At 28.2% G+C, this 57671-nt stretch carries 42 protein-coding genes (2 of these 42 cut by a window edge); 9 read left to right on the top strand and 33 right to left on the bottom strand.

The window, feature by feature from the left end; all coding sequences use genetic code 11:
* The 5 genes from L3B98_RS17665 to L3B98_RS17645 all read right to left on the bottom strand — a co-directional run.
* Positions 1-2607: the 5' end (the start) of a thioester reductase domain-containing protein gene (locus L3B98_RS17665; RefSeq protein WP_238917717.1), read on the bottom strand. Its footprint begins 3471 nt before the window's first position; only the first 2607 of its 6078 coding nucleotides appear in the window; the start codon lies at positions 2605-2607; the stop codon falls past the left edge of the window.
* Positions 2608-2683: 76 nt separating this feature from the next.
* The gene (locus L3B98_RS17660) at positions 2684-6469 is read right to left on the bottom strand and encodes an amino acid adenylation domain-containing protein (RefSeq protein WP_238917716.1); all 3786 of its coding nucleotides are present in this window, start codon (positions 6467-6469) and stop codon (positions 2684-2686) included.
* Positions 6470-6483: 14 nt separating this feature from the next.
* The gene (locus L3B98_RS17655) at positions 6484-7254 is read right to left on the bottom strand and encodes a thioesterase domain-containing protein (RefSeq protein ID WP_238917715.1); all 771 of its coding nucleotides are present in this window, start codon (positions 7252-7254) and stop codon (positions 6484-6486) included.
* A 39-nt stretch (positions 7255-7293) separates the two neighbouring features.
* Positions 7294-8529, bottom strand: coding sequence for a crotonyl-CoA carboxylase/reductase (gene ccrA / locus L3B98_RS17650; protein WP_238917714.1), 1236 nt, complete (start codon positions 8527-8529; stop codon positions 7294-7296).
* 148 nt (positions 8530-8677) lie between these two features.
* Positions 8678-10498: a class I SAM-dependent methyltransferase gene (locus L3B98_RS17645; RefSeq protein WP_238917713.1), complete on the bottom strand. Its 1821-nt coding sequence runs from the start codon at positions 10496-10498 to the stop codon at positions 8678-8680.
* Positions 10499-10976: 478 nt separating this feature from the next.
* On the opposite strand from L3B98_RS17645, the gene L3B98_RS17640 reads away from it, so the two are divergent.
* From L3B98_RS17640 to L3B98_RS17630, 3 genes are read left to right on the top strand one after another with little or no spacing between them, the layout of a single operon-like run.
* Positions 10977-12338: an efflux RND transporter periplasmic adaptor subunit gene (locus tag L3B98_RS17640; RefSeq protein WP_238917712.1), complete on the top strand. Its 1362-nt coding sequence runs from the start codon at positions 10977-10979 to the stop codon at positions 12336-12338.
* Between the two features lie 15 nt (positions 12339-12353).
* On the top strand, positions 12354-13052 hold the full coding sequence (locus L3B98_RS17635) for an ABC transporter ATP-binding protein (RefSeq protein ID WP_238917711.1): 699 nt from the start codon (positions 12354-12356) through the stop codon (positions 13050-13052).
* A 24-nt stretch (positions 13053-13076) separates the two neighbouring features.
* Complete coding sequence (locus L3B98_RS17630; RefSeq protein WP_238917710.1) at positions 13077-15302, top strand: ABC transporter permease; 2226 nt, start codon at positions 13077-13079, stop codon at positions 15300-15302.
* Positions 15303-16409: 1107 nt separating this feature from the next.
* Here L3B98_RS17630 and L3B98_RS17625 read toward each other — a convergent pair.
* Positions 16410-17654: a hypothetical protein gene (locus L3B98_RS17625; RefSeq protein WP_238917709.1), complete on the bottom strand. Its 1245-nt coding sequence runs from the start codon at positions 17652-17654 to the stop codon at positions 16410-16412.
* A gap of 228 nt (positions 17655-17882) precedes the next feature.
* A complete protein-coding gene (locus tag L3B98_RS17620) occupies positions 17883-20438 on the bottom strand; it encodes an SIR2 family protein (RefSeq protein WP_238917708.1) in 2556 nt (851 codons plus the stop codon).
* A gap of 843 nt (positions 20439-21281) precedes the next feature.
* Between L3B98_RS17620 and L3B98_RS17615 the strand changes: the two genes are divergently transcribed.
* Positions 21282-22049: a hypothetical protein gene (locus L3B98_RS17615; protein ID WP_238917707.1), complete on the top strand. Its 768-nt coding sequence runs from the start codon at positions 21282-21284 to the stop codon at positions 22047-22049.
* Between the two features lie 244 nt (positions 22050-22293).
* Here the strand turns inward: L3B98_RS17615 and L3B98_RS17610 are convergent, their stop codons facing one another.
* The 4 genes from L3B98_RS17610 to L3B98_RS17595 form a co-directional block, all read right to left on the bottom strand.
* Positions 22294-22620: a hypothetical protein gene (locus tag L3B98_RS17610; protein ID WP_238917706.1), complete on the bottom strand. Its 327-nt coding sequence runs from the start codon at positions 22618-22620 to the stop codon at positions 22294-22296.
* Between the two features lie 42 nt (positions 22621-22662).
* Entirely contained in the window at positions 22663-23421 is a 759-nt protein-coding gene (locus L3B98_RS17605; protein ID WP_238917705.1) for a hypothetical protein, read from the bottom strand.
* Between the two features lie 159 nt (positions 23422-23580).
* Positions 23581-24024 carry an NUDIX domain-containing protein gene (locus tag L3B98_RS17600; protein ID WP_238917704.1) on the bottom strand — a complete coding sequence of 148 codons (444 nt, stop codon included), beginning with the start codon at positions 24022-24024 and terminating at the stop codon, positions 23581-23583.
* Positions 24025-24129: 105 nt separating this feature from the next.
* The gene (locus tag L3B98_RS17595) at positions 24130-25404 is read right to left on the bottom strand and encodes a DNA cytosine methyltransferase (protein ID WP_238917703.1); all 1275 of its coding nucleotides are present in this window, start codon (positions 25402-25404) and stop codon (positions 24130-24132) included.
* A gap of 184 nt (positions 25405-25588) precedes the next feature.
* Here L3B98_RS17595 and L3B98_RS17590 point away from each other — a divergent pair, with 184 nt between their 5' ends.
* Positions 25589-26485: a hypothetical protein gene (locus tag L3B98_RS17590; protein WP_238917702.1), complete on the top strand. Its 897-nt coding sequence runs from the start codon at positions 25589-25591 to the stop codon at positions 26483-26485.
* A gap of 449 nt (positions 26486-26934) precedes the next feature.
* On the opposite strand, the gene L3B98_RS17585 is transcribed toward L3B98_RS17590, so the two are convergent.
* The 10 genes from L3B98_RS17585 to L3B98_RS17550 all read right to left on the bottom strand — a co-directional run bounded on the left by L3B98_RS17585 (position 26935) and on the right by L3B98_RS17550 (position 39466).
* Positions 26935-28518: a DUF6119 family protein gene (locus L3B98_RS17585; RefSeq protein ID WP_238917701.1), complete on the bottom strand. Its 1584-nt coding sequence runs from the start codon at positions 28516-28518 to the stop codon at positions 26935-26937.
* A gap of 141 nt (positions 28519-28659) precedes the next feature.
* Positions 28660-29865, bottom strand: coding sequence for a UvrD-helicase domain-containing protein (locus L3B98_RS17580; protein ID WP_238917700.1), 1206 nt, complete (start codon positions 29863-29865; stop codon positions 28660-28662).
* A 370-nt stretch (positions 29866-30235) separates the two neighbouring features.
* Positions 30236-30580: a hypothetical protein gene (locus tag L3B98_RS29145; protein WP_343073694.1), complete on the bottom strand. Its 345-nt coding sequence runs from the start codon at positions 30578-30580 to the stop codon at positions 30236-30238.
* Complete coding sequence (locus L3B98_RS29140; protein WP_343073693.1) at positions 30505-30810, bottom strand: N-acetylmuramoyl-L-alanine amidase; 306 nt, start codon at positions 30808-30810, stop codon at positions 30505-30507. Before L3B98_RS29140 ends, L3B98_RS29145 begins: the two co-directional genes overlap by 76 nt.
* Before the next feature lie 22 nt (positions 30811-30832).
* A complete protein-coding gene (locus L3B98_RS29135; RefSeq protein ID WP_343073692.1) occupies positions 30833-30967 on the bottom strand; it encodes a hypothetical protein in 135 nt (44 codons plus the stop codon).
* Between the two features lie 273 nt (positions 30968-31240).
* Positions 31241-31696 carry a GyrI-like domain-containing protein gene (locus L3B98_RS17570; protein WP_238917699.1) on the bottom strand — a complete coding sequence of 152 codons (456 nt, stop codon included), beginning with the start codon at positions 31694-31696 and terminating at the stop codon, positions 31241-31243.
* Positions 31697-31806: 110 nt separating this feature from the next.
* The gene (locus L3B98_RS17565; protein WP_015390514.1) at positions 31807-32073 is read right to left on the bottom strand and encodes a sugar phosphate nucleotidyltransferase; all 267 of its coding nucleotides are present in this window, start codon (positions 32071-32073) and stop codon (positions 31807-31809) included.
* Positions 32074-32518: 445 nt separating this feature from the next.
* Positions 32519-36943 carry a hypothetical protein gene (locus L3B98_RS17560; RefSeq protein ID WP_238917698.1) on the bottom strand — a complete coding sequence of 1475 codons (4425 nt, stop codon included), beginning with the start codon at positions 36941-36943 and terminating at the stop codon, positions 32519-32521.
* The gene (locus L3B98_RS17555; RefSeq protein ID WP_238917697.1) at positions 36921-38018 is read right to left on the bottom strand and encodes a permease; all 1098 of its coding nucleotides are present in this window, start codon (positions 38016-38018) and stop codon (positions 36921-36923) included. The genes L3B98_RS17560 and L3B98_RS17555 overlap by 23 nt, the downstream gene beginning before the upstream one ends.
* Before the next feature lie 368 nt (positions 38019-38386).
* Entirely contained in the window at positions 38387-39466 is a 1080-nt protein-coding gene (locus L3B98_RS17550; RefSeq protein WP_238917696.1) for a mannose-1-phosphate guanylyltransferase, read from the bottom strand.
* Positions 39467-39676: 210 nt separating this feature from the next.
* Between L3B98_RS17550 and L3B98_RS17545 the strand changes: the two genes are divergently transcribed.
* Genes L3B98_RS17545 through L3B98_RS17530 form a run of 4 tightly spaced genes read left to right on the top strand, consistent with a single transcriptional unit; the run spans position 39677 to position 43278 of the window.
* Positions 39677-40813 (top strand): glycosyltransferase, encoded by a 1137-nt coding sequence (locus L3B98_RS17545; protein WP_238917695.1) that lies wholly within the window; start codon positions 39677-39679, stop codon positions 40811-40813.
* A gap of 8 nt (positions 40814-40821) precedes the next feature.
* Complete coding sequence (locus L3B98_RS17540; protein ID WP_238917694.1) at positions 40822-42333, top strand: response regulator; 1512 nt, start codon at positions 40822-40824, stop codon at positions 42331-42333.
* A 15-nt stretch (positions 42334-42348) separates the two neighbouring features.
* Complete coding sequence (locus L3B98_RS17535) at positions 42349-42654, top strand: Hpt domain-containing protein (protein WP_015390508.1); 306 nt, start codon at positions 42349-42351, stop codon at positions 42652-42654.
* A 3-nt stretch (positions 42655-42657) separates the two neighbouring features.
* Positions 42658-43278, top strand: coding sequence for a response regulator (locus L3B98_RS17530; protein WP_015390507.1), 621 nt, complete (start codon positions 42658-42660; stop codon positions 43276-43278).
* Between the two features lie 15 nt (positions 43279-43293).
* Here the strand turns inward: L3B98_RS17530 and L3B98_RS17525 are convergent, their stop codons facing one another.
* The 12 genes from L3B98_RS17525 to L3B98_RS17470 all read right to left on the bottom strand — a co-directional run.
* Positions 43294-44178 (bottom strand): glycosyltransferase family 2 protein, encoded by an 885-nt coding sequence (locus tag L3B98_RS17525; protein ID WP_015390506.1) that lies wholly within the window; start codon positions 44176-44178, stop codon positions 43294-43296.
* 23 nt (positions 44179-44201) lie between these two features.
* Positions 44202-45371, bottom strand: a complete 1170-nt coding sequence (locus tag L3B98_RS17520) for a glycosyltransferase family 4 protein (RefSeq protein ID WP_015390505.1) — start codon at positions 45369-45371, stop codon at positions 44202-44204.
* Positions 45372-45375: 4 nt separating this feature from the next.
* Positions 45376-46584, bottom strand: a complete 1209-nt coding sequence (locus tag L3B98_RS17515; protein ID WP_015390504.1) for an oligosaccharide flippase family protein — start codon at positions 46582-46584, stop codon at positions 45376-45378.
* Positions 46577-47683, bottom strand: coding sequence for a hybrid sensor histidine kinase/response regulator (locus L3B98_RS17510; RefSeq protein WP_015390503.1), 1107 nt, complete (start codon positions 47681-47683; stop codon positions 46577-46579). The genes L3B98_RS17515 and L3B98_RS17510 overlap by 8 nt, the downstream gene beginning before the upstream one ends.
* 273 nt (positions 47684-47956) lie before the next feature.
* Positions 47957-48931, bottom strand: coding sequence for a dipeptide ABC transporter ATP-binding protein (locus L3B98_RS17505; RefSeq protein ID WP_238917693.1), 975 nt, complete (start codon positions 48929-48931; stop codon positions 47957-47959).
* Positions 48924-49901, bottom strand: a complete 978-nt coding sequence (locus tag L3B98_RS17500; protein WP_077359959.1) for an ABC transporter ATP-binding protein — start codon at positions 49899-49901, stop codon at positions 48924-48926. Before L3B98_RS17500 ends, L3B98_RS17505 begins: the two co-directional genes overlap by 8 nt.
* A 13-nt stretch (positions 49902-49914) precedes the next feature.
* Positions 49915-50799, bottom strand: a complete 885-nt coding sequence (gene nikC, locus L3B98_RS17495) for a nickel transporter permease (protein ID WP_015390500.1) — start codon at positions 50797-50799, stop codon at positions 49915-49917.
* A 15-nt stretch (positions 50800-50814) separates the two neighbouring features.
* Entirely contained in the window at positions 50815-51819 is a 1005-nt protein-coding gene (locus tag L3B98_RS17490) for an ABC transporter permease (RefSeq protein ID WP_015390499.1), read from the bottom strand.
* 171 nt (positions 51820-51990) lie between these two features.
* Entirely contained in the window at positions 51991-53550 is a 1560-nt protein-coding gene (locus L3B98_RS17485) for an ABC transporter substrate-binding protein (RefSeq protein ID WP_015390498.1), read from the bottom strand.
* A 564-nt stretch (positions 53551-54114) separates the two neighbouring features.
* Positions 54115-55038 (bottom strand): hypothetical protein, encoded by a 924-nt coding sequence (locus L3B98_RS17480; protein WP_238917692.1) that lies wholly within the window; start codon positions 55036-55038, stop codon positions 54115-54117.
* Between the two features lie 17 nt (positions 55039-55055).
* Positions 55056-55628, bottom strand: coding sequence for a sigma-70 family RNA polymerase sigma factor (locus tag L3B98_RS17475; RefSeq protein ID WP_015390496.1), 573 nt, complete (start codon positions 55626-55628; stop codon positions 55056-55058).
* A gap of 660 nt (positions 55629-56288) precedes the next feature.
* Positions 56289-57671: the 3' portion of an FAD-binding oxidoreductase gene (locus tag L3B98_RS17470; RefSeq protein ID WP_238917691.1), read on the bottom strand. It continues 21 nt past the right edge of the window; only the last 1383 of its 1404 coding nucleotides appear in the window; its start codon lies beyond the right edge, outside the window — the gene reads right to left on this strand; the stop codon is at positions 56289-56291.

Here is a 57671-nt window from a genome sequence, read left to right as displayed (position 1 = left end):
TGCTTCATTGTCATAGTACCCACTAGTTATAGTTTGGCCTTTTCCTTCAATGTTTCCCACAACACCTTCTGGCAAAACATTTCCTTCATCATCAGTCACTCTGAATTCATGCCCTACAGCTGGAGTACCTATTGGAACAAATTTATCCTCATCACTTGTATTATTTAACGAAAAATTATTATAATATATCATTACCGATGAAGTTTCCGTCATACCAAACGAAGGTTTAATTGCATCCTCAGAAAGCTTGTATTTCTTTAATTTAATTATGAAGTTCCTTAGATTTCTGCTTACATTCGCCTCAGCAGTAGCAAAAATATACTTTAATTTTGATAAATCCCAATCATAATATTTCTCATCTGAAAGTTCATTACTTATAAGAGAATAAGCAAAATTAGGTGCCCAAGTAATAGTTGCTTTATATTCATTAAGCAACTCAATCCACATAAGTGGTTCATTTAATATAACCTCTGATTTCACTTGAATTTGCAGCATATTTAAGTACATATCTCTTATATGTGTCCAAATTAGCCCTGCCGCGTGAGTTAATGTCATCCAATTTAAATCAATTTCATTTTCATCAAAGTTATACATTTCTATTTCACATAAAGTCCTTGCAAAAATATTTCTTTGGTTTAGCATAACTCCCTTTGGTATTCCAGTGCTTCCTGATGTAAACATGATAAGGCAAGGTTTCTCTATATCCCATACATGAGGATTTTCAAAATTCCCTCCACATTTAATAGTTGAAAAATTTAATACCTTTATCTTATTATCAACTAAACTTTCCTTAATATTGTTTATAGGCTCCACTAATTCAGACGAAGTAATAATAAAGGGATTTTCTAATAGCTTGCATATATTTAAAATTTTGTCAGTGTTTAAATTCTTTGTCCCATAGTCGTCTAACACCGCTAATGGTGCTGGAATAGCACCAATAAGTATACACGCCCAAAAAGTTTCTAGATAATCTTTATTATTAGGAAGCTGTAAAATTACTTTATCATTTGCCTTTACACCATTTTCTTTAAGTCCATTTGCTACTCGCCCTGCCTCTAAATAAAGCTGGTTATATGTCTGCTGAACCCTTCCTTCATGTTCAATATAAATAATTTTTTGATTTCCTTTTGCTCTTTCTTGGATTAATTCAGTAATACTAACAAATTTTTGTTTACTATAATCTAAGTCTCCATTTTTTATATACGAAATTTTTCCTTCAGAAATTTCTTTACTCGGGCTAATTTCAGCCATATTATTTAATGGCTGCATATCAATAAATTTTTCATCATTATTAAAATCAACTGTTATTGCGCTATCTATCCCTAAATCGTATATTTCAGAACTAATCTCATTAAGCTTATTGTATGAGATATCATTCATCTTCTCTAATTTTGAAACATTAACTTTTCCTTGTAAATCTCTTGCAATAAATGGTACTTCTATATAATTTAATGGGAAATATTCTTCTGGAAGCACTTCTTTAAGTAAACTATCTAATTTAAATCCTGATAATGCTATATCTGTGGAATAATAAACATTTGTACCTTCTACGTAAAAATCCTTTATACAATCTAATTTACATAGTTGTTCTTCTACCTCTTTTAAATTCAAGTAAGTACCATTTTTATATATTATTCCATCCTTATAGCTAATTGCTACGATTGATCCATTTGACAATTTACATCCCATATATTGTGTTAATCTAGTTTCACCACTTATTTTTTCTGCTATAAACCCAATTGCATTTTCTGGCTGAATCTGACCCGATTCATTTACAATACCTAACTTTATATTTTTTATAGGTTTTATTTCATTATATAATCCGCTCTTTCCATTAATTATAAATTCCTTAGCTGCGGATAGCCAAGTTACATTTGGAAACCCGTAATAATTGTTCCATTTTATTTCATAATCGGCAATTATATCTTTTATTTTTTTGAATTCAACTGTTTCATCGCCATAAGTAATTAAGCTTTTATTAGTACAATTATTACTTTTTTTGATTATATCAATGCCTTCGATCGGCATTATAATATTTGTATATTCCTCAAAATCTATCTCTTCATTAATACCAGCAATTGTTAAGTTACCATCCATACATAATGGCAATGTCCAAATATATTTAAATAAATCCTTTTTATTTCTATACATGAAAATTGTTTCACTACAATCTGTTTTCATTATGTTTTTGTTGAATTCAACCCAATTATTTAACATCTCTTTACGTATAAGTGAAGAAGTCGAAAAATCCGATAATTTAACATTTCCAATATATTCAATATCTTCAGGTACTTTAAAGTCTGAGACTGAATCTAAATCTGCAATAATAACATTATTAAAATACTTTTTGTCATTTTCATCATCAGATAACAAAAGATCTGTATCAGAATCCAACATCTTTAAATTATCAATTGGGAAAATTGTTCCTTTTAAACCAGCTATTGCACTACATGCTTCAATAAAATGAATAGGATTTTCAATTTTTACTGCAACAATCTTATCCTTTATATTATTTCCTATTAAACTTTGAAATTTTCCTACCTGTCTAGCAAATTGACTTCTTGTAAATACTTCACCTTTAAATTTAATAGCTAAAATCTCTTTCATCACTAAACACTCCTTTCGCCCATTTAAAATTAATTATATAAATGCTATTTTTCTAAAAGCTAATTTTCTCTGAATCTTATAAATCATACTCTTTTAAAGCTGCTGTAGGTTTATTTACAACCTCTTCAAAAATATCTTTCATAAGATATACAAAATCTTCTATCTCTTCGTCATCAAAAAGATTTCTCTTATAATAGAAAGTTAAATATTCTTCATCTGGTTCAGATTGAATAAAGAAAGTAAAATCAGCTGGTGTAATTTCATTTGAATAGTCGGCAACAGTAAAACCTAGATTGGTCGATAATCTCTCATTTTTTATATACTCGATCAAAATTCTATATGGTAATTTGTGATATTTTCGATCAACTGTTGTCTCTTTTAAAATCATCTCAAAAGGTAGTGCTTGATGTTCATATAATTCGTTTATTGTTTTCTTAGTTTTTTTTGCTAATTCAATAAAACTATCATTTTTAGAAACTTCTGTTCTTATTAGTGAAGCAAAAGCAAAATTTCCTAGAGAGTCTTGTATTTCACTTCTATCCCTTCCTACAGTTGCAGTACCTATTGCAATATCATCAATATCATATATATAATTTAAAAATATATAGAATAATGCAGCATATCCAGCATACATGGAAATATTAATAGTTTTACACAACTCAGAAAATGCTTTTATATTTTTTGAAGGAATAGAAATCCTCATACCATTCCCCTCATAATCTCCATATTTACTATTTTCTTTTTTAGGGAATTCAATTATATTCATATTACCCTGAAGTTTTTTCTCCCAATATTCAACGTCACTATAGTATCCCTTTTTCTCAAATTCTTCTCTCTGCCACATTGCATAATCTACACATGTAGTCTTATTTTCATCTGCTATAATCTCATTTCCATTTAGCAGCTCACTATATCTTTTATCTATCTCTTCCAAAATTATATTAATTGCATATGCATCTGCTAAAACATGATGTGTTCCGATTGTGAGTATTATAGAACCATCACCACTTTCACCTATTCTAAAATGAAATAAAGGTGCTTCATCTAATTTATATTCTCTATATGTTTCTTGATGTTCAAAGAACTTTCTCAATTCCTGCTCAGTTTTATCTAAATGTTTTTCATAGGTAATATCTGAAATAACCTCATCATATACTTTTTGATAAGGAACATAATCTTTTTCAATAATAATTGTTCTTAATTCTTGATTGTTTTTTATTACAATCTCTATAGCTTTCTTTAATATAGCAATATCAAGTGGCTTCTTATTTATTGATACACTAAGAACAACATTATATATAGGCTCAATTTTACTATTAAACCAGATTCCTTCCTGTGCAAAAGATAATCTAAGATTATCTTTGTCCTTTACCTTTGGTATTCCAATAATTTGCACTTTTTTATTTGATACTAATTCTCGTATAGAAGTGTATTTATAAATATCCGTAAAAGATAATTTAAGACCTCTTTTTTGGGCTTCTGATATAAACGCCATTACTTTTAAAGAATCTCCTCCCATTTCAAAAAAATCATCATCAACATTTATTACATTATGTTGTAATATTTTTTTCCATATATCACACATTGATCTTTCTAAATCATTTATAGGTTCATTAGTTGCATTTTCACAAAAATTCACTGGTAGTTCTAACGCATCCTTGTCCACTTTTCCATTTATTGTAAGAGGAAAGTTGCTTAATGTTATTATATAATTAGGAATCATATATTCTGGTAAGAACTTTCTAAGATATTCTTTGACTTTATTACAATCTATATTATTACCGGTAACATAAGCACAAATATATTTATCTGAGTTATTATTGCTGCAAATTTTAACTACTGCGTCATTTATCTGTTCATATGATAAAAGCCTATTTTCTATCTCATTTAATTCTATTCTAAATCCTCTAATTTTAACTTGATTATCCCTTCTACCTAAAAACATAATATTGCCATCCTGCATCATTTTTACAATATCTCCTGTTTTATAAAGATAATCCTTTGATATAAATGGCAATACTACAAACTTTTCATTAGTAAGCTCCGTATTATTTATATATCCTCTAGCAACTCCAACACCACCTACATATAATTCCCCAGAAAGCCCCATAAATTGTAAGTTACCAAAACAATCAATTATATATGCAGTTGAATTTGTAATTGGTTTACCAATTGGAATGCTATTTTCATATGGTTTGTCTACTAAAAAACATGTTGAGAAGGTAGTATTTTCTGTAGGACCATATCCATTTACAAGTTTTAGTGCTTTGTATTTATTAATAATTTGAGTTGCTTGCTTGCATGGCATTTTATCTCCACCTACAACAAGTTCACGCACATTTTTAAATAATGAAATATCATCCTCCACTAATAGTTTAAACAAAGATGGTGTTAAAAACATTATAGTAATTTTTTTATACTCAATAACAGATTTCAACTTTGATGTATCCAACATATCCATTTTATTAACTAAACAAAGTGTACTTCCATTAAGTAAAGCTCCCCATATTTCAAAAGTTGATGCATCAAACACAATAGATCCAGTTTGAAGAACTACATCATCTTCTTTAAATTCAACATAATTTGTATCCTTAACCAGTCTGATAACACTTTTATGTTCTACCATGACACCCTTAGGGGTTCCAGTAGTCCCAGAAGTATACATTACATATGCTAGTGAGTTGGGTGATGCTTTATATTCAATTGAATAATCATTTTCAACATATGAATCTTTACTAAATAAATCTACTTTCACTATGTTATTTGGAACTTTGCTTAATGTAGTTCCACCAACAATACATTTAACTTTTGCATTTTCTATAATATATTCAATTCTTTCTTGAGGATAATCGATATCAATTGGAAGATATGCACCTCCAGATTTTAGAATTCCCACAATTCCTACTATAGTCTCAATCTTACGTTCTGCAAAAATTGCTACTATACTTTCCTTAGTTACTCCCTTTTTAATAAGAAATGCTGCAAATTCATCAGAATAACTATCCAACTCCATATAAGTAATCGATCTTTCTCCAATGGTTACTGCAATGTTATCTGGATACTTTTTTACATTTTCTTTAAATAACGTTACAATACTTTTGGATGATGCATTATATTGTGAATTATATTCTGATAAAATCTTATGTTTTTCTTCTTGAGTAAGTAATTCAATTGTATTAGTACTTGCTTCCGGATTTTTTATTATCTGCTCAGCTATTCTTTCTAGATGGCAAACCATATTTTTTATTGATTTCTCGCTATATTTTGTTTTGATATATCTAAAATCTAAATTTAGTGATTCACCACATATTACTGTTAAAAATAAGTTATATTCTAACGAAATATTATTATTTGTTTCATTTATATCAGATTCAAAAGCAATGATATGATCAATAAATTTTCTCTTCAATATATATAAATTATTATCATTAGCTAATGAAGGTAAGTTATTTATATGTGAGTCTGCTGACTTCTGAATTTTATCTATACAATCTAATATCCTTATATTTTCTGTACAATCTACACGAACTGGTATAATAACATTAATATTTAATTCTCTATTGGGAGATTTTATTGATATTAGATTTCCAAATACAACATCTTTTTTATTGTTATAACGTTCAAGCATAAATCCCCACATAGCATTGAATAATACAGAAAATTCAATTTTTCTAATTTTTGCAAATTCCTTAATCTTCTTATAAATATTATTATTAAATTCTATGATACATCTTTGTGAATCATTATCTGAAACATTACCATCCTGATATAAATCAATATATTCATGATGTTCATATGAATATAGATATTCATCCCAATATTTATCTAGATTTTCGATTGCAACCAACTGTTTTGATTTCATTTGCATTGTACCTCCTATTTTGATAAATATTTGCAAATATCACTACATATTTCTTTCATATTTGCCTCATCTGAAATAAAAAAATGATTTCCATTAAATATGCGATATGTATACCCTAAATCAGTATATTCTCTCCAGTCATTCATCTTTTCCATTTTCATTAAATTATCATCTGTTCCAATATAATTTCGTATAGGTACATGAATAACCTTGTCATCTTCTGAAATAGTATAATTCTCTATTAATCTAAAATCATTCTTCAATATTTTTACGAAAACATCAAAAAATTCAGGATATTTTAAAATTTCATCGTTAATGCCTCCATACTGCCTTAACTTTTGGACAAACGCTTCATCATCTAATTTACTTAAATATATTTTTTCATTGTCTGCATCAATATGAGATGCAGATATAAAACATATTTTAGGAGAAATATTGTATTTCTTCTGAAGCTGTCTACATAACTCATATGCTATTATGCCTCCCATACTATGTCCAAATATTGCAAATTCATGGTCATCAATTAAATTAATTAATTGTCCTGCTATACCTTCGACTACCTTTTCACAATCTGTCATGCACTCTTCAGTAATTCTTTTTTCTCTTCCTGGTAATTGTACAGGCAAGATTTCTACATCTTTTCCAATAACCTTCTGCCATTTATAAAATATATTTGAACCTGAACCTGCATAAGGAATACATATCAACTTATATTTTGAATCCACTCTCTTAGAGCTGACTTTTATCCAATTATTTTCCATATTAACTTTCTTTCCCTTCTTCATATAAAAAATCATCATATAAGCTTGTCAGATTTCTAAATTCTACTTGAAGTTTTTTGCTCCAATAACAACTACCATATTTCCATCAGCTGCTGAATTAGTATATATATCCTGATGTATTTTAGGAATATCTTCAAACTGATACGTATTGATTTTAGGTATATTCACACATCCATCCATAATTAAATCTAGTAAACTTTCAACATCCTCAATTGTAGCTGCATGAGAACCTTGCAGTCTTTTAAGATTAAGCCAAAGATATCTTAAATCAAGCGAACCTATATATCCTGTTGTTGCACCACAAAGTACAACCATCCCTTTGTTATCACATACAAATATTGATGTAGGTAAAGTATCCGCTCCTGGGTGCTCTATTACTATTTGTGGATTTTTTCTTTCACCTACAATATTCCATATTTCTCGCCTAAATTTTAATACACTCTTTAACCATTTTTTATATAAAACTTGATTTTCACCTAATTCTTCTCCAAGAATTCCCCAATGTTCATATTTTGTTCTATTAATATATCCTTTTGCACCTAGACCAATGCAATATTTACCTCTTTCCTCAGTCGAAACAACCGCTATAGGAATTCCTCCTAATGCTTTCACAATTTGTATTGCCATGCTTCCAAGTCCGCCGGCTCCTCCCCAAACAAGTACTACATCCTCCTTTTGAATTTCGTTGCCCTTCCAATGATTGAGCATATTGTATGCTGTTGCACCTGTAGACGTAATCGAAGCTGCTTTTTCCCAGCTCAATGCTTTTGGTTTCTTGGTACATTGCACATCTAATACTTTAGAAAATTGTGCAAAAGCTCCCCAATTTCCTTCATACCCCCATATTCTAAATGAGGGACTTGTACGAGGATCATTAGCTTTTTTGTAAACTTTACAATTTTTATCATATTGAACTCCTATGCAGATTACTTCATCTCCAACATTAAAGTCCTTAACTTCATCTCCAACCGCATAAACAATTCCACTTGATTCACTACCACAAATCAAGAAGTCTTGTGGGTCTTCAAACTGATGATGAGTATTTATTATATCCTTTGGTTTCCCTATGGCAGCCCATACACCATTATAATTAATACCAGAAGCCATATTAAAAATAATTAACTCATTTGATTTTGGATTAGGAATATCTACAATTTCCCTCTTGTATGCATTGATAGGTTCCCCTAGCCTATCACTTCTTAATGTCCATGCATACATCTTTGATGGTACATATCCTAATGGTGGTATCTCTCCAACTTCATAAATTTCTTTCTTCATTCTTAACCATACTCCTTACATTTTCTAATAAATAATCTATTATAATAATTAGACTAAATTATATTCATTCTTATAATTACATTCTTATATCCGTATATTTTAGTATTACTACTCTTTTTTAATCTCTGTAATTATTACAGCTTAAATACTATAGAAGATCCATTAAATCGCTAATATCATTACTTCCAATTTTATTCTCTTCTTTACTTTCAATTTCTACGTCTTGCAAATCTATATCCTTAATACCTACAGATTTTATATATTCAGCAATATCAAAAACAGTCTCAAAACTATAAAAGTCTTTCATATTTAATTCCACCTTAAACTCTTGTCTTAATTTAGATATCAAAAGCAATCCTGATAATGAATCCAATCCTAGTTTTTGTAATTCATCGTTTATAGCTATATCTTCAACTCCAAATATTGTCTTTAAAATTTCAAAAAGCTTTGATTCTAAGTCATTAGTCACATCAATATATTCGTTTTCTCTTATATTTTGGGGATTATCTTTGTATAGTACCTCATCATTTTCAGATAAGCTTAACTTAGACATATAAGCATCAATATCTTCTTTATCAAATGAATTAATAAATTCTATGGAACATTCTTCATTTACAGACTGTAATTTTTTTAATAAGTTATTTTTTAATTGATTATATAGAATTTTATTATTATCTATATTTTTTTCATATGGCTTGAATGACAAGAAAACACCTGCATCTGATAGTTCAATTTCCTCTGGTAAAACTTGTACATTATTGAACCCAACATTTTCAAGTATTTTTTGCCATTCTTGAGGATGCATAGTTATCTTCTTTCCTCTTATAGGATCTTTTGTAAAATTCCACCATCCAGGAGACAAACCATATATCAAATTATCAATATCATGATCATCATAACTTTGAACTTGTGCACATATTCCTCCTGGAACTAACATTTTTTTAATATTTTTTAATGACTTCTCAATAGAGTTAGTGGCCTGTAAAACATCATAGCTAATGATAATATCAAAACTATTCTCATTGAATCCTTGTTGTTCTATATCTGCTGATATATCGAGTTTTTTAAAATTCATGAATTTATATCCATTCACTTCTGCATTAATTTTTGCCTTTGCTACAAATGATTGTCCAATATCAGTAAAGCAGTATTCTATATTATCAACGTCCTTAATACGAGAGAGAATTTTTGTTGTAAGTTCAGCAGTACCAGCTCCAATTTCAAGTATTCTTACTTTCTTCTTCTTTTTACTGACGAAATTATTTATTATATCCGCCAACACATCACCATATATATATCTTTTAGTTGAAAGCGGCATCTTGCTATCAACATCATCAAGCATATTAAATTCACCAGTTGGATATATAACCTCATTAGCTGGAATTTCACCCGAAAAAACTCTTTCATACTTTGAGGCGCAGTAAATTAATAATTCCACATATGGAGTAAATTTCTTTTGTTCCTCTGTAAAATTATCTAGAATTATTTTTGCTTCTGGTATATCTTCTATGGATTTTAAAACTGTTATTTCGTCATTATCATAATTTAAATATCCATTTTCTTGTAGAATATTTAAAAACTTCATAAAAAATGGTGTGAATTGCTCTTTTATATTTAGCTTCATCATTAATTCTTTAATATTGTATTTTTCTTTAGTTGATGAGAAAACTTTATTTTTAAAAATAACTGATGCACAACTTAGACATACTCTATCCATCATATGATATAAACCATCATAGTCTTTCCTAAGTTTTATCTGACATTTTTCCATAATTTGATTTTCAATTTGTAAATTTTCCTCTTTACTTTCACTACTATATACATTAATTGAAAATTCTTCGTCATATTTTTCGGATTTACATTCAACTAAAATAATTTTTTTGTTCTTCTTTAAATTAAGATATTTTGTTAATTCATATCTATTTTGACTTAAACCATTAAATATTATAATTCTATCTTTACATATCATACTTATCACTCCAATCCAAATATTCATTTACCAAAAGTTCTTTATAAATATTACAAATCTTATATGTATTTCCACTTATACACCTCACTTCATCAAAATACTTTTATATGAATTCATTGAATTTTATACTTGTTTTTATATTTTTTTCCATTTTGTGAACCATTTCATTATATCACTACTTCAAATCTAAGTAAATATTGTATTTTTTAGTAATTAAATATATATTCATGCAACTTTATAATTAATTTCAAATCAAAATATATTTGTCATACTAAAATGTAATATATTATATTTGAGGCAGCTGAATAGTTACTCCTTTATTGTCATATAAATTTTAACAACTATAACATTTATTTATAATTTGATTTTTAATTAATTAATATTGATTATTGACATCATTTAAAAGTTAAACTATCATGTAATTGTTAAGCAATATTGTAAAATTATTATATTTTTACGAAAAATAGGAGGTCTTTCTGTGTTTAAACCAATAGAAATCATTAAAAAAAAATATTTTTTAATATTGATTTTGTTTACCATTGTAGTTGTGGCTACAATAATATATTTCATTTCATCTATGCCTCAAACTATCCCGACTGATTCTTATCTACTGTTGCAAAAAAGCAATAATATAAACAGCCTAGATGTTAAAGGTTCTATTGAAAGTGAAAAATCTATTGATGTGTATTCAACAGTTAATAGCACTATTAAAAATGTAAATGTAAAACGAGGCGATTATGTTAAGCAAGGAGATATACTTGCAACTATAGATTCTACTGACTTAATGAATTCTATAAATAAACTAGAAGAAAAAATTAATACAAATAATGAAATAAACAAATCTACATTATCTAAAGCTAAAGACGCATATGATCATGCTTCAAAGTTAAGTATTGAGGATAATAATTCTGATATTGTACAAGCAAAAGCTGATATTGAGACTGCTAAACTTAACTTAGAAGACAAAAAAAAATCATTTGAAGCTTACAATACCTTACATGATCAAAATGGAATATCTGATCAGGATTTAAGAGCATATAAAACTGATTTTGAACATGCTCAAATTACTTATAATGCTGCACTTACTAAATTAGATAATCTTAGACAAGAAGCTAGTTTCAACTTAAAAAACGCTGAAACTGATTATAACAGTGCTCTTAGTAAATGCAATGATAAGTCTGACCAAATAGACCTTGATGAAAAGAAGAAACAACTTAATGAATGTAATATACTAGCTCCAATTACTGGTGTTATAACGCAAGTAAATGCAGTTGCTGGCAATACAAGTCTAAGTAATTTATTTAAAATAGAAAACACTGATGTTTTAAATGTAGTTGCTTCCGTAAATGAAGCAGACATTTCAAAAATTCAAATTGGACAAGTTGCTAAAATTAGAACCGACTCTACAGGAAATCAATTGTTTTATGGTAAAGTGTCTAAAATCAATCAGGTCTCTGAGAAAGACGATAATCAACTCAAGTTAGATGATGATTCTAATAATAAAGAATCTAAATATAAAGTAACTATATATACAGATAATCCAGTAGATGCATTTAAATTAGGAATGAATGCAAATATAAATATTATTTTAAATGAATCTCCAGATGTTTATACTGTTCCTTGTGAAAGTATTTTCAAAAATTCTGATGATAATAATTGCCTTTATATAGCTGAAAAAAATACTAATTCTAATGATTATACAATTAGACAAATTCCAGTAACTGTAGGTAGTCAAAATGATCTTTATGCAGAAATCAGCGGAGAAGAAATTACAGACAATCTTATAATTTTAACTAAGCCACTTGACTATAAATCTGGTAGTAAAATAAAAATCAAATAATAAGGAGTATTTATTATGTTTTTAAATGTTACTGATGTAAAAAAGTCATATGGTGAAGGAGATAGCTTAGTACAAGTTCTTAAGGGAGCTAGCTTTGATTTAGAGAAAGGTAAAATTTGTACGATATTAGGCCCTTCGGGATCTGGTAAATCGACTTTACTGAATATAATCGGAGGATTAGAAACTATCGATTCTGGAATTATAATAATTGATAATATTAATCTTTCAAATGCATCTCCAAAGGAATTATCAAGTTTTAGACGAAGCCATCTTGGATTCATATTTCAATTTTATAATCTCGTCCCTAACTTAACTGTTATGGAAAATGTAGAAGTATGTGAATATTTAACGAAAAATCCACTAAATAAAGAAAATCTATTTAAAACTTTAGGATTATGGGATCATAGAAACAAACTTCCAAAACATTTATCTGGTGGGCAACAGCAAAGGACAGCTATCGCCAGAGCTCTTATAAAGAATCCAAAACTTTTATTATGTGATGAACCCACTGGTGCATTAGATTATAAGACATCCAAAGAAATTCTTCAATTACTAGAGGACGTAAATAAAATATATGGTACTACTATTATTATAGTTACACATAATGATGCAATAAAATATATGTCCCATAAAGTAATTAAAGTTAAAGATGGCAGTATTGAGTCTGTATCTGAAAATTCGAATATACTTCCTGCTTCTCAAATAGAATGGTAATTCCATGAAATAAGGTGAATATAGATGATTTTAAATAAAAGAATTATCCGTGAATTCAAAGAAAATAAAATTAAATATATTGGTTTAATTCTATTGATAATATTAAGTTCAATGGCTCTTGTTGCTTTTTCTAATTCAGCAGACTGCGTTATTCAAATAGGAGAAAAAATAGCTAAAGAAAATAATCTTCAGGATGGCGAATTTCAGGTTAAATTTAAATTAGATAATTTTACTTTACAAAAGATTCATGATGTAGGTGTCACAGTAGATGAAAATTTTTATATTGACTACTCAATTAATAATGATAAAACACTTCGATTATTTAAAGAACGTAAAAATTTAAATAAACTTTCCATAGTTAATGGTAAGAATTTTTCTTCTGATCTTGATACTAATATGGATATAATTTTGGATGAACATTTTGCTTCAGTAAATAAATATTCTATTAATCATACATTAGAATTGAACAATTCCCCATACACAGTTATTGGATATGGGGTTGCTCCTGATTATTCTCTTGTAATAAAGAAAATTACTGACTCAAATGCATCACCTGAAAATTTTGGTATAGGTTTTATATCTTCTAATAATTTTAATAAATTTAATAATAATATAACTTATAATTATTCTTTCAAATTAAATGGATTTTCTTCTGAGAAATTTAAAAATATACTTAGAAAAAATGCTTCATTAATTTCATTTTTAAATTCTAAGGATAACCACAGAATATCTGGTTATATTGATGATAATCTTACAAATAAAAAGGTTGGCATTATTCTTGGAGTTGTTTTGATAATCATGATTTCTTTTATTATATCTGTATCAATTATTAATACAATAGATCAAGAAAGTGCTATAATTGGAACTTTATATTCTCTTGGATACTTAAAAAATGAACTACTCTATCATTTTTTAATTCTTCCACTGATTCTTGTCAGCATCGGTTCTGTTGTTGGAACATTTTTAGGTTTCCTTCTTGCCAGACCTCTTATAGTAACTTCAACTGAATATTACAGTCTTCCATATATTCCAACAATTTATACACCATCATTATTAATTCTAGGAATATTAGTCCCTATACTGATTGTAGTAATAGTTAACACTTATATTTTATCCAAACGTTTAAATAGTTCTCCACTACAACTATTACGTAATGAAAAAAAACAAGCCAAAATGAATACAATAACTATCCGTCATTTCAGCTTTATTACAAAATTTAGACTTCGTCAATTTTTACGTGAATACAAAAGTAATCTAATTTTATTATTTGGAATAATTATTTCAACATTTTTACTTATTTTTGGATTAGGTACTAATAGTGCTGTAAAAACATATATCCAAAATATAACTACTGAAAATAAATTTCAATATAATTATATTCTAAATTTACCTATTGAAATTACAGAAAATAATGACGTTGAAAAAACTACTGTAACAAGTTTATCAATTTTCTATGAGGATCTTGGCCAAAATATAGATTTAACATTCCAAGGAATTAAAGAAAACTCTAAATTTTATAACTTTAATATTAAAAATTCTGATCCAGGTATATATATATCTAATAATATCCACAATAAACTAGGATTAAATATAGGTGATACTATGTTTTTGAAAGATACTTCTAATAATAAGATTTATAACCTAAAAGTTTCAGGTATAGTAGATTACTCAACTGGTCTATATGTATTTATGAATAGAGAGCAAATGAATTTACTACTTGATAAATCTAAAAGTTACTTTAATTCTTATCTTTCAAGTAAAAAATTAAATATTAATGATAAGTATATTGCTTCTTTAGTAACAAAAGAAAGCCTCATTAAAAGTTGTGAAAATATGACTGCTTCAATGTCGGATGCTATCTTACTTGTAATTATTTTTGCAAGTATAATGTTTGTTATTACCATGTACTTATTACTAAAATTAATTATTGATAAAAACACTTATAGTATTTCATTATTAAAAGTTTTAGGATATACTCAAAAAGAACTAAATAAACTTTATCTAGGAAGTTCATTCTATGTCGTTTTAGTTTCTGCTCTTATTGCGATTCCATTATGTGCTAAAATAACAAAAGCACTATGGCCCAATTTAACATCCGATTTGCAAACTTATATGCCTATATCTTTAACTGGTTATGATTATTTATTTATGTTTATAATTATTTTTACTTCATACTATATTAGCTTATACTTTTTAAAAAGACATTTATATTCAATTCCTATGACAGAAGCTTTAAAAAATAGAGATTAATACAAATTATTACTTTTACGAAAGATAATTAATCTAAGCTTTTTTTAACACAATTTTTCCATAAACATCAGAGAATCGATGCATAACAACCATGTATTAAACATATTGTAAATGTTAATATGAAAGTGCATAAAAGTTCCAACATGGAAATGTAGGAATTTATGCACTTTTTATGTGTAGTTCTTTTAAGAATTTAAACTCTATTCTATTTAAACCTAACATATTATTAAGAATTAATTTACCATATAGTGATAATAATGGACTTAATGGACCACCTCGTGGCGTTCCTTCTTCACTTGTTACCGAAATTTAATTAATGAGAATTCCACTTTTGAGATATATTCTTTCTTTGATTTGTCCAAAGTTGTAAACCTCCTAATGTTCAGTCCTTCATCCACTATCCCATTTAGCAGAGTCACTATGACTTCTGATAAATTCAGTTATACATCACTGTATAAGTTGCACTTGGAAACTTAATTCTTTCAGTACGTATCTATCAGATCTCCCCAGGTAAGAACACGTACTTTCACCGATTAGCACGTGCTGAGCACACAAAAAAGCCGAACATTATTTGTCCGACTAATTTAAAATTTTTTATTCTATTCTACTTTGCTTTAGTATTATTTTATAATCATCTAGAGTAATTGAACAACATTAATAAAGATAATAATTTTTGCAATCATGTATTAAATAATCCTATAGCTAAGTTAAATCAAGCTATATCAGCATTATTTTAAGCGCAAATTTTAGTTTTGCCCCTTTTTTTGCCCCTTATAGAATGATATTAGATAATATATAACAAAATGAAAAGGTATTTAAATATATGTACCTCTTCATATATTTCAAAATTTATAAAAGCTTCATAATTATTAGATTATTCCATAATTTATTCACAAAAATTTAGATTTCCTCATTATAATAATAGTAATTTTATAGCCGAGTTCTGTATTTTAAAAACAGCATATTTTATTATACTTTATTGCGTCTTATTATATCCTATTGCTACAATATTTACATTCCAAATTGGATAGAATAAAATGAATTAAAGAGCGTTCCAAATGATATTGGGATTAAATTTAAATTTCAATGATATTAATTATTTTTTAATTAAAAATCTTCATTATATCTCAAATTTAAAACCTCACAACTATATTGGTTAAAATATTCACTATGCATATCTGGAGTTGTTTGATTAAATTGTTCATATGATTCATTATAGCCAATATACTGTATCAAACAAAAAAATAGAGTTGAATAATCAAAAAATATAGAACCATATGTAATCCATTTATACTTACTCATAAGAGGAATAAAAATACTATAAATTTTCTTATACATTATAAATTGTCTTTCATTTAAGTTAAACCATTCAGCATCTAATAATCTTTTTGTTTCATAATCAATTTTATTTAAATCATCTATATGATTAATCTCAATTTCATGTAAATTTTCTTCCATTGCTAATATAATTCTGCCTATAAAATTACTTAATATATCTGAAATTCTTATTGCAGCAACTTCTTTAGAATTATCTTGAGCTATTGAAAAATATTTTCCGTTATTTATTGCTGCTTCAAAAGTTTTTTGTTCTCTGTCTATATGTAAATGTACATCCTCTTGCTTCACATCAATACTTTGTAACATTAAATTGAAACCATCAAAAACTTCATTATAATTCCACAGATATTGTCTTTTTGAATATGTAATTAATTCACTTTTTTGTAATATACGTTTAATATCTTTTAATGCTTCAAGCTCTCTTCCTTTCTTTTTTATACCATCAATTTTTTGTATTACTTTGTTTAATATCTCTAATAAATTCTTATTAATTCTATAAGAATTTATCACTTTATTCTCCTGAAATAATTCAAGCAATAAATTCATGCATCTGTAATTATATAAAAACTTTATTAAAGAATATCTGAATGACAATCTATTAAAAAATATATTAGATTTAATATCTTTTAAAAATTCAGAAATAAAATATGAAGTTTTACTTAACATAACTATGTTAAACATTAAATCATTATCCAACACATCAAAATAATCTTCATAGAATTCAATTGTATCTTTATTAAATGAACGAATTCCATACTTAAAATTCTTTTTTTTTATAGTTGTACCTTTTAATTCTTCATTTAAACCAAACTTTTTTATAAATTTATTTTCAAAAACGCTAAAATTTTTATATAAAATTTTTAATGTTTCTTTTTTACATCCAATAAAAGTTCCTACATAAATATCACTTGCATCATTGGTATATATATTTATTTTATTGTCTTTAGTAACATCTATTTTTCTATCATGAAATGCTTCATCATAAAAGAAATACCATTTATCATAATTATTCATTTGTTCTCCTCCTATCTACATAATAGTTAACTATATTATAACAATTAATTATTAGTAAATATTTAAAACTAACAATTTACTATCCAATCCATTTGAAGGTGTGACGCAATTTAATTTGACGTTCCTTCGTAATAAAATTAACTTTAGGATAACCACTAACTCCAATAAACTCTCAAACAACTTAAAAATAATGTCTTTTCAGCAATATTATTAAATATAGTAAAGAAACTATAGCGCTTCAATAACTGGATCTTTATCATTCACTTCCAAATCAACTCTAAAATTGTTATTAACAAAGATTAAATATGGACTCGAAAAGTCCATTTTCAAGATTGACAGCTTGTCTTGTTTTTCAAGCAATTTATAGAATGCCCCTAAAACATTTTCATAATATGAATCATTATTTGCTGGTGTTATGCTCATTAAAATATTATTCATATAATGTAAATCTTCTATTGATGCTTCAATCTTAAACTTATTTATAAACTTGATCTTTTCTAAAATATAACAGTTAACTGAAAATTTTTTAGCTTTTTCTTTATAATACTCTTTGCTATTAATTAATTCTTTTATCTTTTCTTCTCCTTGCAAGAATAACGATAATGCTTTTGTATAATCGTTAGTACTATTTGCATATATTAAATAATTTCTTGCTATGGCATGTTGAATTTTAAAAGAATTTGGTCTTATTTTTGACGATATTTCTAAATGATTATATGCCTTTGAAAAATGACCATTTTTTTGTTCGTATAATCCTAGTTGAAGCCAATAATAACTAATATTTTTATATTGTTCTTTGATACTATAATAGATATTACCTATATCAATATTATTTAATTTAAACTTATTATGTAATACTTCTTCCTTCGAAAGGCATTGAAATATAATGTACCATGTATCATTTCTTTTCTCTCTAACAAATCTTGATACATATATCAACATATCAATTAATATTTTCGGTATGTTACTCTTTTCCTTTTTAAGGATATATTCGTTTAATAGACAGTTTCGAAGTGTCAATCCATCTGCATCCATTCTAACATAATCTACTATTTTCTTTGTTGAAGTATCAATTTCAGCATCGGCTTTTACTCTATTTCCATATTGTTCTGTAAATAATTCACGTGGATATGAATCTACATCAGCTATATCAAATATTGCCAATTCTGTTAACAACCTTCTCTCCTCTTCGGATAACTTATTAATTATTTTAACATTGTTAAAAACCTTTCTACGCATCCCTTCTCCATACGTTAAATCAACTATTAAGTTAACCATACTTTTTAATTTTAAAATATTGTGAATTATAGCATCAGAATTACTGTACGAAGTCATATATCCTAAATGTGACTTTTCTTCAAGCTTTTTTGCTATAAGAACTGCATCATCTTTAACAAAAATATCATTTTGCTTAAATTCAATATAACTATTTCCTTCTAAATAATATTTCTTTTTATGGTGATAGTATTCTCTTGAAGCCGTTAAAATAACTAATTTTTTGTCATTAATTTTAGCAGAAAATAATTTTTCGATTTCCTCATAGTAATAGCTTCCACCATCAACTAATAATGCAAATTTTGTATAAGGCGATTTATTTATATATTCAATAATTGAATTTCTTGACAGAAATCTTCCTCTATATTCTAGTACATCATATTCCTTGTTATCTAAATAATAACCTAATTGCTTTAACAAACAACTCTTCCCAGATAACACTGTACCATAAATACTAAAACAATTTATATTATTTCCCAAATTTAATAATTTTTCCAATTCATTTATAGCTCTTTTGTAATTTGTTTCCTCAAATGTCCATTCTTCATAAATATCTTGCCATTTGCAGTAATATCCTTCATAAATACTGCTTTCATATGGCTTAACATATGTTTTTTTTAAATCTGCTAATCTAATAATACCATTATAGTTTAAAGTTATTTTTGCTTTTTCGATTTCATTTGGTTTAAAATTAATCTTAGTAACAAATTCTATGAAATCTTTTGTTGTCCACTGAATTATTTTAGCTTCAAGTTCCTTTGCTCTGCTTCTTAGATAGCGACTTGGTTTGGGATCAATGAAAAAAAGTTTATTTTTTCTATATTTGCACCCTGCATCTTCATATTTTTTCAAATAATATTGAATATCTGGTTCATCCATACTTGCACCAATAAAAATAATATCTTCTTGCTGCATAGCAATTGAAAAATTATTGATTTTAGCATCTAGTATAGAGGTAGTTAATCCAAGATATTCGCTTTCTGAAAATACATATCCTTCATCTGGGCGATTAACGCAACCATGTAACTTGTATAACTCTGCTTTTCCTTCAGTAATAATAAATTGTTTCTTATTTTGAACTTGTAATTCTATTCCATTCATTTTATAAATATGTTCAACTAAATCATCAACATTCACAGTATATATTTTTTTCCAAGGATAGTTGGTAAATTTCAGATGGAATTTATCAGATCCTGGTCGAATATTTTTAAAACATTCTGTTAATAATGTTCTTAATTCAGTTTTTCCACCATATATACTATATACTTCCTCACACATTCTTCGTAGATTATAATTTGATACTTCCTCATAATCAGATTTATCCAATTCATCCTTAATCAATGTATCAAATATATATTGATTTAATCCTTTACCGTCCAATGCATCAACTTCACCCTTGGCCCCAATTGAGAATCCTGCTCCTAAAAACAACGTAGGTACAGATGACATTAATGTGGTCTTTAATTCCTCTATTTCCTCTTGATCTATTTGTGGTAATTCATTATTCATAATTTCATATATGAAATATCTTCAAAATAAATCATATAACCTCCTTCTTTTTGTATATTTGTTCATAATATAAACAATATGTACTTTATAAATTTCACTATAATAATTTTTACAGTTAAGGTAACTATTTTTTATAGTTTTATTTATATTAGAAAATGTAAAATTTCTAATTTGCATATATTTTTATAGCTTGTATAATTACAACAGTTCAATTGTTTTTATATAATACATACTGCATGAATTACATTGTTATCCCGTAATATCACATTTCTTAAAAATCTTTTAATTCATCTTTAAAACTCCTATAATAATAAACTTCCCTAATCTAAAGAGTCAATTATAGACATAATCATCATTTTAAACTCATTAAACTCTGAAATATAAAAAAAGATAGAACATTCATCTCCTAATATTCTATCTTGATTATACATCTTTTATTACAAATTTTATATATTTTTACCATATTACCTGTAATTTTTTTGCATATTTCTATTATTAAATCATATAAAGCACCCAGCTGCACTTCTCCACATCATACTTAAGTTCAAACACATTTTCAAAATCCCCAATAACAGCACTACAAGTAAACACTAACTTTTCTTTTCCAATTTTAATTTTAACTATATCTGGTTTTTCTTCGCTATAAATTCACAAATAATAATTAGTTTTACCGCCTATATACATATTTTCCTTAGATATTCATTCATTTCATAATACTACCACAATTTAATTATTTTATAAAATAGCTATTTCATATTCATGCACTTACACGTAGTAACATAATCCCCCAATATTTATAACTTATGTTATAATTTATTTATCAAATAATACGGAGGTTATATTATGGCGGGAAATGAAAAACAATTATGTACCTTTTTATTTAAAAATTTAAATAAAATATCTCTTAATCACCTTGGTCAAATTACATCTCTTTCTAATCCTCAAAACAATGCTGGACAACCTATTCCAATCACTACATTTGAAGAATTAAACGCCATCAAACCAGATTCTTCTAGCAAAAAAGCTGATATTTATATAAATAACATTGGTGTTTCTCTAAAACAACATCCTTCTTGTAATTTGTTTAATAGATTACAACGGTCAGAATTACCTGTACTTCTAAAAACTTTAAAAATTGATAATTCTGATAAAATAATTTCTAAATTTGATTATGCTATCCATCAACTTCATAATGGTCAAATTAGAGGTAGAAATAGATCTTGGAATGATTTTTTATCTGAAGACAATTTTAAAATAATATTAAAATACTTAATGATGACTGGAAGTCCTAATATAGGAAATTCTATGTATCCTGCCAGTTTAATATTAGAGGGACCTAAAGACTTAACGAGTACTATCGATATATCTGTTTTTACATTTGATGAATTTTTCCATAAATATAAAGATAAAATTAAAATTGCTATAAGACGTTCTTGGTATGGACAAGCAAGTGATACTGAACATAATAGAGCTAGCGGACTTATGTCAAAACCAGGAAATGAGCGTTGGGTATTTAATACTATATCAGGTAAACCAAGGGGATGGAGAGATTCAATTCCACCTAATAAACGCAAAACTGTATATTACTGTATGATTGAAAAAGTAAAATAGAACTATTATATAAAAGGCATTATCGAATTATTGATAATGCTTTATTTTTATGAACTCAAACTATTCTTTAATATATTTAATACAGTATTTATATAAGGTTGTCTCTATTCTATTATACCTTACAACTAATATTTTTTATTCTTGAAACTGATATAGAACTATATATATAATATTACTAATTAAGGATAATTTACTATAGGTAGTGTAAATTCTTATTTTATATCCATAATAAGTATTAATTTTTCTAACTATTTTTTTCTACTCCATCTCTCATTGAGGCAACCTTTACTTCTGACTTTCCACTTAATATCTCAGCCAAACTATAATAGCGTGGACCTGGATTATTCACTACAGGTTTTGGACAATGCTTTAACACTATTTGTTCAGTTTCTGATAAGACATAAAATCTATAATCTTCATTACTATCAAATTTCCATTCGCTCTTTCTCTCTTCAATATAATCTAATAATCTTTTTGAATATTTTAATTTATTATTTTGAAGCACAGTTTTATATGAAAAATCATGTGGATTTAATAATAAAATTTCATCTATTCTATATAAAATCTCCATATTTCCACTACCTTTATTCCTAAAAGTAATAAATATTGAACTCTAATACGAATAACTACTAGGAAATGCATGAATATTATATTTTTTAATCACATTAAACGTATTTCCAGCTGGTACTGATAAAACTTCTTGCTCATAAAAATTCATATTTTTATCTACTCCTGCAATAAAATTAAAATATTCAATCAATATATTTTGTAATAATATTTGATTTGAATTATTTCTAATTTCACTTCTTATAATTTCTATTAAATCACTCCATGTAATACTCACAAAATTTTCATTACTACCATCAAAAATCTGATGATATTTTGTAAGCGATATACCTATTCTTGGAATATTATTATCACAAGGATAATGTTCAGGGTCTAAATATTTTTTCAGTTGATCTTTTATATTTTTGACATTTTCCAACTTCACACTTTTAGCCTCAATAACAATAACTAAAATCTTTTCATTAATTAGCTTAGCGTTACTTCTACTATAAAATGTTATGGTAATATCTCTTCTTATAGATGGTTTTCCATGAGAAATCATCTCTGCATCTATTTGTATAAATTCTGAATTTCTTAATTTCTTTATATCATTACCTAGCAATGTTTCAATTTTTGATGATACTGATTGCAAACTAATAATTTTCTCTATTATTTTAGTATCCAATTTAAGTAAGTACGCTAACCCTTTTGTCTGCTTTGTTTCTTTGCCCCCATCTATAAGGTCAAAAATAGAAGATTCCAACTTAGAATTTTGTTCTTGATATAATTTAAAATTTGTTTTAACAGTTTGATTTTGAAGCTTCATATTATCTTTACCTCTTTGCCATACAAATAGAAACAAAGTATTTATTTCTAAACTCTATCTTTTATACTACAACAATTTCAGATTTCCCCTTGCATTTCTAAATATACAATCATGCCTTGCACCATGCATTCTTATCGCCATGCTAGGCACTATCAATATTTATTTAATTAAATTTAAAGCTTTTAATGCCATAGTTTTTATATGTGGCTTAATATTATCATTATTAATTATTTCATCTTTAGACATCCAGTAAAATTCATTACTCTCACCATCTTGTGGTTTTAACATTTCTTCATCAGTCTTTGCAAAATATATAAAATCTATGTTTTCAACAGTGTGTCCTATATTTTCTAGTAATACATTAATTGGTCTATGTAATTGCCTAACTCTCCCTAATTCAAGTTGATCTTCATCATTATATAATTCAATTTTTAATCCAGACTCTTCATATACTTCCCTTATTGCTGTCTCATGAGGTAGCTCTTCTGGTTGCATATGCCCCCCTAATGGAAAGATAGAATTATGTTTTTTATGTAAATGAAGAAGTACTTTTCCTTTATTTATCACATATACTGTTGATGTTAATGTTCTATTTAAATTCAAATTAAATCACCTCTTAGATAATTATTAATATAAGTTTCTAAACTATATAAACTTAAATACTATAAACATAAACCCTCTAATAAAATCAGAGGGTTACAATATTAATTATTGAGAAACTGCAACTTCATTAGAAGAATCCTCAGTACCATCCTTATTTTCAATATACTTAACAGCCCAATCTGCAATTGGTTTTGCTACTGCCCTTGCTAAAAATACTGGAACTGCATTTCCTATCTGCTTATACATTTTATCAATTCTCCCAGTATCTTTTATTTCATTATTTCCCCCATCACTTATGTAATACCAATCTGGAAATGTCTGTATTCTTTTAATTTCCTTAACTGAGAGCCTTCTATTATTCTCTTCTCCATCTCTAAATATCCATTTATCTTTACCTATCTTTTCCATTGGCAATCCACCTGGATGAATGGGTGCTTGCCTTCCAGATGCTTGGATTGTAAAGCTTTGATCACTCCAGTTTTTCTTCCTATTTCTAGACATAAATATACTTGAATAAGAACCTGTAAAGTACTCACCCGGGTTATTTCTCAAGTCTCCAATTGCCTCCTCTAATGTAATGAATTCACTAAATCCAGGCATATTTCCATGAGTTGGATTAGGATATTTATATTCAAAATCAATATCTGTTCTCACACCAACTAAAATTACCCTCTCTCTAATCTGTGGAACTCCATAATCTCTAGCATTTAATAATTTATGATAAACAGTATATCCTGCTGCTTTAAAGTCTTCTACAATTTGCTTGAATACTTCTCCTTTTCCTAGAGTCATCATTCCTTTAACATTCTCTGCTACAAATATTAGTGGTTTACTTTGCATTAAACATCTAATAAAATGAAGATATAAAAAGTTTCTTTCGTCATCTATAAGTCTTGGTCCAGCTTCGGAAAATCCTGGACAAGGAAATCCCCCCAAAACAATATCTGCTTTGGGAAATTCCTTAATTTTCCTTATATCGCTCAAATCAAGGTAAACTTTATCTGAAAAATTCTTTGAATACGATTCTGTTGCCTCTTTAAAAAGGTCATTTGCATAAATTGTATGAAAAATGCTTTTTTCTCTTTCTACATTAAATGATTCCTTGTCTTTAAACAACTCTAACGCTTCATTATTTCCTATTACTGCTTGCAATCCTGCTAATTCAAAACCTAAATCCAGTCCGCCACAGCCACAAAAAAGAGATAAAAGATTGAACTTATCTTTTCTATAATCAAGTTTACTAAAATCGATCGTGTGACTACTTGATTCAAAGTTCTTTCGCTCTTCTTCTATTTTTTCTCTAAGAATTTTATTTACATCTTCAGCTGTATAATCTGGAGCAGGCTTAAACTTTCCTCGCCCTCTCTCATTAACTTGCATTTTATGACCTCCTTTAATTCATTAACTATCCGTTTTTTGTCTAATACATAGTTTAACTGAACTAACCCGAATAGTCAACGAATGTTATATTTATGTATATTATCCCCATATAATTTGTATGATTATACATAATATGTTAATATATTTATAACAATCATTTTTTTTACACTGGGGGGGTAATAATATGACAATGAATTTTGGTGAAGCTGAAAGATATATTCACAGTCTCTTCAGCATAAATAAAGTAATCCAATCAGGAAATGAAACATATAGAATTATAGAAAGTGGAAAACCTACTACACCTCAAGGAGAACCTAAAACAGATATTTATGTTCTATTGTCAGATGGCAGTAAAAATTATGAATTGAAAATTTCTGTTAAAAAAGATAATGCAGATTTTCTTGAAAATAAAACATCAGCTGAACGCGCAGAACAAATTTTTGGTCCAGACTGGATGAATATAGTTATAAATTCAACCTTACAGTTAAAAAACAGCTTTGATTCTAAACCACTTATTTATAAGACAAGTCAAGGGAAAACTGAAGAAGGTGCTATAACTTTAGGTTGGAAATTTGAACTTTTAAATAAAAAAAGTGGACAACTATCTGATCAAATATTACTTTCAAAGGAACAACTTTTTGACATATATACTGGAACTAACTTACCTCTTGATAAAAAAAATGCCTATGTAAATGGTAAGATAATCGAAAACTCTGGAGTAGCTAATACAATTTTGTTTGGTGACTTATCAAAATTTGATAGTGCAGAATCTGTTATTCACTCTCTACAACTTATTGATTCTTACATAAATTATCATCCAAATATTTATTTTGCTTGTAAAGCGTTGAACTATCGTACTTTCAAAAAAAAATATGATGGTGATCGCCCTCTAAGTGTGTTCGTAGATTGGAATGTAGTGAATGGTAAATTAAATCCAACATTAATATTTAATACTCCTTTAATTACACGTGGTAATCAAGTAGCTAATAAACTTACAAACGCCCTATTTCAACTCGGTCTTAACGATACTAATGACATCAATGCAAGCAATGTTTCATCTTTAAATTATGTTCATTTCTAATATATTCTACAAAAAAGCAGCTACCTATAAAACTAGGTAGTTTGCTCTATTTACAAAATTCTCATTTTTTTAGTATAAAAACTAATTAAGTATTACTTCAATTTATAATGCTCTTATCCATATAATAGAACTCAAATTTATCTTTTACTCTAATTAATAATTCTAAACCTACATTTTTATTTAGAATATTTTATTATATGTATTTGTCATTGAAAATAAATCAAACCTTAGATTAAAAATATCATTTTTTACATAATGTATTTTAAAATAATATAGCATATCTAGTTGATGGTCGGAAGATGGCATTCCGACCATTCTATGGCTCAAGCATCTTAATCATTAACGGAATAATTTCAAATTATTATTTAACTTCATTTTGCTCTAGTTTATATTTTAATTAAGTATCTTCTACCTAACCTCAGAGATCATAGCACAACTCAAGAATACTTTTATTCCTTAAAATTTATTAATAATCTAGGAATAAAATTATTTTCTTTAACACAATGATACCACTCCATAATTTTCATTTTAAAAATTATAGACTTTATATTGTTTAGGTTAATGATATTATTTTTTACTATAGCTTTAGAATCAAATATAAGTAATAAGCCTATTCCTTTAATTTCCCTATTTAATAATTTTCCATTAACCTCTTCCCTTTTATTAGGATCTTTTAACACTTTCACACTAAGTGTAGATTGATCAATTGCATAAATCAATTTACCATTTTCACCTATTTTAACATGATATAAAGTATTATCTTTATATAAATCTCCTAATTCAACATCAACATTGGCATATTTAATAAAATTTCTATCATAGCATTCAAAACCATAATCACACATATAATACTTATTATACACAAATTCATTATAATCCGTTTTTTCTTTACATATCTTTTTTAATTCTTCTATTTTCTCTACCTTAAAATTGTAGTCACTGTTACTTTCTATTTCATCACTTATCCTATTTAAATTTTCCTTAAGATATTCAATATAAGATTCATTAAACTCTGACCATTTTCCATTTACTATACAGTAATATTTTCCATTCTTTTCAATTGTATAATCTATTACTTCCTTTAAATTCCTACTATATGTATTATTAGTTTCGGATTCAAAACTTATTCTAATATCATTCAAAAGCTTATTATCAATATTATTTTTAGTAATATAGTCTTTTACTATATTCACATTTAAAGTATCTACTTTTTCTCTTTTACTACTATTTTTCATATATAGTTTATAACTGATATTATCCTCTGTAATTAAATTAGTTCCAACTAATCCCAAAAACTCAAATCTTACATTTAAATCTCCATTTTTTATATCATTATGTAATTCCTCATCTAATGAATTTATAAGTTCTTTATCTATTTTATCATTCAACACTTTTACTCTAGGGACTTTAAATTTTGGTGGTTGGATTAAATATAATTCTATCTCCTTTATAAAATTTATCAATTCACTAACTTCAATATCTATTTGAAAACTTGCAGAATATCCAAACTTAACATTTTTCCCAAACTTATCTGTATCAATTGGCTTTGCTTGTACATAAAATGTTGCTTCACCTTCATCGAATTCTAGATTAATATTATTATTATAAACTACTATTTCCTTACTTTTATTTATATTGAAGTATTTTGATACTTTAGAATGAACACCACTTGAATCTACAAGTCTTTCAGCTAAATCTAACCCAAAATTATAATCACAGTATTTTTGCAAATAAAAATACGAATTGCCGTAACTTACAGCATAAATATAATTATCATTTTTAATTATCATAACTCCATACAAATTACTTCGACTATAATCTGCCGAATCTAATTCTTTAAATATGCTTTTATATTGTTCTACCCACCATATACTCCCTTCATTATCCTTTTGTAAAAAATACAACTCTAACTTATGCCCATCAATCTCTGTTTCTCCTATAATTTCCAGCTTCTTTTCAGTTAATTCTTTTATTAATGATACTTCATTTTCATTTTTAATTTTATATATATTATATTTTCGTTTTCTACCCATTTCTTATACCCCGCTTTAACCATTTTTTTATTGCTACTAATACTATTTTACTCAATCATTTCATCTAATTTCTGATATAGTTCCTTTATTTTAGCTTTTGATTCTTTTTTTATCGCTGCACCTCTTCCAAAAAACTTATACTTATTTTCTGAAATTAGCTTTTCTTGCTTCCGGTTTTTCTTTCTCTATTCTTTCAGCTTCTAGCCTTTCTTTTTCTATTCTGTCTTCTTTGGCAAGTTGTTCTTCCATTGCTACTGTTTCTTTTTGTTGCTCATTAATTGATTCTATTTCAGAGTCATCAGTATCTGCTTTTTCTAGCTGAGCAGAAAAAGAAATATTTCTATGTGTTTCTGAATTATCAAATTTAATAACATATGATGAATTATTATTATCTACTTCAATAATTCTACCAGTAACAAACGATTTATGTTGTATTTTCTCTCCAACGATAAATCTAATAGTATTAACTACATTAATACTATTTTCAGAATTTGCTATAAAATCATTTGCATCATTAATTAAATTTTCTTCTAATTCTACTGTATAATTTAGATATGTTTTCTCTGTATTGAAAATGAATCTTGATGGGTATCTATAATTTCCATTAAAATTCATACCCTCTGCATCACTTAAAAACAATGCATTTTCTGCTCTTGTATAACCGCCATATGCCAATCTACGTTCCTCTTCCATTTTTTCTATGGTATCAGTCTTTTCACTTGGAAATATTCCTTCATTTAATCCACAAATAAAAACATATGGAAACTCCGATCCTTTAGCTGTAAGCAAAGTCATCATTTTTACTGTATCTTTATTATCTTGAACATCTGTATTAGTGTACAATGATATTTCTTGCAAATAATCTTCTAATGTAGCTTCTTCACCTGCATTATTTTCATAGTCAGTTACAGAATTTTTTAATTCAGCTAAATTATCAAGTCGCTCATCTTCTCCACTTTCTCTTAACATGGCTTCGTAACCACTATTATTTAATATAGATTCCACATCTTCAGTATCCATTACAATAAAATTGTCTGGATAGCCCATGGTATGTATATCTTCTTTTAATAATAATCTGCAAAAACCATGAAATGTTGATATTAATCCTGTGTCGTTATCTCCTATTACAGCTCTAATACGTTTTTTCATTTCACGTGCAGCCTTATTGGTAAAAGTTACACATAAAATATTTGAAGTTGAAATTCCTAATTCCTTAACTAAATAAATATATCTGTTTGTTAATGCTTTTGTTTTACCACTACCAGCTCCTGCTATCACACGGACATATCCTTCTGTTGTCGTAACGGCTTCCCTCTGTGCTTCATTTAACCTATTAAGAATTGTCATTAATCATAAAAACGCCACCTTTTATAGTCATAATCTCATTAAATATTGAGACAGAATTATATATTATTGTTCCTCTTATAAACATCCTAATCGTGTGTATCCTACTTATACTTCTTTCAATTCCATGCTCTTAAATTTAATTCTCTAAGTTGCATTTTCACTTTATATTCGTACATATATTAATCTCTTATTTCTTTAAATAGCAAAATATTTTTATTTCAAATGATAATAAAATTTTATCATTATATCAATAAAATTACAATTTTCCCCATAATAAAAAACATCCTAACGAGAATGCTTTTTATTATATAGTTAAATTTACTTTTTTGTTTAAATATCATTTTTTCAATTCAATTTAGCTTTTGTTATTCTAATTAACATAATTAATCCAATTTCCATTTCCGTCAACTTTCCAGCCATCCGGTGTAAGACAATCCCTATGCATCTTCCCATCATCTACAAAACATAGCACACACAACCACAAAATCTTATCCTTACTCCCTCTAACCATCTTGCACTCATCATCTAAGTAATACCATGCATTATAACCCCCATCATAATACCAGACATCCTGCAAAGCATATCCTCTATTATCAAATATATAACACTCTCCATTAATTTCTTTCCATCCATTATCAATTATATCGTAATATCTGTTTTCAAAATCTGTACGGTACCACAAGCCAATATCATTTCGATTCCACCAAGCTTCCATTCTCCATCACTTGCTCCAACTAATCCATTTACAATAGCCCTTGCTATAACTTTAGCATTATATTTATCTGCATCGTCACTATCAGCAAATAAGCATTCAACTAATATTGCAGTCATAACAGTCCTATTCAAAACAATACGATTTCTTGTCTTTATACCTCTATCAGACAAATTCAAATCACCTGCTAATGCATTTACAACTTTCACAGTTATAACTATTACTCTTATCAATTCTAAGTAAATTAACTACATGTCATTTCTCTTGCAAATACTGTGAAACTAAAAATCCAATCATTCTACTGCAATTGCTTTCATCAAGTCGATCAACAACACCACATCCAACATTTCCACTTGCACTATGATCTACTGCAATAATAAAATTACTCATTTTACACAACTCCCCTTTCAATCATTAATTTCCAAAATATATCTTCTAGAATTAATTTTTTCTATAAAATAAAAAGAATGATCTACTAGGGTGAATAGATCATTCTTCATTCTGGACATTTATATTTAATAATGGGTAAATGATGTTTAATTATCTTATAAATTTATAATATATAAGATTTATGTAAAGCATGTTGCAATTTTTTTATTAATTCAGCATTTTAAAAAATTTAGAATTACCTCAATAATGCATTAGAATTTGTCTTAATATTTTTTATAATATTGGTACACAAATTTCACAGAAATGCTTATTTATCATTTGTATTGTATAACGTTCAAGTATAGGTCTTTTATCATCAAATTGATAATTTCTTTTTGATAGCTCATCAAATATCTCCATCCATGCTTTTTGTATAGCATCTGCAGTATGACTTATTTTAAATATGCAATATTCTCCACCAATAATTTTTCCTAAATGAATATATTTGTCATCAATCTTGAATTCTTCTGAAACAACTATACATGCATCATAACGACAATTTTTAGGTTCTGTGAATTTAGGGTTATCTTGAGCTATACCTAATATTATTGAACCTTCATTAAATAAATTTTTTTCTCTAGCCCAACTTTTTAATTGCTCCATTATTTTTGAATTTTCTGAGCCATAAGGGCCTGTTCTTCGTATATAAGCTACATGATATGATGGTATTATTTCAATACAAGTATTCATAATTCTACCTTCTTATTTTTATAAAGTACATCGATGCCTAAATTCATACTATAACTCTTTAAAATGTATTTCAACTTATTTTTTAAAATTTCCAAAAAGACCTTTGTCGTCTACAAAGCAGTTTCTTTATTAGCAGGTTCCACAAATATATTTTCTTCTTTAATACCTGCAAGTTCATTTTTTACTTTTTCTTTATACTCTGAATTTGTCACAACATAAATATTATCTTTATCTATTAATGGGATTACCCTATCAACAGTATTAACTAAAAAACTTTTGTCGTTAATAAGCTTCAAAAATTGTTTCGGCTCTCCGGCTCTTGATAGAGGATATAATCTACTGCCTTTACCTCCAGCTAAAATAAGCCCGTATATCACGCATTTTCAACTCCAAGTAATGATACTAGTTCATTATATGTTTAAACCTTTATATATGTGAAACTCACTATAACCGCCCCGATATTTTTTTACAAAATAACAGCATAAAGGTTTTAACTTATAGATATCCAATTTAAGAGTTTAACTTATAAATGGAATATGTATGCATTATTCAGAAATTATAAGCGTAACACTACACTAGAAATATGATACATTTTTTTCTGGAGCAGGCATGTGAAATTGAGCTGATGATGGTTATTAGTGGAAGGTTGTTCCACTTTCTGCTTGTCATAAATTTACTTTAGGAACATGCAGAAATGGGTGCAACCTTCCACTTAGAACCTTCCAGCGAAAATTTCACTAGTACTGCGGAAGATAACTGTATCATATTTCGGTAATTGTTGCGTAAGTCTAATTCTTGGTTTGGATATCTATATATAAAATTCTACTTTTTGCATTTTTTAAATGCAATATAACACAATCCTATTCCTACAAAAATAAAAATAAAGCTGAAATAATATAATTTTCTAATAACTACTTCTATAGTACCTTTTCCATCTTCATCAGTTATAATCCCTGTAGTCACTCCATTGAGTTTTAGTACGCCTCTATCTTTAAAACTTCCAAGAGAAATCTCCCATAAAGGATTTGGTGACTCAGAGTAATTTAAGAGCACTTTATCCCTAGAAGGATTACTTATTTCAAAATTCCTTTTCATTGTATCAACACGGCTATACTCAACTTTATGACTTTCTAAATTACCCTCAAAGAAATTATCAATATTATCCCCTTCAAAATACATTACATTATCAAGTGTAATAAGCTCTTTATATGGGAGAATACTATAGTTATTCATTTCAATATATCCTTTTTCTGTTTTATTACCAAGACATAGAATATTGAATTGCATATATTTTGCCCCTGCTGGTGCTTTTACTACTTGTTGATAGTTATTCCACTTAGTCTTTTCTTTTTCTTCAACATCATTTATGTAGGTTGCACTTATATATTGGTTATTTTCATCAAGAAACGTAACCTTCATATGCCTCTTTCTTATATTTTCAGAAATAGCGTTAAAAGTAACTAAGTATTCTTCTTCTGGTACTACAGCAGCTTTCCTTGAAGCATAATTATACCAGTTAGTAGCATTGGTTTTATCAAAATCCAGATGCAAGGTGTCTCCCTCTATCCTATCCTTCATCATAGTATCACTTAAAACGTCATCTCCCCCTCCACCTTCATCATAAATATCCTCAATATTATCTACCACTTTTATTTCATCAGGCTGAAATTTATGAATATCTGCTATTGTACTTACAGATGGTACCTTACTATCAAAGGTGATTTTCATTTTATATTTTCCTTCTGAAAGAGAAACATCATGGATTGTTATTGTATTATAATTGTTAATAATGCTGTCCAAATACTTTATAGTTTGCGGAAATGTCTCATTTAATGGTTCTTTGTCAACCACCATATCTTTTTTATTTCCATTGGATGCCAATTCTGAGGTTAATATATCTTTATCAAGCACTGCATTATTATTTTCATCTAAGAGTTTAATATTCAGCTTTCCATTGTTTTTACTAACTCCATTTATCTTTAAGGAAAAAGAATACTTACTATCCTTAACAATATCAATATCTCTTTCCAATACACCATTTTGAGAACTTATTCCCTTTCCCATACTTAGTTTAGGATATGTTCGTTCACTTTGAATATTTCCTGAATAATTAAAATCATTTTCAGCTTCTAATACTGCAAATATATTGCTCCTCTTTATTGCAGCATTTACTGGGAAGGATATATTATCATAATCATCCTTAGGAATTACCGCAAGAACATTTACAGCATTGAAACCTTCCTTATTTTCAACTGAAATTTCATTATTTCCAGAATTGAATTCATACTCTCCAAGCTCAATCCATTTAAATTGTGTTAAAGAATTATCCTTCGTATTTACATCTACTGCTTTTCCATTTATTTCAACGCCAAGTTCTCCTCCTTTAGCAGAAACTAATGTCCTCATATAGACTTTTGCCTTTTGCTTATAGTCAAACTTTTTAGTCATTGTAAACTTATTTGGTTTTTTATACTCTCCTAAATCATATATATTTATCTCATGAATCCACCAATAATTCTTTTGCTCAGGTTTTTGATAACTCAAAAGTTCCATTCTCATATATGCACTTCCACTTGGAGAAACAAAATCACCTTTAAAATTAACTGCATCAAAATTAACATCCTCATTTGGTGCCACTACATAATTTGTGCCCAAATCATTCATTTGCCTGTCAAAGAATCTTACTTTTATATGCATCTTATTTGTTCCTCTTCCAGAAACTACAATATTAAATTTATATGGATTATTTGCTTTAGCATCAAGTAATCCCGATTTAGCAACCTGCCAAATATTTTGAGGGTCACCCTTCATAATTTCCCCTTGTAAAACTGGTACTGAATTGTTGTTTGTTATTGGATTAGAACCAACATTAAATATTTGAGGATTATCTGGTACAAAAAATTTTTCTGTTCTAAGCATAGAATCAAAATCTGCAACAAGTGACCCCTTTACGCTATCAATTTTAGTAGGTGGTACATCTAATCTACTTGTAGCATATGTAAGTGCCACTCCAGAATCAAAATCAAAATCATAAGGAAAGTTTTTCAAACCTTGTGAAGATAAATACCAATTCCAATCATTATTACTAACTAAAGTTTTACTCCATTTCAAAAAAGCATCCCCATCATTAATAACATCAAAGGGATAAACATAATTTTCTTTTGGAAGATTTGAAAGTAATAAATCATTATAATTATTAACTTCAATATAATCACCTTCATTCATTGCTCCAATATAACTTTTCCCCTCAAGAGAAGAAAAGATGACTCCATAATTTTTAAAATCAAAATTTGGTACATTGGAATAACTCTCTAATCTACTATAACCATAAGGTGTCATTATTTTTTTAGGCACATTGTATAAATACGGTATATTATCCTTTACATCATATAAACTAAATATTCCATTCTCATATGTCTTCTCTAAACCTTTCTGATTTTTTAACATCTCAAGATTAAATTTCTGCCTTACTTCTTGTCCACTATATTCATTATGGTACGCTAATTCATTTACTCCAAATGCCGATGTAAGCTTCCCCATATTTTGAGTCATTCCCTTATCCAGCATACTTTGAAGAAAATTCATGTAATAGTTAATGCTTAAGCTATTACCTTCATGTTGAAAAATCGTATTCTTCTGGGAAGAATATACCTGAATATCACCAGTAGCCTTTTCAACTCCACCTTCATCATTATTTTTATTCCAAAAAGGTGTCGCTACACCATTATAGCTTTGTATCATATTATCTGCAGTTGGAATATAAAGCACTTTACTATCAAATTTTTCTTTATCCTTGAAATGATTTTGAACTTCAAGATAATCTGAAGGTATATTAATAGGTGTATAAAAGCCATTAATATAGTGAACATAAAAAGGTGCTAGATATAAACAAAAAGATACAATTACAAGAACGATAACTGATATTTTCGCAAAATATCCATAGGACTTATTTTGAAACCTAACAAAAAAGCTTTGAATTCCAAAGGTCAATAATACACTAAAGCCTACTGCCATCAACCCCACAAATTTATTTGGATCTCGAAACATAGATCCTATAATAGGAGTTTTTGAAACAATAAAAATAAAGGTATCAGAGAAAAAGTCCAAGTTAACTCCAGTGGAAAATATCATAAAAAACGCTGTACACAAAGCAAAAAAACCAATTATATTATATTTATAGCCTTTAAAAAACATTGCATAAAACACAAAAAGAATAATTACTGCTCCACCTAAATAAAAAGAAATGGATAAACTCGATAAGTCGAACATTGGCCACCAATAAGAAATAAAATAAACAACATTTTTAATCGAACTATTTCTACTAAACAAGGAAAGAGTATCTACAACATTAATATTGTGCTGTGAAGCTTGAGCTTTAAATAAAATACTACCAAAATATGCAGATAACCAGTAGGCACTAAAACAACCAAATATACAACCAAATAAAATTATCTTTTTTATAGTATTTATTAAAATACTATATATTCTATTTTTATTTTTTAGTCCCGCCTTAATCATAGCTTTTCCTATAATTAGTACTCCAATAATACCCATAAAAATGATATCATAGAAAAAATAATGAATAGCCCCTGCACTTATTGTAAAAACAATGCTCAAGAAAAATATGTCAACTACATTTCTACGGTACAACTTTCTTGAATAAACGTAATATCCTGGTATTAATTGTTCTTGAAATTTAGGATCAAAGGTATTAAAGAAAAACATTAATACCACTGGAATTAGACTGTATCCACAAAGAAGATATATATGCTGTATCCTAATTACCGCCCATGGATTAACCGCATAGAAAATTGATCCTGTTATTAATGCAAATACTTTAAGAAAATCAAATTTTTTTGAAAAATAGATACTTACAATTCTTTTAGAAAATAAATACATTGATATTGCCGAGGTTAACATCAATACTGTAATAAAACTTTTTACAAATATAGGTCCATCGTAATTACATATTTTTGATAATAGATAAAGAGGATAAATATAAGCTAATCTAGGAACATTCAAAAGCGTTGATGTACTCCAACGCTCATTCCAAATGCCAAATATTTCATTCATGTATCTTTCAGATGTGAAGCCAAAAGCCATATCACTAAAAACAATCTGACCTTGCTTATAAATAGGAGCTAACATACACAAAATAATTAGAATCATAATATTTATTGAAAAAATATCATAACGATATATATAGATATACTTACTAAGTTTCTTACATATTCCTAATTTCCTCATCTATCTTATCCTCTTTATTTTTTATTTCATTGTAATCTTTCAACAACTTAGATTTTATCTCTTTTAGTTCATCTAGCTTCTCTACAGAATTATTAATCAGTTCAAGCGTTTCCTCCATTTCAGGCATAACCTCACCGAAGATCCCATTAAGTTCTGGTGTAATCTTATCCAAAAGCGTAGCTTTAATATTCTTCTCTATATAATATATAACTCTAACTGCAATCACCACTGTAAATGCTAATGACAACATGAAGAAAATAAACAAATAAATAAAAGAATTATTTATTGGACTAAAAATTAACTTCTCACTTTTCGATGCAATAATATATAAAGAATTATCTCCTAAGTCAATAAAGCTGTAGGATAATCTTGTACCATCTGATACTTCAGTATTTGTGTCACCGTTCAGCATTTTTTTTGTATACTGATCTATTTTCATACTATTTGCACTATTAGCAAAGGTTGATGCCACAATTATAAAATTCCCATTATAAATATCAATATTAACATCATTATTATTGTTTAAAAGCTCATCGAAAAAAACCTTATTAAATTCAAATGCAGCAAAGCCGATCACTTCTCCATTTTTAATAACTTTATTAAAAATAAATTGATATCCTTTTCCATCTTTAACATAGAAATCACTTATATAATATTGCTTTGTAAATTTTGCCTGCTTAATTACTTGGTTTAAGTTTTCGTTAAATTCCTCTGTTCTATATGTATATACTGGATTAAAATTTCGATCTAATATATATACATTTCCCAAATATTTAACATTCTTCAAAATGCTCATGTCAATGAACTTATTAGAATTGTCTTGTTCAAAATAATTCATTGCCTGAATATTTGAGAAGCTATTTATATCCAGCTTCATAAATTCATAAAATTGCTTAATATTCTGTATTTTCTCGTTTCTAACACCTTCAATTTCTTTAGTTCCATACTGATTAAGATAATTTTTAGATTGAATTATAAAAAATGCATTAATTGAAATTAAGGGTAACAAAATAACTATTACAACTGCTAAAAAAACAATTCTTCTTAGATTTAGCAATCTTCTTTTCTTTCTCATATAAAACCTCTTAATATATATATTTCAATTATCAATGTTCAATTATAAATTGTCGTTAGTTACGAAATCTTTTCAGGATTTCTTGATGAGAAATGTGAAATTATAATCATAACACTACACTAGAAATTAAATACATATTTGTGCAAGCGGCATATGAAATTAAGCTGTGATGGTTATTAGTAGAAGGTTGTTCCACTTTCTGCTTGTCATAAATTTGCTTTAGGAACATGCAGAAATGGATGCAACCTTCCACTTAGAACCCATCCAGTGAAAATTTCATTAGTCCGCTGTAATAAATATGTGTTTAATTTCGGTAAGTTCCGCATATGTCTAATTCTTGCTTTGGATATCTATATAAAGAATACTATTTATAAATAGCAATCTCTATTACAAATTTTTAAATTTTCAATTATTTTCTTAATATTTTGAGTATCTTCTTTATTGGCAATAAGTAATACATCTTCAGTATCAATAATTATCACATCTTTTATTCCAACTGTTGCTATCAACTTGTCTTGTGCTTGTATAATTGATTTTTTAGTATCAATGGTTATAACATTTCCTTTTACAACATTCCCATCATCATTAGTTCTATTTATCCTTTCAAGAGCAAGCCAGCTTCCAACATCGTCCCATCCAAAGCTTCCTGGTATAGTATATATATCATTTGCTTTTTCCATAATTCCGTAATCAATAGATTCAGATTTCATATTTTCAAAAGCTTCTTTTAAAACAATTTCTGAATTGCTTTCACCTATAGTTTCATATATCCTTTCTAGTCCATTATACATGTCAGGAAGTAATTCTCTAATATTTAATAATATGCTTGAAGCTTTCCAAACAAACATTCCACTATTCCACAAATATCTTCCTGAAGCTAAGTACTCTTTAGCTGTATTCAAATCTGGTTTTTCGACAAAACTATTTACTTTATATACATTATTTCCTCTTGAATTTTCAAAATTTCTTTCAAAATTTATATATCCATAACCCGTTTCAGGATATGAAGGCATTATCCCTATTGTTATAAGATTATTTTCTTCTTCTGCTACATCTATAGCAACCTTTAAAGTATCTATGTAAAATTCATTGTATTTTATTAAATGATCTGATGGAAGAACTATCATAGTAGCATCACCATACTTTTTCTTAACATGCATTGCAGCTAAGCCTACGCATGGAGCAGTATTTCTTGCAACTGGCTCTAACAATATATTTTCTTCTGGAATATTAGGTATTTGACTCAAAACTAATTCCTTATAATCCTTATTTGTAACTATAAAAGTATCTTCAATATCAACCAAGCTTTTCAATCTTTCTACAGTAAGCTGAATAAGAGTTTTTCCCTCCTCTGTTAAACTCAAAAATTGCTTTGGCATGTTTTTTCTACTTCTAGGCCAAAATCTTTCACCTTTGCCACCTGCCATTATAATTGCTGTATTCTTCATATCCCCAACCCCTTAATCATTATGTTACATATAGGTTATTTACCATCTAATTTATATTATACATCATAATATAAATATATCATAATTTTACAATATATGATATAGTATATAGTATATATCACATATTTTTACAATATGTGATATCCAATAAATTTTTAACGCATATTTTTCATACCATTCTATGATATGAAACAAAAAGGAGCATCAAAAATGGAAAAAATTTTAATTATAACTGATTTCAAAAAAGATATCCCCTATGAATCCATAATTACTTTTTATGAACTTAATATAATAAATTCTAATTCCATAGATTCTATTACCGAAATAACTGAACCAGTTGTAATTATTGATGTGGAAAAAGTTTCAGATGGAATTGAAATTACAAATAGATTACGGAATATAAATCCATCCTCAAATGTATTACTTATAAATAACTTTCTTTCACCTGCAGAACATTTAATTTTAACAAAAATAAAGGGCTATGGAAAAACAAAAATATTGCGCTGGCGAAGAACTTATCCTGATGAAATTTTAATAAATGTTCAGGATTTATTGCATCCAGAATTCCCTAGTAAGATATCTGACATTGCAATTATTATACCTGTATATAATGAAGAATCTCGCTTTGAAAAAGTATATAGTTTTATTCAAAAATTAAAATTTCTTTTAGACGAAAGTTTCACAAATGCAACAATTTATTTTGTAAACGATGGGAGCAAAGATAATACACAAAAACTTATTGATAAGTTACTAGAAGTTGAACATGAAGAAACTACAACAATTTCGAACTATTTTCAACTGAATACTTACGAACTTGAGCAGAATACAAGAAAGGCCGGTACGTACCTTGAAGGACTTCGTTCAATAAATGCTAGTGTAATGATTTTCGTAGATGCTGATGATTCTTTTGAAATAGGCGATATTGCAAAAATGATAAACATCCTAAATATAGGGTATTATGATATTGTTGTTGGAACAAAAGATTTTTCTGCAACAAATCGTTCAATTTTAAGACGATTAATATCATTCTTTAAAAGACTTCTTACAAAACCACTCTTACCCAAAGGTATTTATGATTCACAAACAGGCTTAAAAGGCATAAATGCTAATTGTTCAAAAATGCTTCTTCCATATTTACATGATAATACTGGACTAGCTATTGACCTTGAAATGATGTATATAGCAAAAAAACTTAACTTTCGAGCTTTACAGCTGCCAGTCAAATGTATCGATCAAGAAGGTTCACATGTAAATATAGTGAAGGATTCAATAGCCTTTTTAAAAATAATACTAAAACTTCTTACTGTAAATAAAAATATTTCTTTAGATAAAAATGATATTAACTGAGGTGATTTATGGACAATAATTTCATTGAAAACAATCAATTATTAATGTCTAGTATACTTAATACTAATAATTCGGGTATCTTAGTCGCAGATCCTAACAAGGATGGTTACCCTATTATTTATGCTAATACTTCTTTTTTAAATATTACAAAGTACTCAAAAGAAGAACTTCTACAAAATAATTTATTCGATATAATTTTAAATAATTTAGATGCTTCAACTAAAAAGACTCTATATGATTTAATTATTAATAAAGAAATAATAAAAAACAAACTTTTAAATTATAAAAAAGATATGATTAATACTTATATTTCACTTAGTTTTCATCCTATTTATGACACAAATAATTCTCTATTATATTTTTTATTTTATTTTGACGATATAACAAAAGAAATATCATTAAAAATTCAAAAAGAAAAAGCTTTAAAAACTGAATCTTGTTTTTTATCAAACATAAGTCACGAAATGAAAACTCCTTTAAACTGTATAATAGGAATCGTTGATCTTTTAACAAAAACAGATTCCTCTGATATGGACAAAAAATATTTAGACACACTAGAAAGCAATTCTAAACAGTTATTGGACTTAATAGAAACCATGCTCAGTTTATCAGAGCTTGACTCTGGCAATGATGGTTCAAACAATAGTTTATTTAACATTACCGACTTGGTAAATTCATTAGTCGATGATTATAAAAATAAAATTCTAGGTAAGGGATTGTCCTTTAATTATAATTATGATGAAAAAATCCCTCCTGCTTTAATTGGAGATAGTGCAAAATTAAAAAAAATCTTATCTTCATTATTAGATAATTGTCTTAAATTTACTGACAGTGGTGAAATAGCTTTTAATATAGACCTTAAAAGTATCGAAGAAAACAACAAACTCTATATTAGTTTTACGCTAAGCGATACTGGCTTAGGCATACCAAAAAGTGAACTATTAAACATCTTAGATTTCGGTTCAAGATTAAGCAACTTTGCATATGACAAACATCGCCTTACACTTTTTAATGTTGCTCTTGCAAAAAAATTAGTTGCTCTAGTTAATGGTACAATTGACATTAAAAGCTCTTCTGATACTGGAACTACTGTGAACTTTATTTGCCCCTTTGAAATAATGCCTAAGGTAAACTCAAGTAGTAGCAATGAAACCCAAAAAATATTAATAGTTGAAGATTCTGAAGATAACAGATTTTTGTTTCATTCTTATTTGAAAAAAACTCCTTATAGTATTGATGATGCAGAAAACGGAAAAGAGGCCTATGAAAAATTCAAATTAGCAACTTATGACCTTATACTTATGGATATACAAATGCCTATAATGGATGGTTATACTTCAACTAGTCTTATAAGAGATTATGAAAAGCAAAATAACCTGCCACCAACTACAATTATTGCTTTAACAGCATTTTCCTTTAAAGAAGATCTTGACAAAGCCATAGAAGCCGGTTGTAATTTTACCTTAACGAAACCAGTAAAAAAAGCTATGCTGCTTGAAACAATAAACAATGTCTTATGAAAGGTGTTTTGAAAAATGGATACTAATATTGTGCATGTTAACATTGAACTTGAAGATTTAATCCCTAACTTTCTAAAAAATAGAGCCGCTGAAATTAATTCCTTAAAGGAAGCTGTTACTAATTCTAACTTTGAAGATATTAAATTTTTAAGCCATAGCTTAAAAGGAACTGCTGGAGGATATGGCTTTGATCATCTATCTCTCTTAGCAAAAGAAATAGAGTTAGCTTCCATGAACAAATCTTTAGAAGAGATTGAAAAACTAGTAATAGAGTTGCAACAACATTTTGATAATATTGAAATTATTTACGTGGAGGAATAAACTATGAGCAACAAGCATGCAGTACTTTTTGTTGATGATCAAAAAGATATATTAATATTAATCGAGCGAATATTAAAAAATGAAGATTATACAAAGTTTTTTGCAAATGGTCCAAAGGAAGCTTTAGATATTCTAGAAAAAGAATCTATTGATGTTATCGTAACAGATATGTTAATGCCTGATATAGGCGGTCTTCAATTTCTTGAAATTCTAAAATTAAAATATCCAAGTATTGTTAGAGTTGTACTTTCTGGTTATGCTCAAGTTCCATTTATCGTCGAAGCCATTAATAAAGGAGATATCTTTAGATATATTACAAAACCTTGGAAAGTAACTGATAACGGAAAAATGATTATACGTGATGCAATACAATATTCAGATTACATAAAAAGATATGGCACTTATTATAAACCAATTTCAGGATTTTCCTTTACTGAAGAAAACATTAAAGATATAATGAGCAGTTATAACAAAGAATTTTTTATAACTGTCGATGATAAGCTTGTATTAAAATCAGATACAATTACCGAATTAGTAATAAATGAAGAAATAGCTGAAAAAGAACTTATTCTTTATAATAAACATAAAATTAATAATGATTCATATATCTACATAAAGAAATAATCTGTAAATTACAGATTATTTCTTTATTACTTTTGATTTAATTATTTCTATAACTCCTATAAAGGATAAGATTACATACATATAAATCATCCCTAGGGTTAACAATGGACTTTTTATATATTTCTTAAGATTTTCTTTTCTATACAATACAGGTCTAAAAAAATACCACCTTGAAAGTGTCTTCTTCAAGCCGCCTTCTTCACTCTCAATTGTCTTATTCATGACACTAAAATAATATTTCTTTTTCTGAACAATTCCTTTCAATGTTGCTTTTTTCTCATTATGGTGAATTTGCGTAAATATTGCTCGCTTTATTATTCCTCCATTTTCAATATACCTTATGGTAGGCTGTGTTTCCTCGAAAGAAATTTGATTTATATTAATTCCTCCTGTTGAATCATATTCCTTTATTCTCCAAAACCTTGCTGCTTCAACAGAATTACTTCCAATATCCTCACCTGCATTATTTATAATATTTCGCTCAAAAACTTTAACCTTTGAATAAAAATTAGTATAATCGGAAAACGAAATTTCTGGAACAATAAGCCCTCCAACCTTTTCATTTTTATCAAAGAAATCAATACAATCTTTTATAAGATTATCTTTAAGAATCATATCTGAATCAATTATGTAAATGTAATCTGAATTTAATTCCTTTGCCATTTCTATTGCCTTAAACCTTGCTATTCCTCTCTCTCCATGTGGAAGAGGAATAACTTTAAAATTATTATAGCCTTTTGCCGCTTCGTTCATCTTATCTATAGTATTATCAGTAGAACCATCATCAGCAACTATCACAAACAAATCCTCATAATTTTGACAAAGACAGCTTTTTAAACATTTTACTACATAGTCTGAACTATTATATGTTGAAAAGATTATAGAAACTCTCTTACTCATAATTTATTGCCTCCCTGTCTTATTTATATTATATCATCTATAAATTTATCAAAGCTTTTTGCCGTTTCATCCCAATGAAACTTAAGTGAATATTCATATGCACTTTCTATATGTTTTTCATAATCTTTTTTATCTTCTATAACTGCTTTCATATTAGTATAAATATTTTGAACATTATTTTCTTCACATAGATATCCCGCATTTCCATAATCTACAGCATCAACTATTCCTGGGGAATTATATACTATGCTAGGTGTACCTACTGCCGCTGCTTCAGTTACAATAAGTCCCCAGCCTTCTCTTTGTGATGGGAATATAAGTGCATGCGACTTACTCATTAACTCCAGTTTTCTTTCCTCACTCACGAAGCCAAACAACGTTACGTCCTTATTGTCTCCTTCTCCACCATATGTAATATTTCCTTCTTTAAAAATTGGCTTAAGATTTCTTTCAATATAGCTTTCATTCTTCTTCCCTACAATATAAAGCTTAGCTTTTGGATATTCTTTTTTTATTTGCGCAAATGCAAGTACACAGGCATCAATTCCTTTATAATTAACGAATCTTCCAACATAAATAAATGTTGGACATTCTTCTTTCTCTTTAAATTCTTCTTTCTTCCAATGTGTAAACTCTATTCCTTCTGGAAGTATCCTCACTTTATCAATATTAAATCCAATCTTTATCAAATCTTTCTTTGTAGATTCTGAAACTGTCATAGTATAATCATTTTTAGAAAGTTTTAAAAAAGGAGTTTCTGTAATATACCCAATTGCGCTTACTGGGAATTTTGCATTCATGAACCATATTTCTCTAGTGAGCTGATGAATAAAAAATATTCTTTTTTTAGCTTCAACCCAAAACTTTGTAAAAAACCTATGAGTATTACATTGATCAACTACAAAATTAATATTCTCCTCATTAGCTTTATAATATTTTCTAGCATCCCCTATAACAGAAAATGCATTTCCGCTTCTAATATAAGTAATATTATCAATGTTTTCAATTTCTTTCCCACCTTGAAAGCTTGGAGAAAAATGTATAATTCTATATTTATCAAAGTTTATTCTTTTTAACATTTCATGTGTATAAACCTCTGCTCCACCTTTCTTTGGTGCCTTTATATCTCTCCACGAAAGAAATAGCAAAGTTATTTTTTCACTCTTTTCTAGCTTATAGTCATTTATATCCACAAGATTATCTCCTTTCAACTTTAAATTGGATTAATAAAATTGTCATTAAAGAAAAATAAAAAATCGATTCAATTATAAAAATACTTTGGATATTACTATGAAAAATTGTAATAAGAATTGTAATAAGAATTGCTCCAATAAATAGAATCCATAAATATCTTGTTCTTTCTAAAATAACATTTATATTTATTATTAAAAAAGTATATATCATAAAAATATATGGTACAACACCCATCCAAAGGTAATCTCTAGCTTCCTTATATATAGCTCCAAAAAACATCTCAACAGTGTATGGCGCCACTAATTTATAAAAAATCACTGTCCCAATACTCAAAACTAAAATTAAAGCAAATAACTTTCTTACTTTATTATCGAATTCCGCTTTATTATTTAAGCTGTTGCTTAGCATAGTTACAAATACAGTCATTATACTTAAAGATACAAATTGAAGAACTTGACTATATTTCAATACTACTGCATATATACCTGATTCCTTTGGCAAATAAAAATTAACCATTATCATATCAATAGAAGTAAAAAAATAAAAGAAAAAATTTGCTATTATGACTTTTACGATTTTTAAGTAATGCTCTTTTATTGTTATCTCTTTAAAACTACTTCTATTTATTTTAAACTTAGTCCTATTCTTTATTAATCCATATATTAATGATATTGTCATTCCTACAAGAATTGAAATTAAAATAACCTCAACATTACGGAATAACCTTATCGCCACCAATATGAATAGCATTTTGGAAATTACCTCTATATAAAAACTTTTATTTAAATTAAAAAATTCCTCTGAACCTTGAAATATACCTCTCGAAATACTTAAAAGTATATTCACAAGTGAAATTATCATTATAAGGATAATTGCTGAATAACTTCCTCTCGTAAACCCATGAATAAGAGGACTAGTGATTAATAAAATTGCAAATACTACACTCATATAAAATATTGAAGTTTTAAATATTCCCTCAATATTAACCTCCTTCAGCTTACCTTTAGCAACTTCTTTTGCAGTGTAAGTTTGAAATGCAATTCCTACGACTAAAATAATTGCTAAAAATGAAAGTAATGAGTTCAATACACCATAATTTTCAGGTATCAAATACCAACTAATGAAAATTTGAAAGAAATAATTCAATCCATTTAGTGCTATATCAAAAACAGGAAAAAGCATTGCTTGATATTTTTTTACTCTATTACTCATCTTGATTCACCATATATTGGGGAACTGTAAATGAAAAACAGCTACCTTTTCCATATTCACTCTCAACAAAAATACTCCCACCATTTCTTTCAACAAATTCTTTACATAGTATAAGTCCAAGACCTGTTCCTTCCTCTTTTTGAGTCCCTTTTGTACTAAAATTCGAACCTATATTAAACAGTTTTTCTATGTTTTCTTGCTGCATTCCTACTCCATTATCCTCTACAGAGATTAAAATCAAATCCCCATCATTATAAGCTGAAACAATAATTTCTCCATTATCATAGGTAAATTTAATAGCATTAGAAATAAGATTCCTAATAACAGTATTTAACATATTATAATCTGCAAATACTTTAATCTCCTCTTTAATCAGCATTTTAATATTTATATTTTTTTTCTTTGCATTTAATGAAAGAAGTGTAACACTTGTATCTATTACTTCTGCTAAATTTAATGCCGAAGGCTTGTACTCAATCTTATTACCTTGAAGCCTTGACCATTGAAGTATATCTTCTAATAACTGACATACCTTTTCTGAATTTTTTAATATTCTTATCGAAAAATCATTTACTTCATCAATATCAAATTGATCAATATTTTGTACTAACTCCTCAGCTAATCCTCTAATTGCTCCAATTGGATTCTTTAAATCATGACCTATTATAGAAAAGAATTTATCTTTTGTTGCATTTGTCTCCTCCAATTTTTTTCTTGTATGTTGCAACTCTAATTGTACTCTGATTCGAGATAATAATTCTTTTTCATTAAATGGCTTTGTGATAAAATCTACCGCGCCATCATCTAATGCTTTTACTACACTGTTGCTATCACCTCTGGCTGTCAAAAAAATAATTGGTATATCTTTTGTATTTTTGTTCTGCTTAAGTACTTTATTGACTTTATAACCATCCATTTCCGGCATAACTACATCTAAAAGAATTAAATCGTATTTATTATTCCTTAATTCAATAATAGCTCTTATGCCTGAATTAACACTATGGATCTCGTATCCAGCATGTTCAAGTATATTGGTTACAATTCTAATGTTGAACAAAGCATCATCAACAATCAAAATTTTTCCATTACTGTTACCCATATCATTTTTCCGTTCCCTTACATTAAATTTTATTTAATCAAAATTTGGATAATTTTAACTCCTCCAGCGTTATCCTCTTATATGTATATCGACATTTTTATATATTACTTTACATTTTTTCATATGAACATCTCAAATGGATACTTATGGAATGTAGTTTTTTGTACTTTTTGCACTTTTACTCAAAATAGCTGTAAAACACATTTTTTTACAACAAAAAAACTGCTTATAAACTACAATTGAAATTCTAATTTATAAGCAGTTTCTAATAATTTATTTATTATACAAGTGACACGCTACCTTATGGCCTGATTCTAATTCAACTAATAGCGGCTCTGTCTGTTTACATATATCCATACATTTTGAGCATCTAGTATGAAATCTACATCCTGCTGGTGGATTTATTGGACTTGGTACATCACCAGTTAAAATAATCCTCTCTTTTTTCTTCTCTGGATTAGGAATTGGTATTGCTGAAAGTAATGCCTGTGTATATGGATGCATTGGCGTTGAGTACAACTTATCTACCTCTGCAAGTTCAACCAACTTGCCAAGATACATTACACCTACTCTATCACTTATATGTTTAACAACATTTAATCCATGAGCTATAAAAAGATACGTAAAACCTAAATCTTTTTGAAGGTCATCCAAAAGATTTAATATTTGGGCTTGAATTGATACATCAAGAGCTGAAACAGCCTCATCACAAACAATAAGTTTAGGATTCACTGAAATAGCACGAGCTATCCCAACCCTTTGTCTTTGTCCACCACTGAATTCATGTGGGTATCTGTCCTTATGATATGAAGCAAGTCCAACTTGACTTAAAAGAGTATCAAGTTTTTTTTCTAATTCATCACCACTTGCAATACCATTAATTCTCATAGGCTCTCTTATTATATCTCCAATTGTCATTCTAGGATTTAAAGAAGCATATGGATCTTGGAATATAATTTGTATATTCTTACTTATATCTTTTCTATTTCTTTTGCGAACAGTATGCACTTCTTTTCCTTCAAATAATATTTCTCCAGAGGTAGAATCGAGTAATGTCACTAAAAGTCTTCCCATAGTCGACTTACCACAACCAGATTCTCCAACTATACCTAAAGTTTCTCCTTTATAGATATCAAAAGTAACATCGTCAACCGCTTGAACGTAAGCAGGTTTTTGGAAAAAGCCTGAAGATCCAACAGGAAAATATTTTTTTAAATTTTTTATTTCCATTAATTTTTCCTTATCCATTTGCTTTATCCTCCTCTTCATATAAGAAACAACGAACTTCTCTACCATTTAAATTATATAACGGAGGTTGTTCTTTTTTGCATTTTTCCATACAATCTGGACATCTATCTCTAAAAGCACAGCCTGAAGGTAAGTTCAAAGGATTCGGAACAGTACCAGGTATGATAAATAATCTTTCAGCCTCTTCATCTATTTTAGGAATCGAATTAAGAAGTCCCTTAGTATAAGGATGCCTTGGATTACCGAATAGTTCTTTAACTTCAGCTTTTTCAACCACTCTTCCGCAATACATTACAACAACCTTGTCTGCTACCTCTGCTACAACCCCTAAGTCATGAGTTATAAGAAGAATAGCTGTTCCCAACTTTTCTTTTAAATCAAGCATAAGATCAAGAATTTGAGCTTGTATTGTAACGTCTAATGCAGTTGTAGGTTCATCGGCAATTAAAAGTTCTGGATTACAACTAAGAGCCATAGCTATCATAACTCTCTGCCTCATACCACCACTTAGTTGATGAGGATAGTTGTTAACTCTCGTTTCTGGTGATGGTATTCCAACCAATCTTAACATCTCGATTGATCTATTTTTTGCTTCAGCTTTGCTCACTTTATCATGCTTAATAATAGCTTCTGAAATTTGCCTTCCTATTGTAAATACTGGATTCAAAGAGGTCATAGGCTCTTGAAATATCATAGAGAGCATTTTACCACGCATCTCTTGCATTTCTTTTTCCGATTTATCCAATAAATTTTCACCCTTAAATGACACTTCTCCAGTAACACTTGTTTTTGTAGTTTTTGAATGAAGTCTCATTACCGAAAGCGATGTAACACTTTTTCCACTACCTGATTCTCCAACAATTGCTACAACTTCACCTTTATCTACACTAAAATCAACACCATTTACAGCACAAACAGTTCCTTTTTTAGTTTTAAATTCTGTCTTTAAGTTCTTTATTTCAAGTAACATAATCTATCCCTCCTTAAGCGTTTAGCTTAGGATCAAGTGCATCTCTAAGCCCATCCCCGAGTAAGTTAAATGCAAGTACAGTAATTGTAATAGCAAGACCTGGGAATAAAATTATGTGTGGTGCGTTAAAGAAATAAGTTCTACCTGAACCAAGCATTGTTCCCCATTCAGCATATGGTGGCTGAACTCCAAGTCCCAAAAAGCCTAATGCTGAAGCATCTAAGATTGCACCTGAAATTCCAAGTGTTGCACGAACAATTATTGGCGATAAGATATTTGGAAGTACATGTTTAAAAATTATAACAAAATCATTATTTCCAATTGCCTTCGCTGCTTGTACATATTCACTTTCTCTTACTGATAACACACAACCACGTACTATACGTGCATATTCAGGAATAGTAACTATACTAATTGCAATAACAGCTTTATCAATTCCTCTACCTAAAGCTGCCATAAATGCAATTGCAAGTAATAATGATGGGAATGCCAAAATTATATCCATAATTCTCATTAAGAACATATCAAGCCTTCCTCCAAAATATCCACAAATTGAACCAACTACAGTTCCAATTGATAAAGCAATAGCTACTGCAACTATACCAACTCTAAGTGAAATTTTAGTACCATCGATTACCCTTGAAAAAATATCTCTTCCTTGTTCATCTGTTCCAAAAAAATGTGAAGCTGATGGAGTTTGAAGTGAACTTGATAGTTCACCAGTATTAGGATCATAAGGCATTATAAAACTTCCTAAAATAGCAACTAGCACTATTACTACAATAACAATTAATCCAACAAGTGCAGCTCTATTTGAAATGACTAATCCCATAAATTTCTTAAATCTTTTCAATAATGATTTTTTTTCTTCTTGATAATTTAAATTGATCGTCTCCATAAAATGCCTCCATCTTTAAGAATATTTAATACGAGGATCTATAAATGCATAAAGTAAATCAACAAATAAATTTACTAAAACAAATATAATAGCCATTATCATAACAGCCCCTTGTACCACAGGATAATCTGACTTTAAAATAGCATCAATTGTATAGCTTCCTATTCCTGGCCACGAAAAAACTGCTTCCGTTAAAACAGCCCCTCCAAGCAAAGATCCTAATTGGAGTCCAATAACAGTTGCTACTGGGATTAAAGCATTTCTTAAACCGTGACCTTTTATAACTATTTTTTCAGCTAATCCTTTAGATCTTGCAGTTCTAATGTAATCTTGTCCTAAAACTTCAAGCATAGTAGAACGTGTCATACGAGCAATAATCGCAGTAGAATATGATGAAAGTGCTATCACAGGTAACACTAAGTGTTCTAAAGAATCAATAAAAGCAGCTATATTACCTGAAATCAAGCTATCTAGAAGATAAAGTCCAGTAATCTTATCTGGCTCTAACCCTATAGTTGCTCTACCTGATACAGGAAACCATCCCAATACTACTGAAAATAAAACTATCAATAGTAATCCAAGCCAAAATATAGGCATAGATACCCCAACTAAAGATGTCCCCATACAAAGATAATCTAAAATCGAATTTTGCTTTACAGCTGAAATAACTCCAAGTGTTATACCTACAATAGATGCTACTATTATAGAAAGTATTGCAAGTTCGATAGTTGCAGGAAATCTTGAGAAAATCTCAGTAGCCACAGAACTTTTAGTTATAAGAGATGTACCAAAATCTCCTGTAATAATACCACCTATAAATTTAAAGTACTGAACATACAAAGGATCATTTAATCCTAATTGCTGTCTCAAAGCATCTATTTGTTCTTGGCTAGCATGCTGACCTAAAATTATTGACGTAGGATCTGTTGAAAATACATGCATTATTAAAAATACTAGGATTGAAACTCCAATAACTACTGGTATTAACAATAATAATCTCTTTATAAAATACTTAAACATAACCTCACCTCTTTGAATATGTATTGGGTACATTCAAAAATATCAAGTTATGCACGCATAAAATCTCTTCTGATGAAAAATATTATACATCGCATCTTAAATTGATTATTTTGTTTCATGTACCTTAATTGGAAAGCTCCGACTTCTGCCGGAGCTTAGTTAAAGTAATAATTATTCTTTATCAACCTTTTGGAAGAAAACTGAACCTGTTGGATGAACACTGAAATTCTTAACCTTTGCTGATGAAGCTGCCATTGATTTAGCATATGAAATGTTAACCCATGGTGCCTCTTTTGCAAGTATATCTTGAAGTTGTCCATATATTGCGTTTCTAGCATCCCCATTTGGTGTAGCTTTACCTTGTGCTAAAAGTTTATCAACTTCTGGATTTGTGTATCTAGCAACATTTAAACTTGAAGCAATTTCTTTACTATCAACTAATGATAAGAAGTTATCTGCATCTCCATTATCACCATTCCATCCATAGAATTTAATATCGCCTTCACCTTGCTTAGTTTTATCTTTATATTCAGTCCATTGATATACATCAATTGTTGCAGTAATACCAACTTTGCTTAAATAATTTTGTACCGCTTCTGCTAATTTTTGTCCACCAACAGAGTTATAAGGTCTTGGATTAGAATAAGTAATCATCTTAATTTTAAGATTTTCTTTTCCTAAATCTTTAAGCATTTGTTTAGCTTTTTCTGGATTATATTCGTATGCTGCTACATCCTTATATCCAGCAATAAAATTAGGTAACATAGTTTTTGCAGGATCTGCATAACCTTGATATAAATATTGAACTAATTCATTACGATTAATTGCATAAGATACAGCTTCTCTTACCTTTGGATCATTAAATGGAGCTCTGTCACAATCAAAAGCCATATAATTTATATTCATTCCAGGTTTAGAGAATATATTCATACCCTTTTCTTTTAATTTATCAACATCACTTGGATCTAATCCATCCATTGCATCAATTGCACCAGTCATAAGTTCACTAGCTCTTACTGAATTTTCTTTATCAATCTTGATTACTACTTTATCAAGTTTTGCTTTTTCGCCCCAGTAATCATTATTCTTTTCAAGAGTTACTTTTGATCCCTTTTCCCAAGAAACAAATTTAAATGGTCCAGTACCAACTGGTGCCTCATTTAAATTACCCTTATTTTTTTCAAGAGCAGTTGGACTTACAATTGGAGCTGCAAGTGTCATTGCAAGATTTGCTAAAAATGGTGTATTAGCAGACTCAAGTGTAAATTTAACTGTATTTGCATCAACTGCTTCAACCTTTTTAACTCCATTAAAAGTAAATGAAGCATAAGGCATATCATCTGTTGCATTTGGAGGTAATTGACGACTTACTGATTTAACAACTGCATCTGCATTAAAATCAGTTCCATCATGGAATTTAACTCCTTTTCTAAGATGGAAAGTATACTCTTTGCCATCTGCACTAATATCCCATTTTTCTGCTAAGCATGGTTCAACGCTTGTATTATCATCCCCGTATTTAACTAAGCCTTCATATATATTACACATAACTTTAGCTGACTCTCCATCGTCAACAAAAGCTGGATCAAGACCTCTTGGATCTGCTCCTTGCGCAAATATAAAGGTTTTTGCTGCTGCCGTCTTAGCTGCTTGTCCACTACCTCCGCATCCTACAAGAGCGGTTGCAGCAAGCACCCCAGCAAGCACACATGCTAATATTCTTTTTTTCATATTATTTTATCCCCCTTTTTATTTTTTAATTATTGCATTAATCTAATATGATTTAGTATTACAAATTATTGTTTTAATAAATCATTTTAGTTTATTAACATTAACTAATCCCCAATTTATATCCTACTATTTCAATAGGTATTATATACTTTTTAATATAAATTACATTTTAAATCTTGTCAATAAATTTATTTTATGTAATTATCATTATTTTTTTCATAATTATTCCTATACAAAAAGGAAAAGTAAATTAAAAGTTTTAATAAAAAAACTCTTAGTTTATTCTTCCCCATTGAAGCATTAATTTATTTAACGAATCTGTTAACAAAACCATTAATCTTTTACAAGTATAGCATATTTTTTAACGCTTGTATATTAAAATTTTAATATTTTAATATAATTATTAATAATTTAAAATTTTATTATCGAGTAATATTTCTATTTTTATATTTTATCTATTTCAAAAAACAACTTCAAATAATAATACTATTAAATATAAATATCATTTAACAAAAAATAACTGAGTAGTATTCTATATGCCATAAAATACTACTCAGTTATCTTTTACAATACTTTAATATATTCTGATACAAATTCTTTAATTTCATTAATTTTTGAAAGATCTTTTCCAACGTATATATAATATTTTACACCGTCATATTCCCATTCCATATTATATTTAGTCACAATATCAACAGGCTTACTTTCCATGTCTGTCCTACTAACTCCATTTCCAACCTCTTTCATATTGTACTCAGGTTGTGATTCTTTTATAATTTTACATACAATATCATCAATAGTAATTTCTTGCTCAATATTCTCATTATCTTCTTTTGAATCCTCATTTTCTTTCATCAAAGTCAACCAAAATTCATTGCCTTGCCCATCTGTATATTTTGAGTCCACATTTCCGATTAACTTATATTTCTTATTAAGTTTTTTATAAGCGGTATCATCATATACAGCCTTTATTAATTCATGCATTATACTATCTATCTCTTTATATTTTACGTTTTCAACTCTTATCCTAGCATATGGCACTCTAACTTCATCATTTTCCTTTGAATAAATATATTTACCAAACTTTTCAGGTAAGTTAACTTTAAAACCAAATCTTCTCTCTATATCACTCTTATTTTCATCATCTATTGGTATAGGTGCACTATAAACTGGAATTTTTGTCTCTTGTGAATTCTCTACAACATTCCCATATTTATCTGGATAAAATATTGTTTTTAACATCTCCTCTGCAGCAACCCTTGCTCCTGATGAAAATGTAAAAACACCTAAAATGCTAAGTGTGATGAGACATGCAGGCACTAGTGCAACTTTCTTCATATGTTTTATATTAATTTTTTCTTTCTTGCACATTTCTTTCTCCTTCTTATTCCAAGCCTCATTAAAAATATCTCTTGAAGGCTCGATATAAGATATATTATCATCTATTGCAGACTTTATAACATTATCTAAATTATCATTATTCCTCATTTTAATTACACTCCCTTCTATTTAACTATTCGCACTCCATGCTCATTTTCCATACAGTTTCCTAATTGCTTTCTCAAGGCTGCCCGCGCATAAAATAGTCTTGATTTTATCGTAGCCTTGAAACAGCCTGTAACCTTTGAAATTTCTTCTATTGACATATCATTATAGTAATAAAGAATGACAACTGTTTTTAAATTTTCACTTAAATCATTAATTGCATTTTCCATTACACTTTTCATTTCATAATTATCAATTACATTCCTTTTCCCTTGGTTTTCATCACAAAACAACTCTTCATTTTCTGATGTTATTTCCAATGGAACCAGCTCTGATTGTTTTTTTAACATTTTCCATCCTGTACGAATAAGAATTCTAAAGAACCATACTTTAAACGCCTGTGGTTCTTTAAGTTTGTGTATTTCTATAAAACATTTCATATATGTTTCTTGAAGTATATCTTCCGCAATCCCTTTATTTCCTGCCAAAAAATGAACAGTTGCTAATGCCTTTTTTTCAACAGTCTGTAAAAGTTCACGGAAGGCTTCTTTTTCTCCCTGCTTACAACGCATTATTATTTCTTCTATCTCCATTCTTGCACCTCTTTTCTTCTTTGGAGCTCCTATAATATAAGAGCACTAATTTATACAAAAGGTTTTGTTAATATTATTTTTTCTTCTTTTATATAGATATCCAATTTAAGAATCAAACTTATAAATGGAATATACATACATCATTGAGAAATTATAATCGTAACACTACACTAGAAATTAAATACATTTTTCTGGAAGCAGGCATGTGAAATTGAACTGATGATGGTTGTTAAGCAGATAAGTGAAAGTCCAAATCTATGATTTGGTTTCTTGAACTTAGTTAACTCATTCATGAGTTAACCTCCTTTAAAAAACTGATTTGGTGTGAATCGCTTACTCAGCGAACGAACGTGAGTCGAGTTTCCTCTAAGGTTGTTTCATTTTCTGCTTGTCATAAATTTACTTTAGGAACATGCAGAAATGGGTGCAACCTTCCGCTTAGAACCTTCCAGCGAAAATTTCACTAGTCCTGTGGAAGATAAATGTATCTGATTTCGGTAATTGTTGCATAAGTCTAATTCTCGCTTTGAATATCTATAAATTATATTATCAACGAAAAAAGAGTAGTTTAAAATACTAACTACTCTTTTTCACTAAACTATTTATTATATTATCACATAATATTCTTAAGATACTTTTCCAGAACCAATATATAATACTTTATTCACATACTTTTCCTGGATTTAATATATTTCTAGGATCAAATGCTAATTTTATTCCTTGCATTATATTTATACATTTATCAGGTAGTGATTGCTTTAGGTATCCTTTTTTAGCAAAACCTATACCATGTTCTCCAGAAACTTGTCCTCTTAATTCTTTAGCTTTGTCATACATTATTTGCATAACTTCACTCAATTTTGCTTTCCATTCTTCTTCATTTAATTCATCTCTTAATATATACACATGTAAATTACCATCTCCAGCATGTCCAAAACTCTTTATTCTAACATTGGCTTTGCTTTCTAGTTCATGTGTAAAGGTAACAAACTCTCCAATCTTGTTTCTTGGCACAACAACGTCAACCTCATCCATTTCAGTTGTTAATGCTTTAATTGCTTCAAGGAAACATCCTCTAGCTGACCATATAGATTCTTGTCTTTCTTCTGTATCAGAAATAAGTACATCTAATGCTCCTGATTCTAAACATATTTTCGCAACATTTTCATAAGCCTTTTCAATTTCTTCTGTGGAATTTCCATCGAAAGTTAATAATAAATATGCATCCGAAGATTTATCAGGGAAACTCTTTCCTAAAAACTCTTCTGCAGCTAAAATAGCTTCTCTTTGCATAAATTCTATAGCTGTTGGTATAGATTTTGACTTAATTATTTTAGGAACAGTTTCTATTGCTTTTTCAAGACTCTCAAATGGAACTAAGAGACTTAAAGCCTTTTTAGGAAGTGGCAATAATTTCAAAACTGCTTTTGTTACTATTCCTAAAGTTCCTTCTGAACCAATCATTAAATCTTTTAATGAATATCCAGAACTATTTTTAACAACTTTTCCTCCAAGTTCTACTATTTCTCCATTTGGAAGAACTACCTCAAGACCTCTTACATAATCTCTTGTAACTCCATATTTTACCGCTCTCATTCCACCTGCATTAGTACTTATATTTCCACCAATTGTTGCAGATTTCTCACCTGGATCTGGAGGGTAGAATAAATCAAACTCCTCAACATATTTTCCTATATCCATTAAAAGTACTCCAGGTTCTAAAGTAAGAGTTAAGTTTTCATCATCTAGTTCTAAGATTCTATTCATCCTGCTAAGGTCAATAACAATTCCACCTTTAAGAGGAACAGCTGCACCTACAAGCCCAGTACCAGACCCCCTTGGAGTAACTGGAATATTATTTTCATACGCATATTTCATTACCTTTGAAACTTCTTCTGCACTAGTTGCCTGAACCACTATGTCAGGCATCTTTTTTATTCCACCTAATTCATCATGACTATAGTCTTCATTTATTTGGTCTTTAAAAAAGACTCTTTCTTTATCATTTTCTGCTATAGACAATATATATTCATAATCTTTTAA

The sequence above is a fragment of the Clostridium sp. YIM B02555 genome (genome assembly GCF_022320955.1).
In the GTDB taxonomy this organism is placed as follows: Bacteria; Bacillota; Clostridia; order Clostridiales; family Clostridiaceae; genus Clostridium; species Clostridium saccharoperbutylacetonicum.
The sequence above is the reverse complement of the archived record's forward strand: the minus strand, read 5'-3'. Positions and strand labels throughout refer to the sequence as shown.

What these genes read in the sequence shown, in the direction of transcription:
- L3B98_RS17660 (WP_238917716.1), bottom strand. Translation starts at nt 6,469, where the DNA reads ATGAAATCAAAACAGTTGGTTGCAATCGAAAATCTAGATAAATATTGG.
- L3B98_RS17655 (WP_238917715.1), bottom strand. Translation starts at nt 7,254, where the DNA reads ATGAAGAAGGGAAAGAAAGTTAATATGGAAAATAATTGGATAAAAGTC.
- ccrA (WP_238917714.1), bottom strand. Translation starts at nt 8,529, where the DNA reads ATGAAGAAAGAAATTTATGAAGTTGGAGAGATACCACCATTAGGATAT.
- L3B98_RS17645 (WP_238917713.1), bottom strand. Translation starts at nt 10,498, where the DNA reads ATGATATGTAAAGATAGAATTATAATATTTAATGGTTTAAGTCAAAAT.
- L3B98_RS17635 (WP_238917711.1), top strand. Translation starts at nt 12,354, where the DNA reads ATGTTTTTAAATGTTACTGATGTAAAAAAGTCATATGGTGAAGGAGAT.
- L3B98_RS17630 (WP_238917710.1), top strand. Translation starts at nt 13,077, where the DNA reads ATGATTTTAAATAAAAGAATTATCCGTGAATTCAAAGAAAATAAAATT.
- L3B98_RS17625 (WP_238917709.1), bottom strand. Translation starts at nt 17,654, where the DNA reads ATGAATAATTATGATAAATGGTATTTCTTTTATGATGAAGCATTTCAT.
- L3B98_RS17620 (WP_238917708.1), bottom strand. Translation starts at nt 20,438, where the DNA reads ATGAATAATGAATTACCACAAATAGATCAAGAGGAAATAGAGGAATTA.
- L3B98_RS17615 (WP_238917707.1), top strand. Translation starts at nt 21,282, where the DNA reads ATGGCGGGAAATGAAAAACAATTATGTACCTTTTTATTTAAAAATTTA.
- L3B98_RS17610 (WP_238917706.1), bottom strand. Translation starts at nt 22,620, where the DNA reads ATGGAGATTTTATATAGAATAGATGAAATTTTATTATTAAATCCACAT.
- L3B98_RS17605 (WP_238917705.1), bottom strand. Translation starts at nt 23,421, where the DNA reads ATGAAGCTTCAAAATCAAACTGTTAAAACAAATTTTAAATTATATCAA.
- L3B98_RS17595 (WP_238917703.1), bottom strand. Translation starts at nt 25,404, where the DNA reads ATGCAAGTTAATGAGAGAGGGCGAGGAAAGTTTAAGCCTGCTCCAGAT.
- L3B98_RS17590 (WP_238917702.1), top strand. Translation starts at nt 25,589, where the DNA reads ATGACAATGAATTTTGGTGAAGCTGAAAGATATATTCACAGTCTCTTC.
- L3B98_RS17585 (WP_238917701.1), bottom strand. Translation starts at nt 28,518, where the DNA reads ATGGGTAGAAAACGAAAATATAATATATATAAAATTAAAAATGAAAAT.
- L3B98_RS17580 (WP_238917700.1), bottom strand. Translation starts at nt 29,865, where the DNA reads ATGACAATTCTTAATAGGTTAAATGAAGCACAGAGGGAAGCCGTTACG.
- L3B98_RS29145 (WP_343073694.1), bottom strand. Translation starts at nt 30,580, where the DNA reads ATGGAAGCTTGGTGGAATCGAAATGATATTGGCTTGTGGTACCGTACA.
- L3B98_RS29135 (WP_343073692.1), bottom strand. Translation starts at nt 30,967, where the DNA reads ATGAGTAATTTTATTATTGCAGTAGATCATAGTGCAAGTGGAAATGTT.
- L3B98_RS17570 (WP_238917699.1), bottom strand. Translation starts at nt 31,696, where the DNA reads ATGAATACTTGTATTGAAATAATACCATCATATCATGTAGCTTATATA.
- L3B98_RS17560 (WP_238917698.1), bottom strand. Translation starts at nt 36,943, where the DNA reads ATGAGGAAATTAGGAATATGTAAGAAACTTAGTAAGTATATCTATATA.
- L3B98_RS17555 (WP_238917697.1), bottom strand. Translation starts at nt 38,018, where the DNA reads ATGAGAAAGAAAAGAAGATTGCTAAATCTAAGAAGAATTGTTTTTTTA.
- L3B98_RS17550 (WP_238917696.1), bottom strand. Translation starts at nt 39,466, where the DNA reads ATGAAGAATACAGCAATTATAATGGCAGGTGGCAAAGGTGAAAGATTT.
- L3B98_RS17545 (WP_238917695.1), top strand. Translation starts at nt 39,677, where the DNA reads ATGGAAAAAATTTTAATTATAACTGATTTCAAAAAAGATATCCCCTAT.
- L3B98_RS17540 (WP_238917694.1), top strand. Translation starts at nt 40,822, where the DNA reads ATGGACAATAATTTCATTGAAAACAATCAATTATTAATGTCTAGTATA.
- L3B98_RS17535 (WP_015390508.1), top strand. Translation starts at nt 42,349, where the DNA reads ATGGATACTAATATTGTGCATGTTAACATTGAACTTGAAGATTTAATC.
- L3B98_RS17530 (WP_015390507.1), top strand. Translation starts at nt 42,658, where the DNA reads ATGAGCAACAAGCATGCAGTACTTTTTGTTGATGATCAAAAAGATATA.
- L3B98_RS17525 (WP_015390506.1), bottom strand. Translation starts at nt 44,178, where the DNA reads ATGAGTAAGAGAGTTTCTATAATCTTTTCAACATATAATAGTTCAGAC.
- L3B98_RS17515 (WP_015390504.1), bottom strand. Translation starts at nt 46,584, where the DNA reads ATGAGTAATAGAGTAAAAAAATATCAAGCAATGCTTTTTCCTGTTTTT.
- L3B98_RS17510 (WP_015390503.1), bottom strand. Translation starts at nt 47,683, where the DNA reads ATGGGTAACAGTAATGGAAAAATTTTGATTGTTGATGATGCTTTGTTC.
- L3B98_RS17505 (WP_238917693.1), bottom strand. Translation starts at nt 48,931, where the DNA reads ATGGATAAGGAAAAATTAATGGAAATAAAAAATTTAAAAAAATATTTT.
- L3B98_RS17500 (WP_077359959.1), bottom strand. Translation starts at nt 49,901, where the DNA reads ATGTTACTTGAAATAAAGAACTTAAAGACAGAATTTAAAACTAAAAAA.
- nikC (WP_015390500.1), bottom strand. Translation starts at nt 50,799, where the DNA reads ATGGAGACGATCAATTTAAATTATCAAGAAGAAAAAAAATCATTATTG.
- L3B98_RS17490 (WP_015390499.1), bottom strand. Translation starts at nt 51,819, where the DNA reads ATGTTTAAGTATTTTATAAAGAGATTATTATTGTTAATACCAGTAGTT.
- L3B98_RS17485 (WP_015390498.1), bottom strand. Translation starts at nt 53,550, where the DNA reads ATGAAAAAAAGAATATTAGCATGTGTGCTTGCTGGGGTGCTTGCTGCA.
- L3B98_RS17480 (WP_238917692.1), bottom strand. Translation starts at nt 55,038, where the DNA reads ATGAGGAATAATGATAATTTAGATAATGTTATAAAGTCTGCAATAGAT.
- L3B98_RS17475 (WP_015390496.1), bottom strand. Translation starts at nt 55,628, where the DNA reads ATGGAGATAGAAGAAATAATAATGCGTTGTAAGCAGGGAGAAAAAGAA.